Genomic DNA, 53,685 nt, shown 5'->3' with positions numbered 1-53,685 from the left:
CTGGGGCCGGGCGACCGCGTCGTCGCCGCCGACTCGCTGTTCGGCGGCACGAAGCAACTGTTCGACGAGTTCCTGACCGGGTTCGGCGTCGAAGTGAGCTACGTCGATGCGACCGACCCCGAGAACGTCGCCGACGCGCTCGGGCCGTCCGCGGAACTCGTCTGGGTGGAGTCGCCGACGAACCCGCTGCTGAAGCTCTGTGACATCGAGGCGCTCGGGGAACTGAGCGATGAACACGGCGCGACCCTCGTCGTGGACAACACGTTCGCCACGCCGTACGCCCAGCGCCCACTGGACCTCGGTGCCGACGTGTCGGTCCTCAGCACCACGAAGTTCGTGAACGGCCACACCGACTCGGTCGGCGGTGCGATAGCGGTCGCGGACGCCGACCTGTCCGAGCAGTTCGGGTTCGTGCTCAGGGACGTGATGGGAGCACCGCTCTCGCCGTTCGATAGCTACCTCGTCCTCCGGGGTCTGAAGACGCTCCCCGCGCGGATGGAGTCCCACCAGCGAAACGCGACGGAAGTCGCGGCGTTCCTCGCCGACCACGAGTCTGTCGCCGCCGTCAACTACCCCGGACTCCGGAGCCATCCCGACCACGACCTCGCCGCCCGACAGATGGACAACTACGGCGGGGTCGTCACGTTCGAAATCGACGGCGACGGTGCCGAGACCCGCGCGTTCGTCGAGGAACTCGACGTGTTCGAACTCGCGATGAGTCTCGGCGGCGTGGAGTCGCTGGTCGAACACACCGCGAGCATGTCGGCGGCGTCGCTCTCACCGGCCGAGCGCGAGACCGCGGGCATTCCCGATTCGCTTGTGCGCCTCTCGGTCGGACTGGAGAGTCCCGACGACCTGATTCCGGACTTGGCCGCGGCCTTGGACGAGGTGTGAGTCGCGGTTCCGCGGACGGTCGCGTGGCCGCGGTCGCTCCTCGGACCTCTTCGCCGTCTCGGACTTCGTAGTGTTCCACGCGCTCGTCGTAATGGGTGAGCAGTTCCTTTGCCTTCGGCGGGATGCAGGCCTCCCCCGCGAACTCCTCGACGGCGTCCCGCGAGTCGAATCGCGCCCTTCGACTGCCACAACCGGCAAGTGTGCGTCCGTCGAACTCGGATTCCATGCTCAGACAGCAGACCGAGAGCGACGACCGACGGGACCGAGCGCGCGCGCAGAGTCGACGCGGCGGACGCCTGCGGAAGGGACTTCCCTTCGCAGTCGCCTTCGCCGTGGGGTTCCTGCTCGGCAAGCGGGACGAGGACGGACAGGCCGACGCGGAGACCGACGAGGAAGCGGGGACGTTGACCGAGGCGGCGGCCCAAATCCGCGAGCGAGCGATGCCCGGTCAGACGGACCAGTCGGCCCCCGGAGGGACCGAGAGCGCCGACGCCGGGGGCGCTACCGACCAGCCCAGTTCCATGGGGAGCGTCGCGGGAGAGCAGGTGCGCGAGGAGGAGCGTGAGAGCGAGGCCGAAGGACAAGCCGAGAGCGAGACGCCCGAAATCGACGAGGAAGTCGCCGCCCTCTCGCCGCCGACCACCCACGGGATGCCGACGTTCGGTCTCGGCACCTACCAGATGGACTACGACGAGTGCGTCGAGAGCGTCCGGACGGCGCTCCGGATGGGGTACCGCCACATCGACACCGCGGAGGGCTACGACAACGAGGACGCGGTGGGCGACGCCGTGGACGAGTACGGAATCGGACGCGAGGACCTCTTTCTGGCGACGAAGATCGGCCCGCAGAACCTCGACTACGACCACGTCCTGACGAACGCCGACGAGAGCCTCGACCGACTCGGCGTGGAGTACGTGGACCTGCTGTACGTCCACTGGCCGACCGGGGAGTACGAGGCCACCGACACCCTCGAAGCGTTCGTGGAACTCCGGCAGGAGGGTCTCGTCGAGGAAATCGGCGTGAGCAACTTCACGGTCGAACTGCTGGAGGAGGCAATCGAGGTGTCCGAGGAACCCATCTTCGCCAATCAGGTCGAGATGCACCCGCTGCTTCCCCAGACCGAACTCCGCCAGTTCTGCGCGCAGGACGACGTGGACGTGGAACTGGTGGCCTACTCGCCCATCGCCCGCGGCGACGTGGCGGACGTGGACGCACTCCGCGCGGTCGCCGACAAACACGACGCGACGCCCCAGCAGGTCAGCCTCGCGTGGCTCCGCGAGAAAGACGTGACCGCCATCCCGAAGGCCACCAGCGAGGACCACCTCCGGGAGAACTGGCTCAGTCTCGGCGTGGAACTGGACGACGAGGACGTCGAGAAGATAGACGCCATCGAGGAGCGGCGGCGTCTCGTGGACCCGGACCAAGCGCCGTGGAACCAGTAGCTCGAACGGACCGATGGAGTTCGCTCCGAGACGGGAAACGAGGATTGCCGACACCGGCGCGTTCACCTTCCCACGAACCCGGTCGAGCACACTGCCGGTCGGACGCGCTGTCGGCCGGGGTAGATACCCGTCGGGCCGCGTTCGTCAGGAACCGCGGAGGACGGACACGCCGCCGATGAGCACCAACAGGCCGCCTATCGCCGCGATTTTCAGCGGGCCGTTCGACTTCTTCTGCTTGAGGAACGCGCTACCCGGGGAGTCGGGATTCACGTACGCGGTGACCGTGTCACCCGCTTCGTACCCCTCTATCGCCGATTGGGCCGCCGACTCCGTATCGTAGTTCGAGGAGAACGAGGTCGGATACAGATTGCTCGACGTGTAGGAGTTCCCTTCGTAGCGATAGTCGAACGTGACCTCCGGCCGATAATCGGGACCGCCGCGGCGCTGGGGAACCGATTCGACGGACGTCTCGGTTATCGTCGCGTTCACGGTGACCGCGTTGGATATCGCGTCAGATTGCTGCGTGTAATCGTAGACGCCGAAGCCAGCGACGGCTATCCCGACCACTATCATCAGCAGTCCGCCGCGAACCGGGTCGAGTTCCTTTCCTCCGAGAGTTATGTTGGTATCTGGGGACACGGTAGCGTATTTATGCTCCACCTAAGTAACGATGGCGAATATTTCCGCCGACCCCGTCACCGGTGCTTCGGAGTGCTCCGCGAACGCTGGTGGAGTCGAACCGGTACCAATCGGTGGGTACCGGCGTCCGAGTAACTCGCCGGACCCCGAGGAGGCGGGGAGTCGGGACGCCGACCGGAGCGAACTCCTTTTGAGACCCGACCGGCTATTCCCTCTCGATGAAGCTACTCGTCGTGGGTGCGGGCGAGATGGGTCGATGGTTCGGCGATGTAGCGGCGAGCGAACTCGGTGACGCCGACGTGGCGTTCGCCGACGTCGACCCCGACGTCGCCGAAGCGGCCGCGAAGTCCGTCGGCGGCCGCGCCGTCCCGAACTCGACCGACGAGCGGTTCGACGCGGTCTGCGTCGCGGTGCCCATCTCCGCCGCGAGCGAGGCCATCGAGACCCACGCGCCGAACGCCGAGCGCGCGCTCGTGGACGTGACGGGCCAGATGGCCGACCCCGTGGCCGCGATGGCCGCGGCCGCTCCCGACCGCGAACGCGCGAGCCTCCACCCCCTGTTCGCTGCCGCCAACGCGCCGGGGAACGTCGCGGTAGTCACCGACGAGTCCGGGCCGGTCACCGACCGACTGTTCGACGCGCTCGAAGCGGCGGGCAACCGACTGGTCGAGACCACGCCCGCGGACCACGACGAGGCGATGGAGACGGTGCAGGCGGGCGCGCACGCCGCGGTCCTCGCGTTCGCGCTCGCGGCCGACGACGTTCCAAGGGGACTCACGACGCCGATTTTCGAGGACCTCTCGGCCGTCGCCGACCAAGTCACCGGCAACGAACCGTCGGTGTACGCCGAGATTCAGGCGACGTTCGGCGGGGCAGACCGCGTCGCGGACGCCGCCGCCCGCCTCGCCGACGCCGACGCCGAGGAGTTCGCCCGCCTGTACCGGGAGGCGAGCGAGACGGCCGCGAACCCGGCGACCGAGGACGAATCATGAACGACGAGTTACGCCAGAAGGTCCGGGAGAACGCGAAGTACCTGCGGAACGTTCGACCGATAGACCCCGACGAAATCGCCGAGTACATCGACAGTCAACCGCATCCCGGCGTCGTCCGCCAGACCCTCCGGGAGGAGGCCGCCTCGCTCGGTCTCGTGGAGCGCGACGACGCCACCTTCGTCCCGGTCGAAGAGGGGTCGGTCGCCCCGACGTTCCGGGGCGTCGAGGCGTTCCCGCCGGAGTACGGGCGAGCGCTGGAGAACCTGCTCGTCGAGCGATTCGGTCCCGACTGGCAGACCGGCGAGTCGGGCGACCGACTCCGCGAGGCGATTCGGCGACTCAAGGAGGACTACTTCCGGAACAACCCGGTGGAGTACGACGAGACGGCCGCGCTCGGTTACGCCATCTACCACTTGCCGGACAACTACGCGGTGGTCCAGTACGTCCTCCACGAACTCGCCGAAGCGGGACTGGTGGGTCGCCACCTCCGGATTCTCGACGTGGGCGCGGGGGTCGGCGGCCCGGCGCTCGGCATCGCCGACTACCTGCCGGAAGATGCACTGGTAGAGTACGACGCGGTCGAACCGAGCGACGCCGCCGCGGACGTGTTCGACCGACTCGTCGCCGAGACGGGGCGGAACGTCCACCCGCAACTCCGCCGCGAGACCGCCGAAGAGTTCGAACTCGAGGACGGCCGGGAGTACGACCTGATACTGTTCGCCAACGTCCTGAACGAACTCGACGACCCCGAGGCGGTCGTCCGGCGATACCTCGACTTCCTCGCCGACGACGGCGCGGTCCTCGCGATCGAACCCGCCGACCGCGAGACCAGCATCGGCCTCCGGCGGGTCGAGCGCGCCGTGGCCGGCGACGCCCGTGCGGCCGCCGTCTTCTCGCCGACGCTGCGCCTCTGGTCCGACGAGCGCCCGACCGACCGCGGGTGGTCGTTCGACGTGCAACCCGACCTCGACGTGCCCGCGTTCCAGCGCAAACTCGACGAGGCCGGGGGCGCGTCCGGCGAGTTCGTCAACGCCGACGTGCAGTTCTCCTACTCGATTCTGCGACCGGACGGTCGGCGGAAGGCGGAGTTCACGGCCTCCACCGACGACGTGGCGAAGATGGCCCAGATGGAGCGCCACGTCACCGAGCGCATCGACCTCGTGGCGGTGAAACTCAGCCACTCGCTGGCGGAGGGCGACCGGAACCCCCTGTTCAAGGTCAGCGACGGGAGCGAGTCGGAGGACCACTTCGCGGTGTTGACCCGCGAGACCTCGCTGAACGCCGACCTCGCGTCCGCGGACTACGGCGACCTGCTCGCCTTCGAGCAGGTGTTGGTGCTGTGGAACGACGACGAGGACGCGTACAATCTGGTCGTGGACGAGGAGACCGTCGTGGACCGAATTCCGGTGTGAGAGCGGTTCCGCCTCGAATTAGGACCGTGACTTAGAGCGCGTACAGCGACGGGAACACCGATATCGCCACGAGGAACTCCAGCAGGTTGTTGAGCGCGTGCAGGAGCCACGCACCCGCGAGGTTGTCGAATCGGAACCTGAGCCACGTGAGCAGCGCTCCGAGAAGGAGCGCGTTCACGACGCCAGCGGCCCCGGCGGTGAACGCGTGGAGCGCGGCGAACACGGCGAGCGAACTCGCCGCGGCCGCGTACGGGCCGTATCCCCGGTCGAGGACGACGCCGAGGAACAGTCCGCGGAACAGAATCTCCTCTGCCACCGGCGCGACGACGACCGACCCGAAGAACAGCGCGAGGATGCCGACCGGCGAGAACCCGAACGGCGCGACGACCGACGGCACGGTGTATCGGGCGATTCCGGCGGCGTCCGCGAGGAGCGTCGTGAGCGGCCACCCGACCGCGACCCCCGCCGCCGTGGCGAGGACGCCAGCGGCGAGTTCGCGCTTCGAGGGTCTCCGAAAGAGCGCGCTCGCACGCCACACCCTCTCCGGGAACCGAGCGTAGAGGACGCCGAGTACGACGACGTTGCTCACACCGTAGACGAAGGTGGCGAACTGCGGCGGAAACCCGGGGTCCTCGCCGCCGGACGCCACGTACCCCGCGGTGATTACCGCCGCCGTCAGGACCACCGGCGCTATCGCCGCGAGCAGCCACCGGGATTCGAGTGCCGAAAACGCGGCCGCCGTTCGTTCGAGTCGGTCGCGAGGAGCCGAGAGGAGTCCAGCGACGCCTGAACCGGGCGTATCGGGTATCATCTGACCGCCACGTCTCGCCATACCGACATAAATGTGGGCCGTCGGAGTCGGTCGTCCCTTCGCACATCGACGACGCCGAACCGGCGTACCCGTCCCAGACCCCGGACGACTTTGCCGACTCGGACGGCTTTTAACGCCCGCGGAGAGAATCACGAGTATGGCTACCTTTCGCTCGTTCGAGGGCCTCCGCGACGCGCTCGCGGACGCCGACTTCGACCGCCCGCCAGCTATCGTCTGCAACGCCCACGTCACCGGCCTGAGTGTCGCCCGCGCGCTGAAGGCCCGCGACGTGCCCGTCGTCGCCATCGACCGCAACGAGAAGGGGGTCGCGCCCTACTCCGACGCCGTGGACTTCGCGGGACGGGTCACGTACCCCCTCGACGACGAGGAGGGCTTCCGCGAGGACGTGGAGGCGCTGGCGGCCGAACTCGACCACGAACCGGTCGCGTTCGGGTGCATGGACGAGTGGGTCCACGCCTTCTCCCGGACCGAACCCGAGGGCGTCCGACTGCCGTTCGCCGAGCGCGCGACCATCGACCGCGTGCTGGACAAGGAGTCGCTGTACGACGTGGCCGAGCGACTCGACGTTCCCTACCCCGAGACCTACCGCATCGCCGAGACCGACCCCGCCGAGACCGGCGGCGAGACCGGTCCGGCCGGGAACGACCGCGAGAGCGTCCCCGCCGCCGAGGCCGCCGAGCGACTGGGCTTCCCGCTCGTCGTCAAGCCCGCGCTCAAGCGCAAGTTCTCCGAGGCCGTCGGCACGAACGTCGTCGAAGTCGCCGACGAGGCGGAACTGGAGGACGTGGTGGCCAACGCCGCCGCGGAGGGCATCCGCGTGATGGCCCAAGAGAAGGTCCCGGCCGTGCAGGGCGAGGACTGCTCGCTGGCCTCCTACGTCCCCCGCGAGGGCGAGGCCGTCACCTTCGTCGGCAACGCTCGGGTCCGGTACCCGCTGGGCTACGGCACCTCCTGTCTCGTCCAGCGAGCGGACGCCCCGCAGGTCGAGGAGAACGCGCTCGCCGTGCTGGAGGAGACGGGCTACTACGGCATCAGCGAGGCCGAGTTCCTCTACGACGGCGACCGCGAGGAGTACGTCCTCATCGACGTGAACACCCGGCCGTGGAAGTGGATCTCCCTGCCGGTGCAGGCGGGCGCGAACCTCCCGCTGGCGGCCTACGCCGAGACGGTCGGCGAGGAGTACGACGCCGACGAAGTTCGGGACGCGCGCTGGGTCTACCTCGCCGACTACCTCAAGGCGCTCGGCACCGACGGCTTCGCGGACGTGCTGGGCCGCGAGGAGTGGCTCTCGCTCATGTCGGGCGACTTCGAGGCGAGCGGCGACCTGACGACCGGGGTGTACCGGCCCTCCGACCCGGCCCCGGCGTACCAGCTTCTCAGCACGGAGTTCGGCACCCAAGAGTACTACTGCTCCTGCTGAGACCGACGTGAACGACCGCACCGCTACCGTCGGACTGTTCGCCGCGCTCGCCGTGCTGTGGGGGTTCTCGTTCATGGCGATTTCGGTCGGTCTCGAATCGCTGGAACCCGTGCTGTTCGCCGCCTTCCGGTACGACGTGGCCGCCGTCCTCCTGCTGGGCTACGCGTTCGTCCGCGACACTGCGCCGTGGCCGACCGACCGCGCCAGCGCGAGCGCCGTCCTCGCCGGCGGACTGTTTCTGGTGGCCGCGAACGCGTTCCTCTTCGTCGGTCAGCAGACCGTCCCCAGCGGGGTGGCGGCCATCATGCAGAGCCTCGTTCCCATCGCAACCTCGCTATGGGCGCTCGCGTTGCTGCCGGAGGAACGCGTCTCGGCCCGCGGTGCGGTGGGCATCGTGCTGGGACTCGTCGGCGTCGGACTCATCGTCCGGCCGGACCCCGCGAACCTGCTCGGCGACGACGTCGTCGGGAGACTCCTCATCCTGCTTCAGGTCGCGGGCGTCGCGCTCGGGGGCGTCCTGATACAGCGCGCCCGGCCGACGCTCGAACGGACCGCGCTCACGGGATGGTCGATGTTCGTCGGGGCGCTCGTCCTGCACGCCGTCAGCGCGGGTCTCGGCGAACCGCTCGCGCTCCCGCGGACCGCGGCGGCCGCCGGAGCGGTCGCGTACCTCGGCGTCTTCGCCACCGCGATAGCCTTCGTCATCTACTTCACGCTCCTCGAAGTCAGGGGCGCGCTGGAAACGTCGCTGGTCGCCTACCTCGTGCCGGTCGTCGCGACTATCGTCGGCGTCGCGGTCCTCGGAGAGTCGATAACCGCGCTCACCGTCCTCGGATTCCTCCTCGTGTTCGCCGGGTTCGTCGTCCTCAAGCGACGCGCCATCGCCGACCTCGCGGGCGACACCCGGCGGTTCGTCGCGCGGGCCGACGACTGACCGCCAGCGACGAAGCGACCGCCCGCCGTCGTCGTCCGAGGTCGGCCGCACGTCTCGCCGGTATCCCCGCCTTTTCACCCGCCGGAACCCACGGTCCGACCAATGAGTAGCGACTACATCCACCTCAACCTCTTCACGATGAACTCGGTCGAACACGTCACGACCGGCAACTGGCGGACGCCGGGCGACCAGTCGGACCGCTACACCGACGCCGACTACTGGCAGGAGGTCGCCCGGACCGCCGAGCGCGGCGGGTTCGACGGCGTGTTCTTCGCCGACGTGCGGGGCATCTACGACGTGTACGGCGGCGACCGGGAGACCGCCATCGAGAACGCGATACAGACGCCGTCGAACGACCCCGCGTACCTCGTCCCCGCGATGGCGTCGGTCACCGACAACCTCGGCTTCGCGGTCACCAAGTCCACCTCGTACAACCACCCCTACCAGTTGGCGCGCGAACTCTCGACGCTCGACCACCTCACCGACGGCCGGGTGGCGTTCAACATCGTCACGTCCTATCTGGAGAGCGCGGCCCGGAACCTCGGACTCGGCGAGCGGATGGACCACGACGACCGGTACGACCGTGCCGACGAGTTCATGGACGTCTGCTACGCGCTCTGGGAGGACAGTTGGGACGACGACGCCGTGGTTCGCGACCGCGAGAGCGGAGTGTACACCGACCCCGAGAAGGTGCGGGCCATCGACTTCGAAGGCGAGTTCTTCGACGTGCCCGGTCCCCATGGCGCGGAACCCTCGACCCAGCGGACGCCCGTGCTGTATCAGGCGGGGTCGTCGGACCGCGGCCGGGAGTTCGCCGCCGACAACGCCGAGGCGGTGTTCGTCAGTCAACTCACCGAAGAAGGCGTCCGGGACTACGTCGAGGACATGCGCGACCGGGCCGCGGCGAAGGGCCGGGACCCCGACGACCTCCTGTTCTTCCCGGGTATCGCGCCCGTCGTGGGGGAGACCGAGGAGATAGCTCGGCAGAAGTACGAGACGTACGCCGAGAACGTGGACACCGAGGCCACCCTCGCGCTGCTCTCGGGGTTCATCGACCTCGACTTCTCGGAACTCGACCCCGATCAGAAGGTCGAACACATCGAGACCGACGCGATTCAGGGGGCCATCAACGCGTTCACCAAGAACGACCCCGACCGCGACTGGACCGTCGAGGAGGTCGCGGAGTTCGCGGGACTCGGGTCCACCTCGCCCGTCGTCGTGGGCAGTCCCGAGCAGGTCGCCGACGAACTCCAGCACTGGTACGAGGACGTGGGCGTGGACGGGTTCAATATCAAGGAAATCGTCCGGCAGGGGACTCTCCGGGACTTCGTGGACATGGTGGTGCCGGAACTCCGCGAGCGCGGACTCGTCCGCGAGGGCTACGAGGGCGAAACCCTCCGGGAGAACCTCTTCGAGGAGGAAGGCCGGACCCGACTCGCGGACGACCACCCCGCGCGGAACTGACGAACTGTACGAAAGGCCAGATTGGCAGGCGTGCAGGGCGCTCCAGTTGGCAATCATCTCCGTGATGGTGTCCGTCCGGTTCCGAGCGGTAGGTGAAACGCCGGTTTCACTCTCGACAAGATACTCAAGCGCGTCGATCCTCTCCCCGCACATGGACCGCCGCCACCTCCTCGCTTCCCTCGCCGCCGCTGGGGCCGCCGGTCTCGCCGGGTGCGTCTCGGCGGACTCCGCCCCGTCGGCGGGAACCGGCCCGGACCCCGCGAGCGTCCCCGAGACGAGCGTTCCCGAAGACGTGGACGCACCGACCGAGAGCTACGTCGCCGGAAACGCCGACTTCGGTCTCGCGCTGCTCGACCGTCTCGCCGACGACGCGCCGAACCAGAACCGGTTCGTCTCGCCCTACAGCCTCGGCGTCGCGCTCGCCATGACCTACGCCGGGACGCGCGGCGAGACCCGGACGAACGTGGCCGAGACGATGCGGTTCTCCCCGACGGGCGAGGACCTCCACCGGTCGGTCGCCGCCCTGCGCGCGGCCCTCCCGCTCGGCGATGGCGACGAGTCGGCACCGCAGACGACGACTGGCGAAACGACAGACGAGACTGGTGAGACCGGAAACGAAGACGGCGCTGCCTTCCGATTCGTCGGCGCGAACGCGCTCTGGGGGCAGGAGGAGTTCCCCTTCCGGGAGGCGTTCCTCGGGACGCTGGAGCGCCACTACGGCGCGGGTCTCGGTCGGGCGGACTTCGCGGAGACCCCGGACGAAGCCCGGCAGGCCATCAACGGGTGGGTCGCCGACCGGACCCGCGAGAAGATACCCGAACTGTTTCCGGAGGGGACCATCGACCACAGGACTCGACTCGTCCTCGCCAACGCGGTCTACTTCCGGGCGAACTGGGCCGAGACGTTCGACGAGGAGGACACCGAACCGAGGGAGTTCACGACGCTCGACGGGACGAACGTGGAAGCGCCGACGATGCACCAGAGCGAGCGGTTCCCGTTCGCCGACGTGGACGGGGTGAAGGTTCTGGAACTCCCCTACGCGGGCGAAGACGCGGACATGACCCTCCTCCTGCCGCCCCGCGACGAGTTCCGCGAGTTCGAGCGAGGCCTCGACGCCGCCCGCCTCGGGGAACTGCTCGACGCGACAGAGACCCGGGAGGTGGAGGTCCGACTCCCCAAATTCGAGTTCCGGTCGAGCCTCGAACTGAGCGAGCGACTGGAGGCGATGGGGATGACGACCGCGTTCACTCGGAGCGCGAACCTCGACGGGATGGCCGATGGCGACGCCGACGCGAACCTGAAACTGGGGTCGGTCGTCCACGAGGCCTACGTCGGCGTGGACGAGCAGGGGACCGAGGCGGCCGCGGCTACCGGCGTCGAGGCCGAGTTTACGGCGGCGGCCCCGGACCCGGCGACGTTCGCGGCCGACCGGCCGTTCCTGTTCGCGATTCGCCACCGGCCCACGAACGCACCGCTGTTCCTCGGCCGGGTCGCGGACCCGACGGCCGACTGACGACGGGAGCGGCGCGGACCGACGGGGCCGCACGGAGCGGTAGGACTTTTGACCGCCCACCGTAACGTTGGAACATGAGCGACGACCGCGAAATCCTGTTGACGAACGACGACGGGATAGACAGCCCCGGTATCCGCGCCCTCTACGACGCCCTCTCGGCGGTCGGCAACGTCACCACCGTCGCGCCCGCCGACGACCAGAGCGCGGTCGGCCGGGCGATGACCTACGAGGTCCCCGTCCACGAACACGAACTCGGCTACGCCGTGGAGGGGACGCCCTCCGACTGCGTGGTCGCCGGACTCGCGGAACTCGGTCCCTACCCCGACATCGTGGTCTCGGGATGCAACGAGGGCGCGAACATCGGCGCGTACGTCCTCGGTCGCTCGGGCACCGTCAGCGCCGCGGTCGAGGCCGCCTTCTTCGGGGTCCCGGCCATCGCGGCGTCGCTCCACGTCCCCCAGAGCGAGTGGCCCCGCGACACCGAACTCGAAGAGTACGCAGAGGTCGCCGAGGCCGTCCGCTACCTCGTCGAACGCGCCCCCGACGCGGGCGTCTTCGAGGACGCCGAGTACCTCAACGTCAACGCGCCGCTCCCCTCGGAGGGGAGCGCGGTGGAAGACAGTGGGGGCGGCGTGGTGGACACCGACCAGCGAACCCCGATGGTCGTCACTCGGCCCTCGCACGTCTACGACATGGACGCCACCGAGGAGAACGGCGTGGTCACACTCCACGACAACACGTGGGGACAGATGGAGGACGACAACCTGCCCGACCCGGAGGGCACCGACCGCCGGGCGGTCTACGAGGGGAAAATCAGCGTCTCGCCGCTGACCGCGCCCCACACGACCGAGCACCACGACGCGCTGGACGACCTCGCCGAGCAGTTCTGAGCGCGAGTGAGGACTTCCGACGGCCGGTCGCGTCACCCGCGACTCGGAGAGTCGCCTGCCGAGACGACTACAGACCGCCCAGACGGTCGCCGGTAGCCCTACGGCAACCCGTCGAACCCGCTATCGAACCGGTGGCCGGTCTGGTCCAGATTCTTGACGCCGGGACAGTCGTGTTTCTCCGGGAGTTGGTGGTGCTGGCAGAAGGTACCCTGACAGTACGAACACCCCCGCTCCCCGACCAGTTTCTCGCCGCACTCCTCACAAGTGGCCATACAGAACTTACACTATCTATTACCAAGGAAGTATGGGTCGGTCCGTTCCGTCCTGAGGGCGGTACGGAACTCGACAGTCGCGTTAGCGAGTCTTGCGACGGTTTCGTACCGGATTCGAGCGAACGAGACAGCTGTTAGCAAGGTTTATTTGACGGTACTGTGAACAGAGTCACATGGTCAAGAGTACCGTTCGATTTCCCGAACCCGTTGTCGAGGAAATCGAAGCACTCGTCGAGGACGGCGTCGTGGAGAGCAAATCCGAGTTCCACCGCTTCTGCTCGGAGTACGTCCTCGCGCAACTCGACCCCGAATTCGAACCCGAGACGTTGGACTTCGAGGAACTCGAAGCCCAACTCATCCGCGACTCGACGGGTCCCTCGGAGGGCGACGGTATCTCGTTTCTCGAATCCGTCCTGTTCATCCGGAAGCACGCGCTCCGCGGGAACGTCCAAGACGCCGAGGACTTCATCGACCACCACTACGACCCCCACGACCGGGACGCGGTACTCCTCGAAGAACTCCTCTCGTTCTACCACGACTCCGCGCCCGACTCGGCCGCGACTCCCCGGCGCTCCGTGCAACCCGAACAGCGGTAGCGCGGCGCGGGTCCGGTGACGACACGTTCAGTTCGTATCCAGTTCTTTCACCACCGTCGCGGGATTTCCTTGGACGACGACTCCGTCGGGAACGTCCTCGGTCACGACCGCACCGGACGCGACGACGGCGTCGTCGCCGACCGTCACGCCGGGATTGAGAACCGCTCGGCCGCCGATCCAGACGTTATCGCCGATGGTGACCGGCTTGCCGTACTCCGGACCCTCGATTCGCTCCGCCGCGTCGAGCGGATGGGTCGCTGTGTAGATGTGTACGCCCGGCCCGATTTGGCAGTTCTTCCCGATGTCCACCCGGCACACGTCCAAGACGACGCAGTCGAAGTTCGCGTAGAAGTTCTCGCCGACATGGACGTTGTAGCCGTAGTCACAGCGAAACGGCGGCTCTATCTCGCACTCCTCGCCGAGCGAACCGAGCAGTTCTTCCAACAGTTCCCGTCGCTCTCCGAGGTCGTCCGCAGTCGTCCGGTTGTAGCGTCGCGTGAGTTCGCGTGCGCGCTCTCGCTCGGCGACGAGTTCCGGGTCGTCGGCGTCGTAGCGGTCTCCGGCCAGCATCTTCTCCTTTTCAGAAGTCATCGGTCACCGGATTCTCGGTCTGCCAACAAAAATGTGGAGGGAGTCTCCGGGCCGAGCGACCGTCGTCTATCGTCGCTCGCTACCGATTCTCTCCTCTCTCCGGAGTTCAGGTTCGCACTGACGTTCAGATTCGGTCCAGTTCCCCGATTTCAGCGTCCGTACTGTCAATCAATAGCGAGGGCCGAACGATGGAAAGCGCCCATATCAGAGCGATTTCTCGAGCCACACCGAATCCACATCGACGTCGTTGGTCGTCGTGTTCGTCACGCGCGCCACCCGCTCGTACCCCTGCCGTTCGTAGAAGCCGACGGCGTTGAGAACGGCCCGTAACCGAACGACTTCGAACCCCTCGTCCCGAAGTCGCTGCTCGAAGTGGTTCAGGATAGCCGACCCGATGCCCTCTCCGTTACGTTCCGGGTCTACGAAAACAGCCTCGACTTCGCCGCGTTCGACGTCGAGTTTACCGAATCCGACGACACGGCCATCGGTCTCCGCGACGACGAGTTCGGTCGAAGAGTCTTCGATAGCGTTCGTATATCTATCAGTTCCCTCTGGCTTCGCTGCCCACGCTGCGACCTGTTCGTCCGTATAGGCAGACGGTCCGTGAGCGATGATAGCGGCGACGTGAACGACTAAGATGGCCTCCGTGTCAGACGGCTTCGCAGGGCGAAGCGGATGCTCAGACGCCATACCGACTCGTGAGTACGTGCGAAGATATACTCTGCTACTCGGCCCAGAATCGCTCGTCTGGCTGGCGAGCCAAGGCTAACAGACGGGGCGAGGAAGGTTCAGTACGAACAGCAGGCGACACGCTCGTGATAAACGGAGTCACGCGTCGTCCGTTCCGGGTGCTCTGTCACGGCTGGTTATGTGAACGAGAGACGTAGACACCGATATGAGTGACTCGAACAGCGACGAGTTCGACCCGACAGCACGCGACCAACGCGAAATCGGGCGCGAGATGGTCGACCAGAGTACGGGCCTCGGTTCGGTGATGGCGCACGCCTACCGGGGCGAGATGGACCAAGCGACCACGTGGCGGCAACGTCTCGACCAGGCGACAACGTGGGCGGTGACGGTCATCGCAGCAATCCTCACGTGGGCGTTTTCGAATCCAGACAACCCGCATTACGTCCTGCTCGTCGGAATCGTGATAGTCACCGTCTTCCTCGGCATCGAAGCCCGACGGTACCGGAACTACGACGTCTACCGCTCGCGCATTCGATTGCTCCAGCAGAACCTGTTCGCGAACGCCCTCGACCCGTCACAGGGCGTCGAACATCCCGACTGGCGAGCAGAACTCAGTGAGGACTACCGGAGACCGACGCTGAAGGTCACCCTCGGCGAGGCACTGGCGAACCGACTTCGACGCATCTATCTCGCCCTGCTCGGAGTGCTCCTCGCCGCCTGGACGTTCCGGATTACGGCATTTACGCCTCGGCAGGACTGGCTTGCGACTGCCGGAATCGCTGTCGTTCCCGGTCCCGTCGTGGTCGGCGCTGTCGCGGCGTTCACCGGGGCCGCGCTCGGAATCGCGTTCTGGCCTCGGGAACGACACGCGAAGGGAGAGTTCCGTGAGGGTGACCCGGAGACGTGGAAAGATTCCGAGAGCGAATAGGTTCGCTAGCGTGAGATGCCTGGAGATGACGCATCGACGAGTTCGTCGAATCGGTCGCCCCAGACGTGATTGACTCGGCGGTGGTGACAACGCGTGTCCACGAGCCGATTGTTCGACTCGATAACTCGTGTTCCACGAGTTTGTGCGTTTTTCCGCGTCCCCCCTGAGTCTGGTTACTATCATCCCGAAGAAGACGTGTCCGGGTTCGTCCTCGAGTTCCGTCTCGTTCAGAACCATCCCATGTCACCGGCAAGGTCCAGTCCCGCATGTGAGAACGAGGTTCGGCAGCGACTGACTCAAAGGGACGAACGACTAACAAGTGCCTATGTCCATCGAAGCCTCCTTCACTATCGACCAAGCTGATTTCCCCCTGAGCGCCGTCTTCGAACAATTAACTGACGCCACCATCGAACTCGACCGAATCGTCCCCACGAGTAAGGCCGTCATCCCCTACTTCTGGATTTACGCCGACGACACCGCCTCCCTCACCACCGACTTGAGCGACGACATCGGAGTCGATCAGGTGACGGTAATCGACGAGGTAGAGGGACAGATGTTCGTTCGCGTCGATTGGAACCTCGACCACGAGAGCGTTCTCACGGCAATCGTCAACACCGACGTCACGCTGCTCTCCGGGATGGGAAATCAGGAACGGTGGACGTTCGAAGTGCGCGCGAACGAACAACAGGAACTCTCCGAGTTCCAAACGTACTGCCGAAAACACGACATCCCTATCGAACTCACCCAACTTCACGCTCTCGCGTCCCTCGAGTCAGATCGAGAGTACGACCTCACTGAGGGCCAACGCAAAGCAATCGTACTAGCGTACTCCAAAGGGTACTTCGACGCGCCGCGCACCGCCACCCAAGAGGTCCTTGCAGACGAACTGGGTATCACCCGGCAGGCGGTCTCCTCACGGTTACAGCGTGGCCTTCGGCGACTCGTGGCGAGTGCACTCATCACCCCACAGGAGTGACCCTTGACAGCATATAAGGGAATGTTGCGCACGCAACAGCCACCCTCAACCAATTGTGAAGCCTGTGCTAGGGCATGAGCTTACCTCCGGATACGCGCGGCTGTCTCGAACTCGTAGACTCGATGACGGCCATCGAATTCGATACGAATCGAGGGCTGTTTCGGGCAGTGTACGACAGAAATCGGGATTCTGCCAGTCTGGCAGTGGTCGCACTGGTAGCGACCGTTCTCGACGAGGACCCGGACCGTCTGGCTCCACTGTATTCCTCGATCGGTGGAGATGCATTCGAGAGACGGTTCCGGGAGATAACCGACACTCGGCGGGGGAAGGGACACACGTCGTTCAGCTACGAAGGGTTCGAGGTGACCGTGTTCGGTGACGGAACGATAGAGGCCGACTCACTGGATACCGACGTAGTCGGCACCGCTGGAGAATGAGGAACGCTGAGCGGGAAGCGACGAGTGGCGGAGACTTCGAGATGGCTCTCCGAGAACAACGACAACGGGTGTTGGCTGAGTTGGACGAGGAGAAAACGCTGGACGCGACACCGATCACCCGGCGTGACGAGAGGCTGAGTTGCGAGGAGTATCTCACCCTCGTCTACGAACTCCACCACGTCCATCTCCCCGAGCTACAATCAGACGGCTTGGTCGAGTTCGACCGACGAGAGGACGAGGTGGTACGAGGGGCGCGATTCGAGAGAGAACGCCGGTCACTCGAACCGGGAGACGAGAACTGAAACGGAGTCCAATCCGGCTGTTCGCTCTCGGCCCGTCTCCTCGGACGCCAGCCCTTTACTGACGGAGCGAGACAGACCGACAATGGCTACCGAAGCGACGTTTACGGTCCCGTCCGACCAGTTCCCCCTAGGAACCGTGTTCCAGCGATTACCGGGAGTGACGGTCGAACTGGAGCGAATCATCCCGGCCCAAGACGTCGTCATTCCCTATTTCTGGGTTCGGGGGACCGAAGTGGACGACATCGAAGGCGCGTTTCTCGACCATCCGGGCGTGGAGAACATTCGACTCGTCGATTCCGTGGCAGACGAGTATCTACTACGTGTCGAGTGGGCGCTGGAGTACGACGGCGTGCTGAGCACGCTGATGGAGACGCAAGTGCCCCTCATCGAGGCCGTCGGCACGAACGAGCAGTGGACGTTCGATATTCGGGGTGACGACCGACGTGACATCGCGGCCTTTCAAGAGCGGTGCCGGGAGTTGGGCATCCCGATTACGCTCACCAAACTGCACGCCCTCACGCCAATCGAATCGGAGGCCGAGACCGCACTCACCGACACCCAACAGGAGGCGCTGATACTCGCGTACGAGCGGGGCTACTTCAACACCCCGCGCGACGTGACGATGGCCGAACTCGGGGACGAACTCGGCATCTCACAGCAGGCGGTCGCGTCCCGACTCCGACGCGGAATCAGTTCGGTTCTCGGTAGTTCGCTGGCCGAATTCCGCTCGCTAGAGTGAACCTCATTTAAACGGTTTGTGTACCCAAAAACAGCGGTGAACCGCGTCGGCTGGTTAAAGAAGCGTATGGTTGGGACACCTGAGTTAGACACGGTTCTAGACGTCTGTGAACACGAGCATCGTCGCATCGTTCTCGCGGCACTCACTGAACAGCACCAGTCGCTCTCGATAGACGACCTCGCAACGGTAATCGTCCAACACAATTCCCACACATCACCGGCAGAGTCCGCTGGCGAGACACTGAGCCAGATTCGGACCGGGCTGCATCACGTCCACCTCCCGAAGTTAGCCGATGCCGGACTCGTCCGATACGACCCCGAGCGACAGTTGGCAGAGCCGACAGCTCAGCTCGATCGAACGGAGTCCCATCTGTCGGTGATTCTCGCTGTGGATTCTGAACTTCCGACATCACTCGAAGCACCGTAACCACCTCACGATGACGCCCATCCCCCACACGACATCATTTATCGGCCGCGAATCTGAAGCGTAGCTAGCGGAGCCTGCATTGGCCTCTCGGCTAGCAGTACACTGCCTGAAGAGAACGGTTTCGGCTACCGAGACTCCCGTTGTTCTACCTTGTTCAGTTCGATGAGCAACCGGAAAATCGCCTTCACGAGGTTCGCGTCCACGTCGAACTGCTCTGCGTTCTCGCCCGCGCGGTCCATCACGCGTTGCTCTTGGTCCTCGTCGGTGGTCGGCATGTCTCGCTCGTCTTTGACCCGCGCGACCGTCTCGGCCACGTAGGTCCGGCGGGCGATGAGTTCGACTATCTCGCGGTCGATGCTCTCTATCTCCTCGCGGAGCTCCGCGAGGTTCATCTCGTCCGGGCGGGGTCGTTCTGTGTCGTCGTCAGCCATGTCGTACCCTCTCGTTGACTCCATCGGTCTCGAACCTGTTCTAGTACCGCGCGCTCGCCGACAGCGACGAAACTCGGGCCAGTGCCCGACAGCGAGACGCCGCGCACGTCGGGGAGCGCCTCTACCATCGGGTCGGCGGAGAACCCGAGCGCCGCCGTGAAGGCGAACCCGTTGACCGTCATCGCGTCGGCGTAGCGACCGTCGAGCGCGAGGTCGGCGACCAGTTCCGCGACGGGCGCGAGTCGCTCGCACCGCGCGACGTCGGCGTCGGCGCTGAAGGCCTGTTCGGGCGGCGTCCAGACCAGCACGTCCCACTCGACGGGGTCCCGCGCGAGCAGTTCGTCGGTCCGGTTGTCGGTGACGGTGACGCCACCGAGCATGCTCGCGCTGGCGTCGTCGAACGCGCCCGTGACCGTCACGCCAGCGTCGCGGGCCGCCCGCACGCCGAGTCGGCAGGCCTCCTCGCGGGGTACCTCCTCGGCGACTCCGAGCGCGTCGAGCGCGGCCAGCACCGTCGCGTTCGCGGCCGCGCTGGAACTCTTGAGTCCGGCCGCCATCGGCACCTCGCTCTCGGTGCGGACGTGGCCACCCGAAATCCCGTCGCCGCCGGGCGCGTCCGCGGCGTACTCCGCGAGGACGAGTTCGACGCACCGCTCTATCAGGGTCGTGTCGGCGTCGGGGGCCTCCGCGACCCCGCCGGTCACGACGCCCGAATCGTCGAGTTCGACCTCGGCGGTCGTCTCGGCGTCGATGGCGAACGCCGACCCCTTGCCGCAGGCGAGGGCGTTCAGTACCGTCCCCGCCGCGAACGCAGACGCGCGGCCGTTCATGCCCGGGACTCTCTCGCGGTGCGTATTGACGCTGGTGGTTCGTGCAATCGCCACACCGGAGGAGAAGAGCGGTATCGGAGAACTCGGAATCGACCGTTAGCCTCCTCCCTGTTCGCTACCCTACTTGTACCCCAGCGCCCGGAGGCGCTCGTTCATTTGGGAGTCCTCCATCGCCGCCGCCGCTTCTCGCGGCGGGTCCGCTCTCGTCTCTCTGCGGGACTCGTGGGGCATGGTCAACCACGGAACCCGGACGAGCGACGGATGGGTGAGTCCCGGCGGGTGACCCCACATCTTGGCCGGAATGGGTCGCATGCGCTCGCCGAACATGTTGCCGTGGTCGGCCGAGACGACGACTTTCCCCCCGACGGCGTCCTGAATGCGCTGGACGTGTGGGAGTGCGAGTTCGAGGTTCTCCTCGTAGGCCTCCCGAATCGTCTCGAAATCTTCGGACGAGAGCCGATAGCGCAGTCGCATCCAGAGCGAGAGTTCAGACGAATCGCCCATCGACTGCTCCCTGTTTCCGCCGGTGAGACCGGCGTGAGTGATTCGCCGTCCGGTCTCCCCGATGAACGGCGTGTGGGGTTGCATGAAGTGGCTGATGATCCGCTTGTGCGGGTACTGCTCCGCGGCGTCTACGGTCGCCTCGGCCATCGTCTCGGGCGGGACGGTCCGTAACTCCTCGTCCCACCCCCAGTCGAACACGTCGACGATGTCGTGGAATATCCCGCTCCCCTTGAGCGACTCGACGTGCGGGTTCGCCGAGACGTACACCGTGTCGTGGTACTGACCGTCCGAGAAGTTGCGTTCGATGAACTCGGTGCTGTGGCTCCCCAGCGATTGAACGGCGCTCAGATCGCCGTCCAACCGACTGCACTTCTCGAAGGTGTCCAACCGACAACCGTCGAGTAACACGAGGGTGTCCCAATCGCGGTCCGTGATGCGGACCCCGTCTTTCTCCGACAGTTTTCGGTTGATCTTCATCGCTTGCCACCCGAGTTCCCCCAGAACCACTCGCGGATTCCGGAGTATCCTGCGGAGATTCTCTACCGTGACCTTCGAACCCATAGCCATCTACCGTTAACTACTCCTGCAGGGTCTTTAATATCCTTTCAATCCCCGAACCCGATTCGGCCCCGCGAGCGGTCCGTGCTGTGAAGCGTACCCCTTTTCCCCGACCCCGCCGAAAATTCGGGCATGAGCGCACGCAACGACGTGGCCCCCGACACCCTCGGCGTCGAGTTGGCCGAGGACGGCATCGTCGTGGAGTACACCGACGGCCGCGAGACCTACTACCGCGGCGTTCCGACCAAGGAGTCCGGCACCCTCCGGACCCAACCCGGCAAACTGGTCCAGATTCTCGTCACGGACCCGACCGAGACCGAGGGCGTGATGATGTACGTCAACGACCGCAACACCCACGACGACATCCTCGAATCGACCGGCGTCGGTCGGGTGATGCTCGAGTCCGGCGAGGAGGAGGAACTGTTCCCCGGCGTCACGGTGCGCGTGGACGGCTACGCCATCGAGGTGGAGGCCGACCCCGAGACCGCACGCGGCCGGGTGTTCGTCTTCGAGGAGGACGAACTCGGCGAGAACTCCTACGAGATAGTCAACGAGGACTGACGAGGACCGACCCACCATGCCACTCCAGAGACGCTGGCGGGACCTGAACCGGCAGACTGTCGGGTCCGCGCCCGAGCAGTACGGCGTCTACGAACTCGGCGAAGACGGCGACGTGCTCGAAGTCGGCGCTGGCGTCCTGCGCGACGAACTCAAGGACGCGCTGGCGTACGGGTCCGGCGACGAGGTCCGATGGGAGACCTGCCAGACGAAGGCCGAGGCGACTGAACTCGCGGCCGACCACCGCGACCGCGCCGGGTTGTAGTTCGGGACACCGGTCGCCGAGCGAACGGTACCCGACGAGACGAGCGACGCACTTCGTGACGCCCGAAGAGACGGTCCGTCGAAAACAGGCCAACCGGTCCGTCAGCGAAAGGGTCGTCTCGTCCGCGTCGGCCGCCGCGAACGCGCGGTCACTGGATGTACGAGGGGTCCTCGTGGTCGCAGTTCGCCTCGTGTTGCTTGGCGTCCTCGGCGTCGTCGAACATCATCCCGCACCCCTCGCACTTGTACCACGTCATCTCGTCGCGCTCGGTTTTGACGACCATGTTAGGGTGATACTGTGTCGGCGACCAAATCAGTTGTCCCGGGGTCGTCGCTCCGTAGCGCCTCGCTCGTCGCGGGACGCGTCGGTCGGGAGCCGACAGGGGAACCCTCAATACGCACGAGCTACGAGAGACTGACATGAACGCGAAGGGTTCCGCCGCAGTCGAGCTGACCGTCCAGGGCGCGGAGAAGCGCGACGCGGGCCGGGGTATCGCTCGCGTCCCCGAGTCGGCCCGGTCGGCGTTGGGCGTCCTGAGCGGCGACACCGTGGTCGTGGAGGGCGAACGCGACACCGTCGTCAAGGTGTGGCCCGCGGGGAGCGACGCGCAGGCCGGGACCGTCCGAATCGACGGCGAGACGCGGGCCAACGCCGGAGTGAGCATCGGCGACGCGGTGACGGTGCGCCAGATTTCGGTCGCCAACGCCGAGTCGGTGACGTTCGCGCCGACCGCCCGGTTCGACGAGGACGACCGTGACACGCTCGAATCGGCGCTCAAACGCACCCTGCAGGACCGGCCACTCAAGGAGGGCGAGCGGGTTCGCCTCGAACGCCTCGGCGACGCCGGAACGTTCCGCGTCGGCGCGACCGACCCCGACGGGGTGGTCCGCGTGACCGACGACACCGACGTGTCGGTGGCGCTGGCGTCCGGGTCGGGCGGGGCCGAGTCGGGTGCGACCGGGGCGAGTCGCGCCGGGTCGGAGTCCGGCGTCTCGATTCCCGTCGGCGGCGAGGGAGACGGCACCCCCGCGGAACCCACGGGCGCGACCTACGAGGACATCGGCGGCCTCGAAGACGAACTGGAGCGCGTTCGGGAGATGGTGGAACTCCCGCTGTCGAACCCCCAACTCTTCCGACGTCTCGGCATCGATCCGCCGAAGGGCGTGCTGCTCTACGGCCCGCCGGGGACCGGCAAGACGATGATAGCCAAGGCGGTCGCCAACGAGGTTGACGCCCACTTCGTCACGGTGTCGGGACCCGAAATCATGTCGAAGTACAAGGGCGAGAGCGAGGAGCGTCTGCGCGAGGTGTTCGAGACCGCCCGTGACAACGCCCCGACCATCGTGTTCTTCGACGAGATAGACGCCATCGCGGGCGAACGCGACGAGGAGAGCGACGTGGAGAACCGCGTGGTCGCACAGTTGCTCTCGCTGATGGACGGTCTCGAATCCCGCGGACAGGTCGTGGTCATCGGCGCGACGAACCGGGTGGACTCCATCGACCCCGCACTCCGGCGGGGCGGTCGCTTCGACCGCGAAATCGAAATCGGGGTGCCCGGCGAGGCCGGACGCCGCGAGATTCTGGACGTCCACACCCGCGGGATGCCGCTGGCCGAGGACGTGGACGTGGACCGACTCGCGGCCTCCACGCACGGGTTCGTCGGCGCGGACCTCCACGCGCTCTCGACCGAGGCCGCGATGGCCGCGCTCCGGCGGGCGCGCGACGCCGGGGCCGACGACGCGGCGCTGATGGAGGTGGAAGTCACTCGCGAGGACTTCGAGACCGCGATGGCCTCGGTGGACCCCTCGGCGATGCGCGAGTTCGTCGCCGAGTCGCCCGAAATCGGGTTCGACGCGGTCGGGAATCTGGAGGAGGCGAAGCAGACGCTGACCGAGGCGGTCGAGTGGCCGCTGGCGTACCGCAACCTCTTCGAGAAGACCAACACCGAACCGCCCTCTGGCATCCTGCTCCACGGCCCGCCGGGGACCGGCAAGACCCTGCTCGCGCGGGCGCTGGCGGGCGAGAGCGACGTGAACTTCATCCACGTGGACGGGCCGGAACTGCTCGACCGCTACGTCGGCGAGTCCGAGAAGACGGTCCGAGAGATATTCGACCGCGCCCGGCAGGCCTCCCCGGCAATCGTGTTCTTCGACGAGATAGACTCCATCGCGGGCGAACGCGGGTCCGGGATGGGCGGCGGCGCGGAGGTGTCCGAGCGCGTGGTCTCCCAACTGCTGACCGAGATGGACGGACTCGCCGAGAATCCGAATCTGGTCGTGCTGGCCGCGACCAACCGCCGGGACGCGCTCGACCGCGCGCTCCTGCGACCCGGGCGACTCGAAGAACACATCGAGGTGCCCGCGCCCGACGAGGAGGGCCGCCGGGCGATTCTGTCGGTCCACGCCGACGACAAGCCCCTCGGTGACGACGTGAGTCTGGACGAGTTGGCGGCGGAACTGGACGGGTACACCGGCGCAGACTTGGAGTCGGTCGTCAGGGACGCCTCGATGCGAGCGATTCGGGAGGCGGCCGAGGCGTGGGGCGTCGAGCAGGCCGACCAGAACGCGGACGAGATTCGGATTCAGCGCAAGCACTTCGACGCCGCGGTCGAAAAGATTCGCCCGACGCTGGAGTGAGGTCGCTGGCTCGATAGGTCGCCACGTCGGCAAGAAAGTTCAAACCCGACTGGACACTACCACGGGTAGGTGGGGAATTCATGGATATCGCCGACGCCGTTACGACCGAGTACGTGGACGTGAATCCGGGCACCCGACTGGGGAAGATTCGGGGTATCTTCGACGGTGACCAGACGTTGGAGGCCATCGTCGTCCGGGGCGAGAGCGACAAGTTCGAGGGCATCGTCACCCGCAAGGACCTCGTGAGTTCGCACCACGACCCCGAAGCGAAGGTCCGGTCGGTGGTGCGCCACCCGCCGACGGTGGCCAGAGACGAGGACGTGCGCGAGACCGCGCGGTTGATGGTCGAGGGGCAGGTCAAGATGCTCCCGGTTCTCGACGACGACGGCGTCCTGCGGGGCGTCGTCAACGCGAAGGACCTGCTCGGGATGGTGCAGGACAACCTCGGTGCCCTCGACGTGTCGGACGTGTACACCGAGGACGTGGTGTCGGTCGAACCCGACACCGTCCTCGGGAAGGTCATCCACACGATTCGGACCCACAAGTTCACCCGCGTCCCGGTCATCGACGGCACCGACGCGGTCGGGATGATAAGCCTCTACGACCTCGTGGACTTCACGACTCGGAAGATGACACAGGAACAGGGCGGCAACAACAACGCCACCGACTCGTTCGGCGGCGGCGTCTCGAAGAGTCAGGGCCGCACCCACGGCGGGTGGGGCGAGCGGTCGGGGTTGGAGGCGACGATGACCAACCTCCCCGCGCGCGACGTGATGAACTCGCCAGCGGCGACGATTCCGCTCGACGCCGGACTCGACGAGGCGTTCGCGAAGATGCAGGACCACGGCTACTCGTCGCTCATCGTCGTCCCGGAGGAGTTCGAGTCGCCAACGGGCATCGTGACGATTACCGACCTGCTCCGGGCGCTGACGTGGACCGGCGAGCAAGAGCAGCGCTCCGACGTGCAGGTGTTCGGCGTGGACCTGTTAGACGTCCTCTCGCGCGAGGAGATAGTCGCGCGAATCGACGAAATCGACGGGAAGTACAAGGACATGGACATCCTCGAAGCGAACATCCGCTTCCACAAGCACAAGGAGCAGCATCGGGGGACGCCGTTCGTCCGATGCACGATACGACTGTTCACCGACGAAGGGTTGTTCTCCGGGACCGGCGAGGAGTACGGCGCGCAGGCCGCCTTCAAGAACGCCGCGGACATCGTCGAGCGCAACGCCCTCGAAGACAAGGAGCGCGAGTCGCCGCGCCACCAGATGAAACAGGAGCGCGAGCGAACCGCCGAACTCGTCGAGTGGTGGACGGTGACCGAGACGAGTAGTTGAGTGTCGGCGACCACCGCCACGTCCGCATCCACGCTCGGCGGGACGGTTTTTCGGGACGACTCGCCGGAGACGTGCGGTGGTACTCCGACTTTCCCTCTTCTTTCGACGCTCTCCTGTCGCCTCGCCACTCGTGGTAGCGGCGAGCATGGAGTGATGGCTGAGGCGTCCGACCGCGCTCGGGAACGGTCGCTACCGGCGAGTACGTACTTCAATAGAGCCAACCCGCACCCTCGTTAGGGATTCTTAAATTAAGTTCTTCTAATAGAATAATTTATTGCGCGCCGGTCTGACCGAACTATCCGAGGTATGACAGACGACTCCCCCGACCGTCCCTCGAACGACGGCACTCGACGACAGTTCATGAACGGCATCGCCTCGCTGGGTATCGGTGCGTTCGGTCTCTCCCTCGCGTCCGACTCCAGCGCGGCGGCGTCCGGTTCGGCGGCCCCCGAGGAGTTCCGCGTGACCGGCCGCGAAATCGTCAAGGCGAAGATTCGACCCGACAGCGTGACCGTCACGAAACGGAAGATAAGCGACGACCTCCGGCGGCGATACGGCATCACCCCGCCGGTGCTGACCAAGACCGAGACGTTCGACCGGCCGAAGTCCGAGCAGGACGACCTGCCGCTCCGGGACACGCGGACCGAGAAGCGACCGTGGGACACCTACTACGCGAAGGAGGACGAGTGGAAGGCCCACTACCGGAAGACCGGCGGTGTCGGCGTTCAGGCCCGCGACCCCGACGAGGAGGACCACCCCTACGGCGTCTGGGAGTACGAGGCGGTCGACGGCGGATACGAGACGGCGGCCCCGATGAACGTCATCTCCGAGCAGTCGGCGGCCGACGTCGCCGGAGTGCTGACGAGCAACGGGTGGACCGACAACGTGGTCCAGTACAACCGTTACGCGTACAACAGCGCGACGAACCAGTTCGAGCAGCAGGACAAGTCAGTCGCCACGAGCACCTTCGGCTTCCTCGGCCGCAACCATCTCAAGATGTGGGAGTTCGAGGGCTACGTCTCCGGGTCGGCCCACGTCGACAGTTCGGTCCCGCACGAGGCGACGTCGTTCGACGACGCCGAAGCAGCCATCGAGGACGTCTTCGACGGCGCGTCGAACTGGTACGGCGACGACGACTACTACGACATGAACAACGGCTCCCAGCTCGACCACGACGGTTCCGCGACGAAACTCGTCGAGTACTGACCCCGACCCAGATTTATCTCTCCGCTCCCACAACGATACGCTATGAACTGGTACGCCGCCCTCCGCCCGCGCCGGAGTCTCGTCCTCCCGCTCCTCGCGGTCGCCGTCCCGGCGCTGTACTTCGTGTACAGGGATGCCGCGATGGGCTGTCCGTCGGCCCGTCCGTGTCTCGGCGCGGCCCACGCAGGCTACGCTCTCGTCGGACTCGCCGGAGCCTACCTCGCCGCAGTCGTCGTTCTGGCGTTCGCGGACGCGTCGGCGCTGGCGAGTCACCACCCGTACGCGAGACTCGCGTTCCGACCGACCGACCGAACGCTCGCGGTCCTCGGCGTCTTCGGGGCCGCGACAGCGACCTACCTGCTCGCGACGCTCGTCGCCACGGTTCCGGGATGGCTCGACCTCGTCCTCGCGCCGTTCGGTCTCGTCCTCGCGCTCCCGTTCGCCGTGAGTTACGCCGGGATGGTCGTCGTCACCGACGCGCTGCTCTCGGAACCGCCGACGCGGGTCCAGACGGTAGTCGTCGCCGTCTCGCTCGCGCTGACGGCGGTCTGGGTGTTCGCGTTGGCGACCGGAACCGCCGGACTGCTCGGGTCGTGGCTCCCCGCGAGCGCCGAGTCGAGGTAACCGAACCGAGACGGGGTATCGCCTCCGGACTCGTCGCTTCTCTACTGCGCCGCCTCGGCGCAGTCTTGCACTCAGCGATGGTCGTCCCGAACACGCCAACCGTTGATTTCGACGGCTCGGTGCGCAGGAACTACTGAGTGGTCGTCTCGCCGCCTCCGGGAGTGGGGGTCGTCTCCGGTGGGTCGGTAGCCTCGATGGTGAGACGGTTCAATCCGTCGCAGGGTTCCGACGAGGCGACCCGGTACCACTCGCCGAGTTGTATCGTCGGAAGCTGTCCGCCGCCCGCCGTCGTCGTCTCCTGACCCGCCGGAGTGGTCGTCTGGTCCTGCATCGCGGCTGCGGTCGTCGTCTCCTCGGTCCCGCCGCCCGCGGCGGTAGTGGTTTCGAGCAGGTCCTCGGCGAGGGCCGCTTGCGGCGCCAGTAGGCCCCGGAATCCGACGTCTGAGTCGCCGCGGAACGCCCGGACGATGAAGAGTTGGTACTCCGCGGACTGGTCGCCGCCGAGGCAGGCCGCCGGGACGGTCTCGGTTGCAGGCTCGCCGAAGGGGTCGCGGGGTCGGAATCGAACCCGGAACAGGTCGCCCTCTTCGAGACTGTAACTGAAGACGCCGGTTCCGCCTCGGCCCTCCCCGCCCGCCTGCGTCGTCGTCTCCTGAGCGGAAACCGCGTTCGCCGTGAGTCCCGTGACGCCGAGCAGGCCGACTGCACCGCCAGCCCTGAGCAGGTCGCGTCGTCGTGTTGCGCTGTCTTCGTCTACCATGCTCCGACACCCGACGCGTCGCGTCTTATACGAGTCGTCCGTTTACCGGAATCATCGCGGCTTGAACGCGCGGAACTCGCGTTACCGCAGACGAGTCCGGATTACCCGGCTGAAAGTCTCGATTGCGGGGGCAGAGAATTCGAGTCGAAGAGCACTGGACGGGCGGACGCGTAACCCACTGCGACAGACGAGCGCGGTGACGAATCCTCGAAACCGAACTCAGCTCCCCGTACCGCCGTCGCGCGGTTCGGCGGGTTCGAGCGACAGTTGGAACAGAGCGTCGCAGCGTATCGAGGTCGTGACGCGGTACCACTCCCCGACCTGTATCTCGGGGAGTCCGGACTCACCCGGGGGAGTCGTTTCCGCCGCAGTCGTGTCCGTTCGGACGGTCGTCTCGTTCGCCGTGGTTTCGTCGGGCGTCATCGTCTCGTTTGCGGGTGTCGTCGTTTCGGTTGTCGTCGCTGTCTCGTTTGCCGATGTCGTCGTTTCGTTCGCCGTCGTCGTCTCCTCTTGAAGCGCGGCTTCGGTCGTCGTTTCTGTCGTCGTAGTCGTCTCGGTCTCTCCGGTCGTCTCCGTCGTCGTATCCGCCGTCGTGGTCGTCTCCGTCGTCGTATCCGCCGTCGTGGTCGTCTCCGTCGTCGTATCCGCCGTCGTGGTCGTCTCCGTCGTCGTTTCTGTCGCCTCCGTCGTCGTCGTTCCGGTCGTCTGATCCGATACTGCCTGCGAGGGCACGAACAGCCCCTCGTATCCGAGGTCGATTCCGTCTCTGTGTGCTCGGACGATGAATATCTGGTACTCTCCGGGCTGACCGCCAGTGCAGTCCTCCGGGATGGTCTCGGTCCGAGCGTTCCCCGCCGAGTCCTGCGGTCGGAGCCACACCCGGAACCGGTCCCCCTGCTGGAGGCTGTAACTGTAGGCGTTCCGGGCGCGCTGGTCCTGCGCGGAGACACCGCTCGCCACCCATCCAAGTCCGACTGCCCCCGCTGCCGCGCCAGCCCTGAGAACGTCGCGTCGTCGTAGTGGGTTCCCGTCCTCGGCCATGCCCGGACCTGCATCACGTCGCGTCTTATAGCGAATCGGCCGTTCACGTTGTTGGGAGCACGTAACGCACGGACATTCGTCGGTTACGACCGGAGAATCGGAGTTACGAGCGGGAAACGCCGGATTTCCGGTCAGTCCCAGAACGACTGGGTGCGGGCGTACTGGCGCTCCTGCGCGAGGATGTCCCGGTAGAAGTCGTCCTCGTCCTCGCGCAGTTTGGCGATGATTCGGGCGGCGTTCCGCGGGCCGACCCCGCGGGCCGCCAGCGCGACGACCGCCCGCTTGCCGTGGCTCTGGACCAGATTGGCGGCCTTGTACGCGCGCCGGGTCATCTTCTCCTGCTCGTCGTCCTTGTCGTTCGAGCGCACCGCCTTGACCACCTCGTCCGCCCACGGGTTGAGCGCGGCGACGCGGGTCGAACCGCACTCGGGACACTTCGGTTGGTCGCGGACGCGTCGGACCGGTTTCTTTCGCTTCCAGTCCTCGCAGTGGAGGCACAGCAGGATGACCTCGTCGTCCCGAATCCGGTCCTTGACCGTCTGGATGACGCTGGCGTCGGCGTTCTCCGGCGCGAGCAGTTCCCGGCCGGACGAGACGCCGCCCGACCCGACCGGGGTGCGGCCGCCGGTCGTCACGACCTCGATTTCGCCCGACCGGATTCGGCGAAGGACCTCGCTGGCCCGCTCGACAGCGAGGTCGTCGTGGAACACCTCGCGGACCGCCTCGTCGTACATCGGCGTCTCTTCGAGGGCGGCCATCAGCCTGTCCATCTGCGGGCCGCCCGTGCCGCCACCGCCGTCCCAGCGTCGGAGCGCGCCGAACTTGGCCGCGACCTGCGAGAGTTTGAACTTGAGCGAGTCCGAGTGCTTGAGGCTCAACTCGATGATGGCCTCGACGTGGTCGGGGTCGGTCTCTTGGAGGACCGCCGCGACCTCCTGCCCGTTGACCTTCGCGGGCACGTCCAACTCGATGCGGTAGGGGTCCACCTCCAGTCCGACCGACGACCCGGTTCGCTGACCGACCAGCGACGAGAGGACCCGGCCGAGCGTCTCGTTGACCTTGTGGCCGAAGCAGGCGTTGAGGACGACTTTCCGGGCGGCGTGTTCGACCACGATTCGGTCCGCGGTCGGGAGCGGGGCGTCGGCCTCGGCGTGGCGGTCGAGTTGCGAGAGCGCCTCGCTCGCGGTGTACTCGTCCGTGGGGTAGCGGTTCGTGAACTCCTTGGCGACGCCCTCGCGGGGCGCGCCGCGCTCGAACTGGGGTCCCGCCACGGCGCGCATCTCGCCGACTTCCTGGGCCACGTCGTAGGGCACCGGAATCTCCTCGCCGACCCACGACGGAATCTCGCCGCCGGGGTCCTCGATGGGCGAGACCTTGACGGTCTCCTCGTCGTCGTCCACCTCGGTGATGCGCCACATCTCGCCGCGCTGGACGAATATCTCGCCCGGTTGGGCGAAGTTAACGACGAACCGCTCGTCGAGCGTGCCGACCTGCGACCCCGACGCGATGTCCTCGACGGTGTACTTCTGCTCGTCGGGAATCATCGAGAGGTTGGCGTAGAAGTACTGCCACGTCTGACTCGACTTCTCCAGTCGGTCCTCGGCCTCGTCGAGCCAGACGAGTCGGTTGCTCTTCAACTCGCGACAGACCGCCTTGAACGCCTCCTCGGAGAGGTCCCGGAAGGGGTAGGCCCGCGTTACGACGTCGTAGGCCCGCATCGCCGAGAGGTCGCCGAAGTCCATCACCAACCCGACGATCTGGTTGGCCACGGTGTCCAAACTCCCGTCGTGAATCTCGGCGTCCTCCACGTCGCCCGCCTTCGCGCGCCGGGCGATGGCGAGGGCTTCGAGGGTGTCGTCGGGATGCTTGGTGATGATGGTGCCGTGAGAGACCGCCTCGCTCCGGTGGCCCGCGCGCCCGACGCGCTGGAGCAGGCGCGCGACCTCACGGGGACTGGAGTACTGGACCACGTGGTCGATGCGGCCCACGTCGATGCCCAGTTCCATCGAGGAGGTGCAGAGCAGGGCGTCTATCTGCCCGGCCTTGAAGCCGTCCTCCACGTCGATGCGGGCCTCCTTCGACAGCGACCCGTGGTGGACGCCGACGTTCGCGTCCAACTCCTTGAACCGCGACCCGAGCGCCTCGGCCGTCTGTCGGGTGTTGACGAATATCAGCGTCGAGTCGTGGTCCTCGACGATTTCCAGAATCGCCCGGACGTGACTCGCCATCGACTCTTCGGTGGCGAGTCTCCCCGCGAGCCGCTCGTCCTCCGCGGTGATTTCGGGCTCCCGGACCTCGAACTCGACCTTGCTCCCCACGTCCACTTCCACGATTTCGGGAGCGGGGCGTTCGGCCGGGTCGCCGGTCAGGAACCGGCCGACCTCCTCGGGGTCGCCGACGGTCGCCGACAGGCCGATGCGCTGGAAGTCGTCGGCCAACTCGCGGAGGCGTTCGAGGCCGATGGTCAACTGCGCGCCGCGCTTGGCGCTGGCAAGTTCGTGGACCTCGTCTATCACGACGTGGTGGACGTCTTCGAGGGCCTTGCGGAGCTTCGAACCGGTCAGCATCGCCTGCAGGGTCTCGGGCGTCGTCACCAGCACGTCCGGCGGGTCGTTGGCCTGCTTCTGGCGCTGGTAGTCGGTGGTGTCGCCGTGGCGCACGTCCACCCGGAGGTCCAACGCCTCGCCCCACCACTCCAGCCGCTGGCGCATGTCGCGGTTGAGGGCGCGCAGCGGCGTGACGTACAGCGCGGAGATGCCGAACCGGGGACCGTTCTCGGCTTGGTTCTCCGCAATCGCGTCGAACACCGGCAGCATCGCCGTCTCGGTCTTCCCGGTTCCGGTGGGCGCGATGACCAGTGCGTCCTCGCCGCGTGCCAGCGGCGGAATCGCCCGGCGCTGTGGCTCGGTGGGCGTCGAGAATCCGCGTTCGGAGAGCGCCGCCCGCACCTGCTCGCCGAACTGTGCGAAGGCCGCAGAACTCGCGGCCGCTCCGTCGCTCATTGGTCGTTTTTAGCGGTTAGAGGGTGATAAGCACGTTGCCTTCGAAATCTGACGAGTCGGTCTCGGACGGCGTTTTTCGAGGCCGCTCCCGATGGCAGGTGGTCCACTTTCGGTCCCGAACTACGACGTTTCAGTCCGCACTCAGTTCCGGTCCGGTATCGTCTTGCACTCGGGGAGCGAAGTCCCGGTCTCTCGCGAGGTTCCGCGACGGCCGCGAAGACTTTTCGCCCCGGTCTCGAAGGTGGGTCCATGGAGACGAAAGTCCACTTCCGGGAGAACCAGAAACTCGGCCACTCGTGGGTCTGGGGACTGCTCGGCCTGCGTGCAGTCGCCGACCTCGTGGCCCTCGCCCGCGGGAAGCGGTCGGCCCGCGAGACGGTCGGCCGACTCCTCGCGCTCGGGGGCGTCGCGCTCCTGCTCCGGGTCGCCACCCTCCGGACCGAGGTCCGCGAGGACGGAATCTACGTCGAGTTCGCGCCGTTCCACCGGTCGTTCAGGCGCATCCCGTTCTCGGACCTCGCGGACGTGCAGGAGACTGGCTACGGTCCGCTCCGTTACGGCGGGTGGGGCATCCGCTGGAGTCCCGACGGTATCGCCTACACCGCGAGCGGTCGGAGCGGCGTCCGCTTCGAGCAGGCCGACGGTAAATCGACGTTCGTGGGCTCGGACCGGCCGGACGAACTCGTCGCCGCGGTGCAGGAGGCGTCGAGTCAGATGGTCTGATACTCGCCCAGTCGCGTCCCGTCGAGCAGATACGCCTCTCCGTCGGTCAGTCCCTCCGGCAGGAACGGGGCCAGAAACTCCTGTCCCTCGACGTTGACCCACGTCGCACCCGCGAGTTCGTTGAACGCCGGGAAGACCACCAGTTCCGCGCCCGCCCGGACGCCGCCCTCGCGCTCGGCGAACGCCGCGCCCGCCAGCGACCCCCGGAGCCAGACGCGTTCGACTCGGCTCCCGCCCACCTCGTCCTCCAGTCGGACCGCCGGATGCTCGTGACCGACGCAGACCACGTCGCTGTCGAGGACCTCCGGCGTGGGCCACGTGTGGCCGTGGGCGAACCCGACCGAACCCAGACGGACGCCCGCGCCAGCCGTCACGTCGAGGTCCGCCCACGACTCGATAGCGCCGTCGTGGTTGCCCTTGACCAGCGTGGCGGCCACGCCTCGCTCGTCGAGGCGCTCCAGCAGGACCTCGATTTCGCCGCGCTCGGCCCCGCCGGGGTCGCCGATGGCGTGCATCAGGTCACCCAGAAAGAGGACTCGGTCGGGGTCGGTTCGCGCGACGAGCGCGAGCAATCGCTCGCGTCGCTGCCGTGCGCGACTGTCGAGCGAGACGCCCTCGGCGCGGAGGGCCTGCTCGATGCCCGCGTGGAAGTCGGCGACGACCAGCGCACGCTCGCCGTCCGGTCCCACCTCGGCGACCGCCGCTGGTTCGCCGGGGACCGGTTCCACGAGGCTCATCAGATGGGCTTGAGCGTGTCCTCGCCCGACTCGTAGCATCGTCCGGCCATCAGCGCGGCTTCGAGCGCGTCCTCCACGTCGGCGGGCGTCACGTCGTAGGCCTGCACCACCGCGGCCAGCAGCGTCTCGCGGGCGACGCCGTCGCCGTCGTTCAACTCGCGCATCTGGTCCATCACGGTGTCTTCGAGGTTCTCGGGCGTCCCCTCTTCGCCGGAGTCGGCGGCGGACTCCTCGTCTGCCTCGTCGCCGTCGGACTCGGCCGCCTCGTTCTCGCCGACGGACGCGCCGGGCGCTTCCGCGGCGGCCGTCTCCCCGCCTGCGGGGGCCGCGTCGGCGTCGTTGACTACTTCCTCGGTGCCGCCCGACGCCGACTCCACGTCCTGTAGCTCGTCGGTATCCACTTCCTCGGCGGTCGGGTCGGCGGGTTCGCCAGCGTTCGGGTCCTCGTCGGCCAGTTCGGACTCGCGCTCGGGCGTCGGTTCGTCGGGACCCTGTTCGGGGTCGGGGGTGGGGGCCTCCATCTCGGACTCCTCGGGACTCTCGACTTCGCTCCCCGAGGAGAACTCCAGTCCGTACTCCTCTTCGACCTGTTCGCGCTCCTCCTCGTCGAACTCGTACATCTCGTCGCCCGCCCCGGCCGTGCCGAGGTCCGGGCCGTCGTCCTCGGGTTGCCCGTCGTCGTCGGTCTCGGGCGCGAACGACTCGTCGGTCGAGGTCTCCTGCTCGGACTCGACGGTCGGCGGTTCGTTCGTCCCGATTTCGTCCTGCAGTTCGGCCGCCTCCGCCGCGTCCTCGACCTCGGGGGCGTCCTCGGAGTCGGCGTCCGCCGCCGCTTCGGGGGCCGCCTCAGTCTCCGTTTCCGGGACCGTCTCCGATTCGGTCTCGGCGTCTGTCTCGGACTCGTCCACGGTGGTAGTCGGAGCCTCGCCGAGTTCGTCGCTCGTGGCCGTCTCGGGTTCGTCGTCGGTCCCGAAGTCGCCGATGTCCGTCTCGTCGTCCTCGGTCGGTTCGGGTTCGGAACTCCCCTCGGGGACCGCTTCGGTCTCGTCCGCCGCGGTCCGGGCCTCAGCGGGCGGCGTCTCGGTTTCGGGGTCCATATCGTCGCTGGGTTCGGAGGTCTCGTCTCGCGGTTCCGCCGCCGACTCCGCCGAAGCGCTCGCGGCCTCGGTCTCCAGTTCCGCGAGGTCGCCCGCCCCGTCGTCGGTCGGCGAGTAGTCGAGGCTCACGGCCACCTCGTCGCCGCCCTCGCCGGGCGCGAGTTCGAGCGGACCCACGTCGTCGGCCGAGAGTTCGCCTGCGACCACTCTGGCCGAATCGACGGCGAGGTCCCAGACCGCCGCGAGGTAGGCCTTCGTCGTGCCGTAGTGGTCGAGCGCCAGCGGGACGCCCGAGGCGAGTCCCGAGTCTACGCCGCTGGCTTCGAGGGCCTCCCGGAGCGCGTCGCCGCGCTCGCCCGAGTCGATGGCGTCGGCGACCGTCGAGACCCGCGAGAGGGTCTGTTCGGCGGTCTGGACCACCCAGCGGTCCCGCGTCTCGGCGTCCACGCGGTTGATGGACTCGGGCCGAATCGACGTGAACACCCGGTCGGAGTCCTCCGGTTGGAAGGTCCGGGCCTTGCCCGTCACCGCGACGAACGCGGGCGGGGACGCGTTCTCCAAGAAGGCCATCTCGTCGGGTTGGTACTGCCCGGCGTAGAGGACGAACGCGCCGGTCGGGTCCACGACCCGCGCCCGGAGCACGTCGTCGCCGACCTGCTCGATTTCGGTCAGGACGCCGACCACGAACAGGCGGTTGATTCGCGCGCCTGTCGGCGTGACCACGTAGTTGGGGGCGCGCTCCTCGTCGCTCTCGGAGTAGTCGAAGTCGGCGTCGTCGTACTCCGCGGCGAAGACGCGCCACGCGACTTCGCGGCGACCCGCGCCGCCCTGACTGTCGGAGTCGGACCCGTTCTCGTCGCCGTTCGAACTCATTCTGCCACCTCCGCGAGCAGGGACTTCGCACGGTCGGCGGGCGCGTCAGCGGACCGCTCGAACTCCGAGACTTCGAGGTTCGCACCGTAGTCGTCGACCGAGAGGTTGCCTCGGACGCGGTACTCGTGGCCGACGACGCGGTCCCGAATCTCGTCGGCGACGACCTCCTTGTCCATCGCCTCGCGGGCCTCAGCTTTCGCGTCTTCGACGTCACCGCCGTAGACTTCCTCGGTGCGTTCGTCGTCGAGGACCGCGGTCACGGTGCCGGTCCCGTCGTCGATAATCGCCTTCACGCGCAGGTCGTCCTGCCCGTCCACGTCGCCGTGACTCCGGCACTGTCCGTTCTGGACGACGCGACCGCACTCGGGACAGCGCTCGATGAGACCCGACCCGTCGCGGACCGCCACGACGTTGCCGACGACCTCGACGTCGTACGCGCCGCCGGTCTCGACCGCGTCGCGGACCGTCATCCGCGTGCCGGTGTCGCTAATCGCCAGTTCGCGGTCGAGCGGGGCGACCTCGGTGAACTCCGAGAGGTTGACCGAGGGGACGCCCCGGAACTCCCGGACGTACACGTCTTCGAGTCGCATCGTCGCGCCCTCGGCGACTTCGGACCGAGCCTCCCAGTCGGTGAACGGGAGTCGGGCCGACTCGTCGGCGAGGACGCCGCTCTTGATTTCGGTCTCGCCGTCGCGGCCATCGATGGTCTTGCGCTCGACTTCGACGACCTCGACTTCGAGGTCGATGCCGCGGTCGCCGGGTTCGAGGTCCGCGAGGTCGGCGTCGCCGCCCACGGGATACGGAACCTCGATGTCGTCCTCGAAGGCGACGTTGGTGCTCTCGCCGAGGTTCAGTTCGGGCTTCCCGTCCCACTCGCGGACGCCGGCGTTGCCCGCGGTGATGGTGTCGCCCGCCGAGAGACCGAAGTCCTCCCACGCGGTGTAGGATATCTTCCCGGTCTCGTCGGCGAGTTCACCCTCGTGGATGACCTGCTCGTTGCCCTGATACCGAATCGAGCGCTTGCCGACCGTCAGCACCTTCGCGGTGACGGTGACGTTGCTGTCCTCGGTGGACACGTCGGCGACGTCGGTCTGCGAGGGTTCGCTCGAACCGCCGCCGCCGTCGCCGTACTTCCGCCTGAGGCTCTGCTTGGCCTCGTCCACCGGGACGCTGTACTCCACTAAGTTCTCGAGGTCCGCCTTGACCTCCTCCTTGTCGACGCCGAGGTCGGAGGCGAGGTCCTCGGCATGGTCGTCCAAACTCATCACTCGGACTTGGCCCGGACGGATTAAAAGTGTTCGTTGTGGGAGTCGAACGCTCCGCCTCGCAGTTGGTCTCCCGGCCGCTTCCGGCGGTTGGTCGAGCGAGCGAATCCGGCCGGACGGTCGCGGGGGAACCCGGGGTAATCACCGGAGTCGGACCGGCCACCGGAACGACACCGACAGCGAGGAGTTGCGGTACTCCGCGACCGTCCACACCAGCACGGTCAGGACCAGAGTCAGAGCGGCCGCGGCGTCGGCGAACCCCATCCAAATCGGGAGGACGAACGAGATGCTGTTGGTGACCTTCCGGGGCGAGAATCCGGCGATAGAGGTCGTCGCAGGCGGGGTGCTCCCGTTCACCCCCTGCGATTGGAGGTCGGCCCGCACGGCCGAGGGGCCGCCCGCGCTCTCGTCGCCCGTGCCGAGTCGTTCGAGTTCGTAGGGCGCGTAGAACGGCGCGCTCCAGACGACCTCGCCGGTCTCGTTCACTTCCAGCACGCGGTGGGCGTTCGTGTCGGCGACGAGCGTGTTCCCGTCGGGGAGGCGGTCGGCGTCGCGGGGCCACTTCATCTCCTCGTCGGTCCAGACCCACGTCCGGTTCCACTCGCCGTCCTCGCGCTGGTACTCGACGACGCGGTCGTTGAGCGAGTCGGCGACCACGACCGCCGGGCCGCCCTCGGACTCGGGGATGTAGTCGGGGTTGTGCTGCTCGTAGAGGACGCCGTGAGCACCGTCAGCGCCGAGCGTCCAGTTCTCCTGCACGCCCGTCTGGGGGTCCACGAAGACCACCGAGTCCTGATTCCGGAGGCTGGTCATGACCCGACCGTCGGCGAGTTTCTCCACGTCGTTGAGGTGTGCCCAGTCGGCCGGGTAGGGACCGCCGCCCGCGATGGGGTAGGACTGCTTGGTGGACCACTCCCACGTCGTCATTCCGGTCGTGGTGTTGACGACGTACGTCTCGTCGGTGTTGATGGCCCCGACTAGCAGTCGGTCTTCGCCGAGTCGGTCCACGTCGTGCCAGTTAGCCCCCCGGTCGGCCGGGATGACTCTGGAGTAGACGCGCTCGATTTCGCCGGTCGAGAGGTTGAGGCGTTCGACCACGGAGACTGTACACTTCCCCTCGCAGTCGCCGCCGTCGTAGTCGTGTTCGGCGACGTACTCGACGGTCCTCCGGGTTCCCTCGACGGGGTCAACGTCGAAGTAGCCGTGGTACGTGTCGTTGTGGTAGAGGACTCTGCCGTCCGGACCGAACGCGACCAGTGCCGCCGATTCGCCCTTCATCCCGTGACCGGCGACGACCGTGACGTTCCCGGTGGGCGGGACGACCGGCGCGCGCTCGTCCGCCAGGAGTTCGGCCTGTCGCTCGTAGGTCGTCACCGCTGCGTTGGCCGGTGAGGTGACGTAGCTGTAGCCGAGCGTGCTGGCACAGAGGACGACCACCAGAGCGAAAGCGACGCGGTAGCGGCGCACGTCCTGAGCTACACGCTCTGGGACATAAATCAACTGGAAGGCGCTCCGAGGGCGAAGGGGTATCGGTGGTGCCGAAGTGACGGCAGTGAGACCGAGGGAACTCGATGGCGCCGAGGGAAAACACCATACCGGTGGCTCTGTTCCTAGACGTATGACCACTACTGACAGACCGACCGTCGAGGACGTGATGTCCGCGCCGCTGGAGACGATTTCGAAGGACGCGACCGTGATGGAGGCGGCCGAGCAGATGCGCGAGAAGGACATCAGCGCGCTCGTCGTCACGACCACGCCGCGGGCGATCATCAGCAGCACGGACGTACTCGACGCCGTCGCCGACGGACGCGACACCTCGGAGTTGCAGGTCTCCGACGTGATGACCACCGACGTGGAGACCGCCACGCCCGACCTCTACATGGAGGAGGTCGCCGCGATGATGACCACCTACGGCATCAAACACCTCCCGGTCGTGGACGACGACTACGTCGGGATGGTCTCCTCGACCGACGTCACCGCCCACCTCTCGTAGCCGAAACAGACGGTGTACCGACCACGTCTCGCGGGCCACCGAAAGCGGTTTTCCGTCCGGACGACAACTCCGGGTATGCGCGTGGTCGTCAACGCCGCGATGAGCGCCGACGGGAAACTCTCCTCGAAGCGTCGGGAACAGATAGCCATCAGCGGCCCGGACGACTTCGACCGGGTGGACGCGCTCCGGGCGGGGAGCGACGCGGTGATGGTCGGCGTCGGCACGGTGCTGGCCGACGACCCGCACCTCACGCTCGACGACCCCGAGCGACAGACCGCCCGCCGAGAGCGGCGCGAGTCGGCCCATCCCCTGCGGGTGGTCGCCGACTCGCGGGCGCGGACCCCGCCCGACGCTCGGATTCTGGACGACGCCGCCACGACCTACGTCCTCGTCGCGGAGGCCGCGCCCGCCGACCGAATCGAGGCGCTGGAGACCGCGGGCGCTCGACTCGTCACCGCGGGCGAGGAGCGCGTGGACCTCTCCAGCGCGCTCTCGTCGCTGGAACGCGAGGGCGTCGAGCAGTTGATGGTCGAGGGCGGCGGCGAACTCATCTTCTCGCTGTTCGAGGACGGACTCGTGGACGAACTCCGAGTGTACGTCGGGTCCCAACTCGTCGGCGGCAGGGACGCCCCCACGCTGGCCGACGGCGAGGGGTTCGTCGCGGAGTTCCCGGAGTTGGAACTGGACGACGTAGAGCGAATCGACGACGGCGTGTTGCTTCGGTACGCCGTGGTCTGAGAACCGGGAGACCGACGGTTTCAATCCGCGATTCGTTCGATACACAGCGTGTGACCCGTTCGCTGACCGTGGTCGATGAGAACGTCCGCGGGTCGCTCGTCGCCGACGCTGACGACCTTCTCGAAGGCACAATCCCGACAAGTTACTCGCATCCGAGTTCCTTCTTCGCCCATAGCTGTCACTCGGGAGGGCGTTTCGGAGGCGTCCGGTGAGTTACTATCCCCTGCTATGGCGGAGCATTTTTCACTACTGGTAGTACACTCGGGGAAAACGATGCGCGGAGTCGGTCGGCAAAACGATGCGAGCGGTCGCTCGGGGAAACCGATACGAGGGTCCGTCGGCGAAAGGCACCACTCAGTGGGAGTGACCGGTCATCTCGCCGAACGTCTGGCCGAACCGCTCTTCGAACAGTTCCATCGTCTTCTCCTCGTTGGCCAGCACCGCTTCGTCGGGGTCCTCGTGGGCGTGGTGGACGAGCGCGTGGGCCTGCTGTGCGAACGAGAGCATCGTCAGGTCGCCGAGCACTTCCGGGGCCGTTTCGGAGTCGTCTTCGCGGAGCGCGTCCACGATTCCGGTCGGGAGCGTCAGTTCTTCGGTGTCGCCGTCCGGCGATTCGATAGTGTACGTCACGGTTTCGACGTCGATGTCCGTCATACCCTCACCTTCCCCGGGCGGACGTAAAGAAGTGCGGATGTCGGAACGAACACCGGAAACGCCGCGTCGTGAGGGTCGGATATATTTCGGTTCGTAACGTTTTTGACTGACTATTCAGTAAGTTTCGGTAGAGAATGGACGCAGAGATTTCCGAACAGACGACGGAGGCGACGTACGACGCCCTCTGCGAGTACGGTCTCGCCGACGCGACGAAGCCACGAGTAGCGAACGAATCGGCGCTCCCGAAGGCGACCACCCACGACCGCTCCGACACGGGGCCGGAGGTGGTCGCGTGAATTTCTTCGAGGGGCAAGAGGAACTCGACCTCACCGACGGCGGCATCGTCAAGCCTCTCGTCATCCTCTCGCTGCCCATCGTCATCACGAACTTGATGCAGACGGCCTACAACCTCGCGGACACCTTCTGGCTCGGCCAGTACTCCACCGAGGCGCTGGCCGCCATCAGTTTCGGCTTCCCGATGGTGTTCCTGCTCATCTCGCTCGGAATGGGCCTGTCCGTCGCCGGGAGCGTCCTCGTGGCCCAGCACACCGGGGCCGACGAGACCGAGGAGGCCGAGTACGCCGCCTCTCAGACGGTCTCCTTCGCGTTCATCGCCTCGGTGATACTCGGGGCGGTCGGCTACCCGTTCGTCCGGCCGTTCCTCGACTTCCTCGGGGCGTCTCCGGCGGTGCTCCCCGGCGCGACCGCCTACATGCAGGTCATCGCGCTCGGACTCCCGTTCATGTTCGGGTTCTTCGTCTTCATCTCGCTGATGCGCGGGGCCGGTGACACGCTCACGCCGATGTTCGTGATGGCGGGGACGGTCGTCCTGAACGTCGTCCTCGACCCGTTCCTCATCAACGGGTGGACCGTGGTCCGGAACGCGCCGGTCGTCGGAACCGTCGGGTTCCCCGAACTCGGCATCCAAGGGGCGGCCATCGCGACGGTGTTCTCCCGGAGCGTGGCCATGCTCGTCGGACTCGGCATCATGCTCTCGGGGTCGCGCGGAATCGAAATCAATCTGGAGGACATGCGCCCGGACTTCCAGTATCTGCGGAAGATTCTCCAGATCGGACTCCCCGCGAGCGTCGAGGGTACCGGACGCGCGCTCTCCATCAACGCGCTGTTGCTCATCGTCGGCCTCTTCCCGACGACCGTCGTCGCGGCCTACGGCATCGGGACGCGGGTGTTCTCGGTCATCTTCCTCCCGGCGATTGCGGTCGCGCGAGGCGTCGAGACGATGACCGGCCAGAACATCGGGGCGGGGAAACCCGACCGCGCCGCGAAGGCGAACTACGTGGCCGCCAAGGGCCTGTTCGTCGTCCTCGCGGTGCTGGGCGTCCTCATCTTCCTCGTTCCGACGCCCATCGTCGCGGTGTTCACCGACGACCCCGCCGTCCTCGAAGAGGGGGCGACGTTCCTCCGGTACGTCGCGCTCTCGTTCGGTTTCATCGGGGTCATGCGGGCGTTCACCGGCGGGTTCCGCGGCGCGGGCGAGACGCTGGTCGCGGCCGCCATCTCCATCACTACGCTCGCCGGGATTCGCCTGCCGGTCGCGTACGTCGCCTCGCAGTTCCGCCTCTCGATTCCGTTCGTCCCCGAGGGGGCCATCTTCGGGGTTCGCGGCATCTGGGTCGCGTTCTTCGTCTCGAACGTGACCGGCGCGCTCATCGCGTGGGCGTGGTTCTCCCGGGGCACGTGGCGCGAGGGTGACGTTCGCGGGACGACCGGTCCGGGTCCCGTCGATATGGACGACGGTGAGACGGCGATTTCGGACGACTGACACGGGGTCGGCGGCGCTCGCGAGCGTTCCTGTTGGATGTTTCGGACGTCGCACCGAACTGCTCTGTCCCGAGTGAGTCCGCAGCGCTACGCTCGGCGTGACGAGAGTACGAACAGCGACGAACCGAGAAAGAGTTCGGAGCAGTCGTCGGCGAAAAGCGTCTCCTCCCCGCCCGCGTGCTTCGGTGGCCCCTGTGCCGACGCTGCGTCGGCACAGGGTTCTACCCGCCGTCTTCCGTCTCGGTCGCGTTGACGATGACCTGTTCGGTCGTCGTCGGAGTCTCGGTAGTCGTGTCCGGCGGGGTCGTTGTGGTTCCCTCCGTCGTCGTAGTCGTCCCCTCTGTCGTCGTAGTCGTCCCCTCTGTCGTCGTAGTCGTTCCCTCTGTTGTCGTGGTCGTTCCTTCCGTCGTCGTTGTGGTTCCTTCCGTCGTCGTGGTTGTTCCTTCTGTCGTCGTCTCCTCCGGCGTCGTCTCGGTTTGTGTCTGGCCTGCACCCTCCGTTTCTTGCCCGGCCGCCGCTCCGGCACCTCGTTGTATCTCCGATTCGAGGAGTTGGAGTCGGTTGCTGAAGAAGATGGCGTCGGTGGTGAACGAGTAGGTCTGGCCCTGCTGGAGCGTTCCCTCACGCAGGAAGACGAGGTTGTAGTTACCGGGTCCGCACCCCTGGTAGTTCGTGATGTAGCCGTTCCAGTCCGTGGGGTCGACGACCGCACCGTCCCCCTGATTCGGGTCGGCCGGATTCACGTAGCCGAGAATCTGGTTGACCGTCGGTTGCTGGATTCGGCTCACCACCTGAAACCCGACGCTCGGCTGGTAATCGGACACGAACACCAGTGCTTGGAGTCCGTCTTGTGGCTGCGTTTGTTGTCGTTTCATCGTGTCCCCCGCGACGCTCCCGCTGCCCGCCAGTCCTAACGCGAAACCGGCGGCAGCGAGCGCCTTCTTCTTGCCGCTAGTGTCGTTCATGACGGGTCGGTAGCGTTTGTACCACCGCCGCCGCCGCCACCGCCGCCACCGCCGCCGCCGCCCTGCTGTAACGTCGATTCGAGGAGCTGGAGCTGGTTGCTGAAGTAGACGGCGTTGGTGGAGAAGCTGAATGTCTGACCCTGCTGGAGCGACCCTTCCCGAACGAAGATGAGGTTGTAGTTACCAGGTCCGCAGCCCGTGTAGTTGATGATGTAGCCGTTCCAGTCGGTCGGGTCCACGACCGCCGAACCCTGACCTTGCTGTTGGGTCTGATTCTGCCCCTGCTGTTGCTGGGGAGCCACGTAGCCGAGGATCTGATTGACCGTCGGCTGCTGAATCCGGCTCACTACTTGGAACGGAACAGTCGGCTTGTAGTCGTCCACGAACACCAGCGCCTGCAGTCCGTCCTGTGGCTGGGTCTGTTGCAGTTGTGCGTCGGTGGTGTCCCCGGCGACGCTCCCGCTGCTCGCCAATCCGAGCGCGACGGCACTCGACGCGAGCGCCCCCTTCTTCATGAACGAACGCCGCGAGTCGTCGGTTTCTTCTACGTCGTTTTCTCGTGTCATAGTTCTCTCCCTCTGCCCCACCGAATCGGGGCATCCGTGAATGGGGGTGACAGCTCCATAAAAAAGGAAGACCGTTCTTTCCGCAACCAATTATTGTCTCCGCTATAATTTATGGTACAACGTGCCCCTTCGGTGTATTATTCATTACTTATCCCTATTCCAGCGTTGATGATGTGCAATCTACGATACGGTGTCGCGTCGCCACCACGGGTAGGGTCAGAGAGATAGGCCAGGTCTAGCGACGACGGCGACGTTTCACCGGAGGGTTTCCGACTGGACGCGGCGCGTACCGAGTGTTGTATCGCGCTAGCAACGCGCTAGTGCGGTAATAACCGCGTGAACGGTCGTGAGACTATATCTCTCGATACGGAGTGGCATCGCACACTTCGCCCGATGTCTCTCAAAGAAACACCGCGTTCTGAGGTGGTTCGGTAATGTCATCGAAAAGCGAGCGGCGTCACGCGACGGTGACACTACTCGTCGCAGCGCTACTCGTCGTGGGAGCGGGAGCGGTCACGACGCAAGCGGCAAACTCGGACGGCGCGACTGCGGTACAGGAAACGACGACAACGACGGCGACGGCGGACCAGCAGGCCAACGTCACGATTCAGAACCTCACGGCACCCGAACGAGTGCGTGTGGGGACGAACTACACCGTCTCCGCGACCGTCGAGAACAGGGCCGGTGAGACGGTCACGAACCGGATCAGCTACCAGATAGCCGGGAACGTCATCGCGGCCCAGTCGGTCCAGATTCCGACGAACGGGACGGAGACAGTAGTCTTCAACGTCACGGAGGAGGATACCGCCGGGTTCCCCTCGGGGACGTTCGTCCACGGCGTATTCACCGAGAGCGCGGCGGCAACTGCGAATCTGACGCTGGTAGACGCGACGGCCGAGACGACCACGACGACCGAGACGACCACGACGGCCGAGACGACCACGACGACCGAGACGACCACGACGGCCGAAACCACCACCACGAACCAGACGACGGTCGAGAACACTACGACTGCCGCGACCCAGACCACGACGAGAGAGAGAACGACTACGACGACACAGACCACGACGGAGGAGACGGTTCAGGCGGAAGTCACGACGACGGAGACGGTGACCACCGCGGAGGAGACCCCGACGGTCACCGAGACGGCGACGACCACGGCTACCACAACCGAGAACGCGACGGCCACTGCACGAGCGGAGGTCACCACGACGGAGACCACGATAACGCAAACCGAGACCGCTACGCCCACCGCGACCGAGACTGCCACGACCACCGTAACCGAGACTGAGACCGCTACTCCTACCGCAACCGCGACTGTCACGGCCACCGCAACCGAAACCGCCACGGCCACAGTGACAGGGAACGCGACGCCCACTGCGACCACCACGCAGGCGGAGGCGACGACGGCGGGTCTCACGTTCGAGCGACAGAACTCGAACGGTAGCACGGTCACCGTGCAGTCCGTGACCGTCCACGAGGGCGGGTTCGTCGTCGTTCACGACACGGGCGTCATCGAAGGAGAGGTCGTCGAGAGTATCGTCGGTGTCTCGGACTATCTGGAACCGGGGACCCACCAGAACGTCACGGTGGAACTCGCCCGACCGCTGAACCAGTCTCAGCGACTGGTCGCTATCGCGTACCGCGACTCGAACGACAACAGAGAGTTCGACTTCGTGACCTCGAACCGGACCGCCGACGGGCCGTACACGAAAGTGGATTCGAGAGAAGCGGTCAACGCTATCGCCGTCATCGACGTCAACGACGCGGCGACGAACGCGACGACCACCGAGACGACCGACGGATAAGGTGACGACTCAGTCGTCGCTCGCGGCCGCTTCGGTCGCACCCGATTCGGCCTCGACTTCGAGCGTTTCGAGGTACTCGTCGGCGTCCAGCGCGGCTTTACAACCCATCCCCGCGGCGGTCACGGCCTGCTGGTAGTGGTAGTCCACCACGTCGCCAGCGCCGAAGATGCCCGGCACGCCGGTTTCGGTCTGGCCGCCGCCCTTGCCGCCCTCGGTCTGGATGTAGCCCGCTTCGTCCATCTCGACCCCGGTGCCTTCGAGGTAGTCGGTGTTCGGCGTGTGGCCGATGGCGAGGAACACCGCGCCGACGTCCATCTCGAACGTCTCGGTCTCGGGGTCGTCGAGTTTGTCGGTCGGGTAGCCCTCGGGATGGCGGACGAGTTCGGCGTAATCGACGCCGTCTTCGACCGACCCGTGAATCTCCGTCAGTTCGGCGTTCCGGACGATTTCGATGTCGCCCTCCTCGACCTTCTCCTGCACGCGGTCGATCCAGTAGTCCTCGGCGCGGAACTTCTCGCGTCGGTGGACCAGATACACCTTCGAGGCGAACTTGGTGAGGAAGTTGGCCTCCTCCATCGCGGCGTCGCCCCCGCCGACGACCAGCATCTCCTCGTCGCGGAAGAACGCCCCGTCGCACGTCGCACAGGTCGAGACGCCGTAGCCCATCAGGTCGTCCTCGCCGGGGACGCCGAGCGTCCGGGCGCTCGCGCCGGAGGCGGCGATGAACGCCTCGGCGGTGTAGACGTCGCCGTTCGAGAGTTCGACGCGGTAGGGCCGCGAGGAGTCGTCCACGTCCGCGATGACGCCGTTCTCGATTTCGGCTCCGAACCGCTCGGCCTGCTCTTTCATGTTGTTGATGAGGTCCGGGCCACTGATTCCCTCGGGGAATCCGGGGTAGTTCTCCACGTCGGTGGTGAGGGTCAACTGGCCGCCGGGTTCGTCGCCCTCCAGTACGAGGGGTTCGTTGTTCGACCGCGCGGCGTAGATGGCCGCGGTCAGGCCCGCGATACCGCTGCCGGAGATGACGAGTTTGCGGTGTTCGATTCCGGTGTCGGCGTCGGCGATACCCAACTTCTCGTCGAGTTCGCCCGTCTCGTCGAGCGCCTGCGTGTCGTCGAATCCGCCGATGAGTTCGTCGTCGATGAACACTTCGGGGGCGGTTTTGCGACCGTCGGCGCGTTCGACCATCTCCTCGAACAGGTCCTCGTCGCCGGTCACGTTGTAGGTCTCGTACTCGACGTCCTTGGAGTCGAAGAGGTCTTTCACCTTCTCGCAGTATGAACAATCCTCCTTCGTGTAAATCTCCACTCGCGGGTGTTCGCTCATGGTACAATATTGTTATGGGGGGCGTATTTAGCTTGTGTTGTCGCGTCGGCTTTCCGGTTTCTGCGTGGGCAAACTGTCGGACACCGCTCGACTCTCTCGGTGGCCGACCGAACTCGATACCGCGAACGACGCGCCGGACCCAGACGTTCCCGAAGCCCTTACCCCGATACCCTCCGACACTCCACTCATGCCCGCCGATTTGGAGGAGAAAACCGACCGCTACGAGGGGCTACTCGCCGAGGCACTCGACGCCGCCGAAATCGCGCCGCCAGAGGACACGCCGATGGGCGAGGCCGCGGCGGAGTGTCTGGAGATGGCGACGTCCTACCTCGAAGACGGCCGTCACTTCCGAGAGGAGGACGACCTCGTGAACGCGCTGGCGTCGTTCTCCTACGGGCACGCGTGGCTCGACGCCGGGGCGCGCGTCGGCCTGTTCGACGTGCCCCGCGAGGGCCACTTGTTCACCGTCTGATTCCTTCGAAGCGGTCGTCGCTGCTCTGCAGTGAGAGATACTCCAAGTGAGCCCCGAGACGTAACTCTCCGAGACGGAGCGACGTGAATTTGGGTGAGACGTGACGCGAAGTTTGGAAAACCGATTAGTCACGTTTTGCGGCATTTGGTAACATGGGGCTCGAACGGAGGGCGTTCCTGCGGGCCTCCGCAATCGGCGTCGCGGGTTCGATTGCGGGGTGTGCGGGCGCGAGCGACAATCGGCAGGAGACCGAGACGACGACCGGGACGGCGCGCGAGACGACGACTGCACGGGAACCGGACGAGACCATCGTCCTCGGCGGACAGGTCGAGTACTGGTACGGACTCGCGCCGTCCGGAATTCAGGGGCGGGAGAACCCGACGCTGACCGTGCAACCGGGAACCGTCTACGAAGTCGTCTGGGTCAACCTCGACGGCGCGGAACACGAACTCCGCGTCTTCGACGCCGACGGGCAGGTGGTCGCGGCGTCCGAATCGGCCGCCGAGGTCGGCGCACGTCGGTCGCTGGTCCTCGACGCCACCGAGCGACTCGCTCGCTACGACTGCGAGTACCACCCCCAGAGCATGCGGGGACAGGTGGCGCGGGGCGGAACGACGACTGCGGGCACGACCACCGAGACGACCACGACCGAGGACGGCGGCGGTGGCGGTCCCTACTGACGCGACGCTGGCGAGAATCACCGCTCGAAAGAAAGAGAGACTCGCTATCGCGGACGGTCCGCTTCGACTCCCCGTCCCACCGTTCGGACTCGCTCAGTTCGAGGAGTGGCGGTCGCCGGTGTGGCGCTCGCTTCCGTGACCGCGACGGCTTCCGAACCGACGGTCGCGTTCGCTCGTCCCGCGCTCGCCGCCGTGGCGGTGTTCGCGTTCGCCCGACGACTGGTCCCGGAACGTCGAGTCACTCGGGTCGGAGTGGCGGGTCTGCTCGCCGCGCTGACCCGTCAGTCGCCCGGCGAGTCCCTCCTCGCGGTGGCTCCCGCGCTGGCTTCCCTCGTGCGGACTTCCGTGTTCGGCACCTTCGCGTCCCCGCTGCTCGCGCCGCTGGCCGTATCGTCGGTCGGTGCGTCCGCTCTCGCCGAAGTCGTTGCCCTCCTGGCTGGTCGTGCCACCGCGCTGGCGGTCGCTCCGACCGCTCCCGCGACCCTCGTCGCCTCGGATTCGGGAGAGCGCCTGCTCGGCTTTCTGCTCGTAGTCGCGGTCGGACTGCTGGCTCTCACCGCCGTGGTGGTGGTGGTGATGATGATGGTGGTGTTGTTGGCCGCCCTCGTCCCGGTCGAGGTCGGTCCAGTCCTGATGACTGCTCTCTCGGCTCTCGTGGAGACCGCCCTCGTTCGCCTCCTCGCGTCGTCCCTGTATCTCGTGTGGATTAGCCATGTTCGAAACCCCCGACGAGGGGTTGGCCGAGAGACGCCTTAGAGGTGCTGGCTGACTATCCAAGCACCCCGAACCCGAACATCGGCCCGAACAGCAGGTGGAGCGCGATGCCGACGACGAGGGCGGGAATCGTGGTGTAGATGGACGCGACGACGGCCGCGGTCCTATCGACTGCGAGCAGCGGGAACAGCGCGTCGCCGTCTTGACTGATGGCGTTGGCGGTCAGCGCCGAGAAGGGAATCGCGCCCTCGGCGTACACGCCAGCGAGGACGATTTGGGGGCCACACCCCGGAATCAACCCCACGAGTGCGCCCGCGACGGGAGCGAGCAGTCCCGCGGCCGCGGCGAGCGCACCCACGTCCACGCCGAGCGCGAGGACGCCGTACTCGTAGAGCAGGTACGCCGCCAGCACCCAGACGGTGACGAAACTGGTCTCCATCGCGGCGTGGACCAGCGCGTCGTAGATACCCCCGAACGACTCCCGGGCGCGGCCGACCGCTCCGTCGCCGAGGTAGCTGCGACCGACGAAGTAGAGGTAGAACGAGAGCACGGTTCCGGTGACGCCGACGACCGTGAACAGACCTGCGAACGAGAGGCCGACTTCGAGCGGCACCTCGGGAGCGCCAGCGAAGAGGTACGTGACGCCGAGACCGAGCGCGGCGACGGCGGCCAGCCACCAGACCGCGTGGGCGGCGTGCGAGAGGGGCGTGAGGAGCGGCGATTCGCGTGCAGGCGAGTGGTCGCGGGGCGAGCAACCATCCGCGTCGCTGGCCGCACGGTTCCCGTCGGCGTAGTCGTGAGGGCCGGTTGCGACTTTCGCCGGGGTCGCGGCCCCGCCGTCGGTCGCGGTCCGGTCGATTCTGCGGACCGCGGCGTCCACGCGGCCGACGCCGACGCCGAAGCGGTCGATGACGTAGCCGGTGACGACGGCGGCGCCGAACGCGAGACCGTAGGCGTACACCGCCGCCTTCGGCGCGAGCGCCAGAATCACGAACGCCGAGTCGCCCGCGGTGGCCACGAGCGTGGCGACCACGGTACCGAAACTGACCGTCCCGCGGACGTAGAGGGGCATCATCACGATGGCGCCGCCGCAACCGGGTGTCAGTCCCATCGCTGCACCCGCGAGGGGTTGAGCGCGCTCGCTCTCGCCGAGTCGCTCGACCAGCGCACCGCCGGTTCGATACTGGGCGAGACCGAACAGCAGGACCGTCAGCGCGACGAACGCGCTGACCTGCACGTAGCCGTCGCGGACCGACGCCACGAATATCTCTGCGATTTCGCTCATCTCAGCCGCCCTCCGGCACGAAGGGTCGCATCCCCGACAGCGATTTAGACATATCTAAATTCTAGATTAGCACCCACCAATATAGTGTTTGCGGCTCTGCTCGTTCGTCGCGACTGAGAAGTTGCGGCAACTTTTTTCTATCAGCCACGCGCATGGTTCTTTGTATGAACGAAACGTACGTGCGACTGGTCTGTCCGGAATGTGGCAAGGACTGGGAAGAATCGCCCGACGACTTGCCGCCCCACGACGAAGTGTTCAACTGCCCCAACTGCCACGCCAGTCGCCGGACCGCGGAGTTCACGCGGACCGAGCAGGACCTCGAGACGCTAAAACAGTTTCAGTAGTTAGTTGCTGGTCGCGGAGCGCGCGCCACACGCCTCGCACCGCAGCAACAACGCACCCTGTTCTCGTTCGAGACGCGTGTCGGGGAGTCCACACTCCGGACAGAGGACGTACGTCTCGGTGTACTCGTCGATGGCGTCCTCGATGCGGCCGGAACTAAACTCGCCGGTCAGGCGCGCACGGCCGCTCTCGTCGATGTGCGCGCTCGTGCCGAGTTCGTTTTGGAGGAACTTCAGAACGTGGTCCTCGTCCCGACCGAGCGCGTCGAGCGTGCTCTGGAAGTTCTCGTAGACGGTCGCGTTCCCTTCCTGACGCACGTCGGCGTCGGGAACGTCGAAACGAGCCTCGTTATCGTCGATATCGGGCGTCTCGTCGATGGCCCGGTCGAGGTGTTCGTCGTAACCCTCCATGGCTATCCAAAGGTGCGCGTTCGGATAAAAATCTTTCAGACTCACAGAAACGCCACTGCGGAGGGGTAGCTCAGAACCGGGCCACCACGCCCGCGACGGAACGGATGCAACGGTTCGAAACGGTTTCGAAATACCGTATTACGCACTCTCGCGTCGGATTATGGCCTCCTTGGAAGGGGAAATCCGTACTCCGTGTTAACGGGACTCAAGATAATACTATAACCCTGCAACTGTTAGCCTCGTTTGCTTATGAAGAAGCAGGAACTCATCCACCTTCACGGGCTGCTTGCGGAGGTTGGAAACTATTTCGAGGAAGAGAACAGCACCGAAGTAGACCTTTCAGAGTACGACTCCCTTGGCGTACGACCGACATCCATTCACAAGTCCAAAACGGATCACAAAGCGGCGGTCTTCGCCATGGCAAACGCGATAACTTCCGAAATGAACGAAGCCGAGGCGGACGAGAAGGTCGCCGCCAAGGCCGACTGAACTGCGGACGACGCTTCCTCGAATCGCCGATACGACCCGACAGCGGTTGCGCTATTCTGCAACGGTTCTCTCGATAGCACTCGAAGGGGACACTGAGAGGAACGATTCGAAACGGACGCCGAAGCAAAGCCTACAGCGACGAGTGTCGGCTACGCGTGGAGGATAGACGTGCCCGTCACGCCGCCCGAAGGCGGAGGGCTGGCAGAGTTGTTGGTCACTCGATGAGGTCCTCGAACTCGGGGAGGACTTCGTCGTCTTCGTCGCGGTCGCTCTGGCTCTCTGATTCGACCTCGTCGGATTCGACGTCCCCGTCGTCTTCGTCGTCCTCCTCGACGACCTCGACTTCGAGAACGGTCAGGGGGATGTTTTCGAGGCGCTGGCCGATCTCCTTCCGTGCGATGCGCGAGGCGTGTTCCTCGCGCTCGACGTTGAACACCGTCATCTCCAACTCGAGTGCGACGAGACTCTCGTCGGCCGCGATGAACGCCGGTTCGAGTTCCTCCCCGCAGTGCGGGCAGGACCGTTGTCCCATGTTGATTTCGACGTAGTTGAGGTCGGGATTGAGCAACTCGCCGGTCTTGGAGATGGCGATGCGAACCGCCTCGTCGGGAGTCTCCACGTCATAGACCGGAACGGCGGCTTCCACGACAACTCTGCAGTTCATAGGCGCATAGAAGTTGTAGCGCCAACAGTATCAAGTTTAGCCCCGAAACGAAAGACTTCCACCGTCCGGTCTCCTTCTGTCCGGCGATGGAGTCGGGTTCGATAGCTATCGGCGAGTTCGCGGGGGGTCTCGACGTACAGGCGACGCTGGAGAGCGGCCAGACCTTCCTCTGGCGGCGCGAGGACGGGCGCGCCTACGAGACCGGCGACGCGAGCGGCGGGTCGGCGTGGTACCACACCGTCGTCGGGGGGCACACCGACGGGGAGTCAGAAGTCCTGAGAGTCCGCCAGCGCGACGACCGACTGGAGTGGGAAGCGACGTTCGACGCCGAGTCGCTGCTGGGCGAGCGACTCCGACTCGACGACGACCTCCCCGCCATCTTCGAGCGAATCCCGGACCACCCCCTGCTCGCAGACGCCCGGGAGTCCTACCCCGGACTCCGAATCGTGAACGACCCCTTCTTCCCCTGTCTGGTGTCGTTCATCTGCTCGGCCCAGATGCGTGTCGGGCGCATCCACGGGATGCAGACCGCCCTCGCCCGCGAGTTCGGCGAGACCGTCGAGTTCGACGGCGAGACCTACCACGCGTTCCCGACGCCGGAACGCCTCGCGCGAGCGACCGAGGACGAACTCCGGGAGTTGGGGCTGGGCTACCGCGCGCCCTACGTCCGGCGCTCGGCGGAGCTAGTCGCCTCCGGGGAGGCCACGGCCGACGACGTTCGCGGTCTCGACTACGAGGACGCCCGCGACGCGATGCAGGCGTTCGTCGGCGTGGGCGACAAGGTCGCCGACTGCGTGCTGTTGTTCTCGCTGGGCTATCTGGAGGCGGTCCCGCTCGACACGTGGATTCAGACCGCGATAGCCGAACACTATCCGCACTGCGAGAAGGGGTCGTACGCAGAGACCTCCCGCGCCCTCCGCGAGGAGTTCGGCGGCGAGTTCGCTGGCTACGCCCAGACCTACGTCTTTCACTACCTCCGGACCCGAGGGTAACTACTTCCACCGGACCGGGAGTAGCCTTACCTCCGGCCGGGGTACCCCGCTCCGTACTCGGAGGTGGAACACGGCCCGGACGCACCCGTGGATGAAGTCGAGGTCCGACCCGTCGGTCGTCGACGCTCCCGGAAGAGCGCCCTCAGACCCAATCACCGCTCCCGCGGGCGGACGGGTTGCGTTCGAGCGTGGGAATCTCGCCGGTCTCGGCGAGGCTCTTGAAGCGAGAGAGCATCTTGCTCGCCAGTGCCTCGGGGACGACGCCCAGCAGGTTCATCGCCGAGCGTCCGACTCGGCCGCCCGGCGGGTCGAACCGCAGGGTGAGCGTCACTTCGGTCCCGCGGTCGGCCGGAGCGGGTCGGAACCGCACCGACCCCTCGTTCGGTACCGGCGCGCCCTCGGTGGACTTCCAGCGCAGGAACTCGCCGGGGCGGTCCTCGACCACCTCGGTCTCCCACTCGATGCTCCCGCCGAACGGCGTGGAGACCACCCAGCGGTGACGGTCCTCGCCCGCTGGTGAGACCTCGGCGAAACCGCCCACGATGCGGGTCAGTAAGTCCGAGTCCCGCCAGAAGCGGTAGAGGTCCTCGGGCGATTCCCGGACGGTGACGGACCGTTCGACCGCCGTCGCCTCGGAGGTGGTCCCCGTCTCGGTAGCGCGGTCTTCGGACCGCGGAGTCGCGCCCTTCGATTCCGACGGGCGTGCGCGTCCGCCGACTCCACGGTACAGTAGCCACCCGCCCGCGAGCGCGAGCGCCGCGCCACCGAGCGAGCGTCTCCGAAGTCCGACGGTCACGAGCGTTCCGCCGAGCGCCGTGACGGCCATCCGCCGAACTCGACTCGCGTTACGTCCCCCGGTCGCGTTCTGTGTCACGCAGTAGTTCCCCCACAGAGTGCTTGGGAGAGTGAACATTGTATCTTGTGCCCGGAACGCACGGTCGACTCGCTCCTCGAACTGGGCGCTGGCCG

59 protein-coding genes (1 of these 59 cut by a window edge) are annotated in these 53,685 nt (G+C 66.3%); 33 read left to right on the top strand and 26 right to left on the bottom strand.

Annotated elements, in window-relative coordinates:
* Together NGM06_RS04340 and NGM06_RS04335 are read left to right on the top strand one after the other, a co-directional pair.
* On the top strand, positions 1-894 hold the 3' portion of the coding sequence (locus NGM06_RS04340) for a trans-sulfuration enzyme family protein (protein ID WP_254269101.1). The gene continues 276 nt to the left of window position 1, outside the view; only the last 894 of its 1,170 coding nucleotides appear in the window; the start codon falls outside the window, past its left edge; its stop codon occupies positions 892-894.
* A gap of 650 nt (positions 895-1,544) precedes the next feature.
* Complete coding sequence (locus tag NGM06_RS04335) at positions 1,545-2,336, top strand: aldo/keto reductase (protein WP_254270070.1); 792 nt, start codon at positions 1,545-1,547, stop codon at positions 2,334-2,336.
* A gap of 144 nt (positions 2,337-2,480) precedes the next feature.
* Here the strand turns inward: NGM06_RS04335 and NGM06_RS04330 are convergent, their stop codons facing one another.
* Complete coding sequence (locus NGM06_RS04330; RefSeq protein ID WP_254269100.1) at positions 2,481-2,975, bottom strand: DUF3592 domain-containing protein; 495 nt, start codon at positions 2,973-2,975, stop codon at positions 2,481-2,483.
* 218 nt (positions 2,976-3,193) lie between these two features.
* On the opposite strand from NGM06_RS04330, the gene NGM06_RS04325 reads away from it, so the two are divergent.
* Both NGM06_RS04325 and NGM06_RS04320 read left to right on the top strand, forming a co-directional pair.
* Entirely contained in the window at positions 3,194-3,967 is a 774-nt protein-coding gene (locus NGM06_RS04325; protein ID WP_254269099.1) for a prephenate dehydrogenase/arogenate dehydrogenase family protein, read from the top strand.
* The gene (locus NGM06_RS04320) at positions 3,964-5,379 is read left to right on the top strand and encodes a small ribosomal subunit Rsm22 family protein (RefSeq protein WP_254269098.1); all 1,416 of its coding nucleotides are present in this window, start codon (positions 3,964-3,966) and stop codon (positions 5,377-5,379) included. Before NGM06_RS04325 ends, NGM06_RS04320 begins: the two co-directional genes overlap by 4 nt.
* A 31-nt stretch (positions 5,380-5,410) precedes the next feature.
* Here the strand turns inward: NGM06_RS04320 and NGM06_RS04315 are convergent, their stop codons facing one another.
* The gene (locus tag NGM06_RS04315; RefSeq protein WP_254269097.1) at positions 5,411-6,190 is read right to left on the bottom strand and encodes a CPBP family intramembrane glutamic endopeptidase; all 780 of its coding nucleotides are present in this window, start codon (positions 6,188-6,190) and stop codon (positions 5,411-5,413) included.
* Between the two features lie 157 nt (positions 6,191-6,347).
* On the opposite strand from NGM06_RS04315, the gene NGM06_RS04310 reads away from it, so the two are divergent.
* The 5 genes from NGM06_RS04310 to surE all read left to right on the top strand — a co-directional run bounded on the left by NGM06_RS04310 (position 6,348) and on the right by surE (position 12,432).
* Positions 6,348-7,631: a carboxylate--amine ligase gene (locus NGM06_RS04310; protein ID WP_254269096.1), complete on the top strand. Its 1,284-nt coding sequence runs from the start codon at positions 6,348-6,350 to the stop codon at positions 7,629-7,631.
* Between the two features lie 7 nt (positions 7,632-7,638).
* On the top strand, positions 7,639-8,565 hold the full coding sequence (locus NGM06_RS04305) for a DMT family transporter (protein WP_254269095.1): 927 nt from the start codon (positions 7,639-7,641) through the stop codon (positions 8,563-8,565).
* A 102-nt stretch (positions 8,566-8,667) separates the two neighbouring features.
* Entirely contained in the window at positions 8,668-10,029 is a 1,362-nt protein-coding gene (locus NGM06_RS04300; RefSeq protein ID WP_254269094.1) for an LLM class flavin-dependent oxidoreductase, read from the top strand.
* 151 nt (positions 10,030-10,180) lie between these two features.
* A complete protein-coding gene (locus tag NGM06_RS04295) occupies positions 10,181-11,542 on the top strand; it encodes a serpin family protein (RefSeq protein ID WP_254269093.1) in 1,362 nt (453 codons plus the stop codon).
* 74 nt (positions 11,543-11,616) lie between these two features.
* Positions 11,617-12,432, top strand: a complete 816-nt coding sequence (gene surE / locus NGM06_RS04290; protein WP_254269092.1) for a 5'/3'-nucleotidase SurE — start codon at positions 11,617-11,619, stop codon at positions 12,430-12,432.
* 98 nt (positions 12,433-12,530) lie between these two features.
* On the opposite strand, the gene NGM06_RS04285 is transcribed toward surE, so the two are convergent.
* The gene (locus tag NGM06_RS04285; RefSeq protein ID WP_254269091.1) at positions 12,531-12,704 is read right to left on the bottom strand and encodes an AN1-type zinc finger domain-containing protein; all 174 of its coding nucleotides are present in this window, start codon (positions 12,702-12,704) and stop codon (positions 12,531-12,533) included.
* Positions 12,705-12,877: 173 nt separating this feature from the next.
* On the opposite strand from NGM06_RS04285, the gene NGM06_RS04280 reads away from it, so the two are divergent.
* Positions 12,878-13,300, top strand: a complete 423-nt coding sequence (locus NGM06_RS04280; protein WP_254269090.1) for a transcriptional regulator — start codon at positions 12,878-12,880, stop codon at positions 13,298-13,300.
* 27 nt (positions 13,301-13,327) lie between these two features.
* Here NGM06_RS04280 and NGM06_RS04275 read toward each other — a convergent pair whose 3' ends face one another.
* Together NGM06_RS04275 and NGM06_RS04270 are read right to left on the bottom strand one after the other, a co-directional pair.
* Entirely contained in the window at positions 13,328-13,891 is a 564-nt protein-coding gene (locus NGM06_RS04275; protein WP_254269089.1) for a sugar O-acetyltransferase, read from the bottom strand.
* Between the two features lie 204 nt (positions 13,892-14,095).
* Entirely contained in the window at positions 14,096-14,581 is a 486-nt protein-coding gene (locus NGM06_RS04270) for a GNAT family N-acetyltransferase (RefSeq protein WP_254269088.1), read from the bottom strand.
* A gap of 205 nt (positions 14,582-14,786) precedes the next feature.
* Here NGM06_RS04270 and NGM06_RS04265 point away from each other — a divergent pair, with 205 nt between their 5' ends.
* The 6 genes from NGM06_RS04265 to NGM06_RS04240 all read left to right on the top strand — a co-directional run bounded on the left by NGM06_RS04265 (position 14,787) and on the right by NGM06_RS04240 (position 18,389).
* Positions 14,787-15,509 (top strand): DUF2270 domain-containing protein, encoded by a 723-nt coding sequence (locus NGM06_RS04265; protein WP_254269087.1) that lies wholly within the window; start codon positions 14,787-14,789, stop codon positions 15,507-15,509.
* Positions 15,510-15,834: 325 nt separating this feature from the next.
* Positions 15,835-16,485 (top strand): helix-turn-helix domain-containing protein, encoded by a 651-nt coding sequence (locus NGM06_RS04260; protein ID WP_254269086.1) that lies wholly within the window; start codon positions 15,835-15,837, stop codon positions 16,483-16,485.
* A 74-nt stretch (positions 16,486-16,559) separates the two neighbouring features.
* Positions 16,560-16,922: a HalOD1 output domain-containing protein gene (locus tag NGM06_RS04255; RefSeq protein WP_254269085.1), complete on the top strand. Its 363-nt coding sequence runs from the start codon at positions 16,560-16,562 to the stop codon at positions 16,920-16,922.
* Positions 16,923-16,963: 41 nt separating this feature from the next.
* A complete protein-coding gene (locus tag NGM06_RS04250) occupies positions 16,964-17,224 on the top strand; it encodes a hypothetical protein (protein ID WP_254269084.1) in 261 nt (86 codons plus the stop codon).
* Between the two features lie 82 nt (positions 17,225-17,306).
* Positions 17,307-17,963, top strand: coding sequence for a helix-turn-helix domain-containing protein (locus tag NGM06_RS04245; protein WP_254269083.1), 657 nt, complete (start codon positions 17,307-17,309; stop codon positions 17,961-17,963).
* Positions 17,964-17,999: 36 nt separating this feature from the next.
* On the top strand, positions 18,000-18,389 hold the full coding sequence (locus NGM06_RS04240; protein WP_254269082.1) for a DUF7344 domain-containing protein: 390 nt from the start codon (positions 18,000-18,002) through the stop codon (positions 18,387-18,389).
* Positions 18,390-18,514: 125 nt separating this feature from the next.
* Here NGM06_RS04240 and NGM06_RS04235 read toward each other — a convergent pair whose 3' ends face one another.
* From NGM06_RS04235 to NGM06_RS04225, 3 genes are all read right to left on the bottom strand, one after another.
* Positions 18,515-18,820 (bottom strand): chorismate mutase, encoded by a 306-nt coding sequence (locus NGM06_RS04235; protein ID WP_254269081.1) that lies wholly within the window; start codon positions 18,818-18,820, stop codon positions 18,515-18,517.
* Positions 18,778-19,650: a shikimate kinase gene (locus tag NGM06_RS04230; RefSeq protein WP_254269080.1), complete on the bottom strand. Its 873-nt coding sequence runs from the start codon at positions 19,648-19,650 to the stop codon at positions 18,778-18,780. The genes NGM06_RS04235 and NGM06_RS04230 overlap by 43 nt, the downstream gene beginning before the upstream one ends.
* 120 nt (positions 19,651-19,770) lie before the next feature.
* The gene (locus tag NGM06_RS04225; protein WP_254269079.1) at positions 19,771-20,721 is read right to left on the bottom strand and encodes an alkaline phosphatase family protein; all 951 of its coding nucleotides are present in this window, start codon (positions 20,719-20,721) and stop codon (positions 19,771-19,773) included.
* A 123-nt stretch (positions 20,722-20,844) separates the two neighbouring features.
* On the opposite strand from NGM06_RS04225, the gene NGM06_RS04220 reads away from it, so the two are divergent.
* Both NGM06_RS04220 and NGM06_RS04215 read left to right on the top strand, forming a co-directional pair.
* The gene (locus NGM06_RS04220) at positions 20,845-21,273 is read left to right on the top strand and encodes a DUF5796 family protein (RefSeq protein ID WP_163520817.1); all 429 of its coding nucleotides are present in this window, start codon (positions 20,845-20,847) and stop codon (positions 21,271-21,273) included.
* A 16-nt stretch (positions 21,274-21,289) separates the two neighbouring features.
* The gene (locus tag NGM06_RS04215) at positions 21,290-21,535 is read left to right on the top strand and encodes a DUF7508 domain-containing protein (RefSeq protein WP_254269078.1); all 246 of its coding nucleotides are present in this window, start codon (positions 21,290-21,292) and stop codon (positions 21,533-21,535) included.
* Positions 21,536-21,683: 148 nt separating this feature from the next.
* Here NGM06_RS04215 and NGM06_RS24110 read toward each other — a convergent pair whose 3' ends face one another.
* Positions 21,684-21,818: a DUF7128 family protein gene (locus tag NGM06_RS24110; protein WP_256567997.1), complete on the bottom strand. Its 135-nt coding sequence runs from the start codon at positions 21,816-21,818 to the stop codon at positions 21,684-21,686.
* A gap of 136 nt (positions 21,819-21,954) precedes the next feature.
* Between NGM06_RS24110 and NGM06_RS04210 the strand changes: the two genes are divergently transcribed.
* The 4 genes from NGM06_RS04210 (at position 21,955) to NGM06_RS04195 (ending at position 27,338) form a co-directional block, all read left to right on the top strand.
* Positions 21,955-24,171 (top strand): AAA family ATPase, encoded by a 2,217-nt coding sequence (locus tag NGM06_RS04210; protein ID WP_254269077.1) that lies wholly within the window; start codon positions 21,955-21,957, stop codon positions 24,169-24,171.
* Between the two features lie 80 nt (positions 24,172-24,251).
* A complete protein-coding gene (locus NGM06_RS04205) occupies positions 24,252-25,508 on the top strand; it encodes a CBS domain-containing protein (protein ID WP_254269076.1) in 1,257 nt (418 codons plus the stop codon).
* A gap of 306 nt (positions 25,509-25,814) precedes the next feature.
* Positions 25,815-26,714, top strand: a complete 900-nt coding sequence (locus NGM06_RS04200) for a hypothetical protein (protein ID WP_254269075.1) — start codon at positions 25,815-25,817, stop codon at positions 26,712-26,714.
* A gap of 42 nt (positions 26,715-26,756) precedes the next feature.
* Positions 26,757-27,338, top strand: a complete 582-nt coding sequence (locus tag NGM06_RS04195; RefSeq protein WP_254269074.1) for a hypothetical protein — start codon at positions 26,757-26,759, stop codon at positions 27,336-27,338.
* Positions 27,339-27,468: 130 nt separating this feature from the next.
* Here NGM06_RS04195 and NGM06_RS04190 read toward each other — a convergent pair whose 3' ends face one another.
* From NGM06_RS04190 to NGM06_RS04180, 3 genes are all read right to left on the bottom strand, one after another.
* Positions 27,469-28,098, bottom strand: a complete 630-nt coding sequence (locus NGM06_RS04190; protein ID WP_254269073.1) for a hypothetical protein — start codon at positions 28,096-28,098, stop codon at positions 27,469-27,471.
* Positions 28,099-28,317: 219 nt separating this feature from the next.
* On the bottom strand, positions 28,318-29,139 hold the full coding sequence (locus NGM06_RS04185; protein WP_254269072.1) for a hypothetical protein: 822 nt from the start codon (positions 29,137-29,139) through the stop codon (positions 28,318-28,320).
* A 131-nt stretch (positions 29,140-29,270) separates the two neighbouring features.
* Positions 29,271-32,141: a DEAD/DEAH box helicase gene (locus NGM06_RS04180; protein WP_254269071.1), complete on the bottom strand. Its 2,871-nt coding sequence runs from the start codon at positions 32,139-32,141 to the stop codon at positions 29,271-29,273.
* A 249-nt stretch (positions 32,142-32,390) separates the two neighbouring features.
* On the opposite strand from NGM06_RS04180, the gene NGM06_RS04175 reads away from it, so the two are divergent.
* Entirely contained in the window at positions 32,391-32,864 is a 474-nt protein-coding gene (locus tag NGM06_RS04175; RefSeq protein WP_254269070.1) for a hypothetical protein, read from the top strand.
* Here the strand turns inward: NGM06_RS04175 and NGM06_RS04170 are convergent.
* The 4 genes from NGM06_RS04170 to NGM06_RS04155 form a co-directional block, all read right to left on the bottom strand.
* Positions 32,852-33,601, bottom strand: coding sequence for a metallophosphoesterase (locus tag NGM06_RS04170; RefSeq protein ID WP_254269069.1), 750 nt, complete (start codon positions 33,599-33,601; stop codon positions 32,852-32,854). The genes NGM06_RS04175 and NGM06_RS04170 overlap by 13 nt on opposite strands.
* A complete protein-coding gene (locus tag NGM06_RS04165) occupies positions 33,601-35,571 on the bottom strand; it encodes a hypothetical protein (protein ID WP_254269068.1) in 1,971 nt (656 codons plus the stop codon). Before NGM06_RS04165 ends, NGM06_RS04170 begins: the two co-directional genes overlap by 1 nt.
* A complete protein-coding gene (locus tag NGM06_RS04160; RefSeq protein WP_254269067.1) occupies positions 35,568-36,836 on the bottom strand; it encodes a Single-stranded DNA binding protein in 1,269 nt (422 codons plus the stop codon). Before NGM06_RS04160 ends, NGM06_RS04165 begins: the two co-directional genes overlap by 4 nt.
* Positions 36,837-36,977: 141 nt before the next feature.
* Positions 36,978-38,303: an arylsulfotransferase family protein gene (locus tag NGM06_RS04155; RefSeq protein WP_254269066.1), complete on the bottom strand. Its 1,326-nt coding sequence runs from the start codon at positions 38,301-38,303 to the stop codon at positions 36,978-36,980.
* 151 nt (positions 38,304-38,454) lie between these two features.
* Here NGM06_RS04155 and NGM06_RS04150 point away from each other — a divergent pair, with 151 nt between their 5' ends.
* Together NGM06_RS04150 and NGM06_RS04145 are read left to right on the top strand one after the other, a co-directional pair.
* Complete coding sequence (locus tag NGM06_RS04150) at positions 38,455-38,829, top strand: CBS domain-containing protein (RefSeq protein WP_254269065.1); 375 nt, start codon at positions 38,455-38,457, stop codon at positions 38,827-38,829.
* Between the two features lie 75 nt (positions 38,830-38,904).
* Positions 38,905-39,567: a 2,5-diamino-6-(ribosylamino)-4(3H)-pyrimidinone 5'-phosphate reductase gene (locus tag NGM06_RS04145; RefSeq protein ID WP_254269064.1), complete on the top strand. Its 663-nt coding sequence runs from the start codon at positions 38,905-38,907 to the stop codon at positions 39,565-39,567.
* Between the two features lie 20 nt (positions 39,568-39,587).
* On the opposite strand, the gene NGM06_RS04140 is transcribed toward NGM06_RS04145, so the two are convergent.
* Positions 39,588-39,740 (bottom strand): hypothetical protein, encoded by a 153-nt coding sequence (locus tag NGM06_RS04140; protein ID WP_254269063.1) that lies wholly within the window; start codon positions 39,738-39,740, stop codon positions 39,588-39,590.
* 181 nt (positions 39,741-39,921) lie between these two features.
* Positions 39,922-40,221, bottom strand: a complete 300-nt coding sequence (locus tag NGM06_RS04135; protein ID WP_254269062.1) for a DUF7545 family protein — start codon at positions 40,219-40,221, stop codon at positions 39,922-39,924.
* A 134-nt stretch (positions 40,222-40,355) separates the two neighbouring features.
* Here NGM06_RS04135 and NGM06_RS04130 point away from each other — a divergent pair, with 134 nt between their 5' ends.
* Positions 40,356-40,517 carry a hypothetical protein gene (locus NGM06_RS04130; RefSeq protein ID WP_254269061.1) on the top strand — a complete coding sequence of 54 codons (162 nt, stop codon included), beginning with the start codon at positions 40,356-40,358 and terminating at the stop codon, positions 40,515-40,517.
* Positions 40,514-42,004 carry an MATE family efflux transporter gene (locus NGM06_RS04125; protein WP_254269060.1) on the top strand — a complete coding sequence of 497 codons (1,491 nt, stop codon included), beginning with the start codon at positions 40,514-40,516 and terminating at the stop codon, positions 42,002-42,004. The genes NGM06_RS04130 and NGM06_RS04125 overlap by 4 nt, the downstream gene beginning before the upstream one ends.
* A 220-nt stretch (positions 42,005-42,224) precedes the next feature.
* Here NGM06_RS04125 and NGM06_RS04120 read toward each other — a convergent pair whose 3' ends face one another.
* Positions 42,225-42,968, bottom strand: coding sequence for a hypothetical protein (locus tag NGM06_RS04120; RefSeq protein ID WP_254269059.1), 744 nt, complete (start codon positions 42,966-42,968; stop codon positions 42,225-42,227).
* Positions 42,965-43,534 carry a twin-arginine translocation signal domain-containing protein gene (locus NGM06_RS04115; protein ID WP_254269058.1) on the bottom strand — a complete coding sequence of 190 codons (570 nt, stop codon included), beginning with the start codon at positions 43,532-43,534 and terminating at the stop codon, positions 42,965-42,967. The genes NGM06_RS04120 and NGM06_RS04115 overlap by 4 nt, the downstream gene beginning before the upstream one ends.
* A 434-nt stretch (positions 43,535-43,968) precedes the next feature.
* On the opposite strand from NGM06_RS04115, the gene NGM06_RS04110 reads away from it, so the two are divergent.
* Positions 43,969-45,342 carry a DUF7282 domain-containing protein gene (locus NGM06_RS04110; protein ID WP_254269057.1) on the top strand — a complete coding sequence of 458 codons (1,374 nt, stop codon included), beginning with the start codon at positions 43,969-43,971 and terminating at the stop codon, positions 45,340-45,342.
* Positions 45,343-45,351: 9 nt separating this feature from the next.
* Here the strand turns inward: NGM06_RS04110 and NGM06_RS04105 are convergent, their stop codons facing one another.
* Positions 45,352-46,668: an FAD-dependent oxidoreductase gene (locus NGM06_RS04105; protein ID WP_254269056.1), complete on the bottom strand. Its 1,317-nt coding sequence runs from the start codon at positions 46,666-46,668 to the stop codon at positions 45,352-45,354.
* A 187-nt stretch (positions 46,669-46,855) separates the two neighbouring features.
* On the opposite strand from NGM06_RS04105, the gene NGM06_RS04100 reads away from it, so the two are divergent.
* Positions 46,856-47,140, top strand: coding sequence for a DUF357 domain-containing protein (locus NGM06_RS04100; RefSeq protein WP_254269055.1), 285 nt, complete (start codon positions 46,856-46,858; stop codon positions 47,138-47,140).
* 152 nt (positions 47,141-47,292) lie between these two features.
* Positions 47,293-47,820: a cupredoxin domain-containing protein gene (locus NGM06_RS04095; protein WP_254269054.1), complete on the top strand. Its 528-nt coding sequence runs from the start codon at positions 47,293-47,295 to the stop codon at positions 47,818-47,820.
* Positions 47,821-47,913: 93 nt separating this feature from the next.
* Here NGM06_RS04095 and NGM06_RS04090 read toward each other — a convergent pair whose 3' ends face one another.
* Both NGM06_RS04090 and NGM06_RS04085 read right to left on the bottom strand, forming a co-directional pair.
* Positions 47,914-48,534, bottom strand: a complete 621-nt coding sequence (locus tag NGM06_RS04090) for a hypothetical protein (RefSeq protein WP_254269053.1) — start codon at positions 48,532-48,534, stop codon at positions 47,914-47,916.
* A gap of 55 nt (positions 48,535-48,589) precedes the next feature.
* Positions 48,590-49,819 (bottom strand): putative manganese transporter, encoded by a 1,230-nt coding sequence (locus NGM06_RS04085; RefSeq protein WP_254269052.1) that lies wholly within the window; start codon positions 49,817-49,819, stop codon positions 48,590-48,592.
* A 164-nt stretch (positions 49,820-49,983) separates the two neighbouring features.
* Here NGM06_RS04085 and NGM06_RS04080 point away from each other — a divergent pair, with 164 nt between their 5' ends.
* Positions 49,984-50,163, top strand: a complete 180-nt coding sequence (locus NGM06_RS04080; RefSeq protein WP_163520772.1) for a DUF7836 family putative zinc-binding protein — start codon at positions 49,984-49,986, stop codon at positions 50,161-50,163.
* Here the strand turns inward: NGM06_RS04080 and NGM06_RS04075 are convergent, their stop codons facing one another.
* Positions 50,164-50,571, bottom strand: a complete 408-nt coding sequence (locus NGM06_RS04075) for a translation initiation factor IF-2 subunit beta (protein WP_254269051.1) — start codon at positions 50,569-50,571, stop codon at positions 50,164-50,166.
* 249 nt (positions 50,572-50,820) lie between these two features.
* Between NGM06_RS04075 and NGM06_RS04070 the strand changes: the two genes are divergently transcribed.
* Positions 50,821-51,060, top strand: a complete 240-nt coding sequence (locus NGM06_RS04070; protein ID WP_163520768.1) for a UPF0058 family protein — start codon at positions 50,821-50,823, stop codon at positions 51,058-51,060.
* A gap of 214 nt (positions 51,061-51,274) precedes the next feature.
* Here the strand turns inward: NGM06_RS04070 and NGM06_RS04065 are convergent, their stop codons facing one another.
* Positions 51,275-51,724, bottom strand: coding sequence for a DUF555 domain-containing protein (locus NGM06_RS04065; protein ID WP_254269050.1), 450 nt, complete (start codon positions 51,722-51,724; stop codon positions 51,275-51,277).
* Between the two features lie 86 nt (positions 51,725-51,810).
* Here NGM06_RS04065 and NGM06_RS04060 point away from each other — a divergent pair, with 86 nt between their 5' ends.
* A complete protein-coding gene (locus NGM06_RS04060) occupies positions 51,811-52,716 on the top strand; it encodes a DNA-3-methyladenine glycosylase family protein (protein ID WP_254269049.1) in 906 nt (301 codons plus the stop codon).
* A 142-nt stretch (positions 52,717-52,858) separates the two neighbouring features.
* On the opposite strand, the gene NGM06_RS04055 is transcribed toward NGM06_RS04060, so the two are convergent.
* Positions 52,859-53,542 (bottom strand): SRPBCC family protein, encoded by a 684-nt coding sequence (locus NGM06_RS04055; protein ID WP_254269048.1) that lies wholly within the window; start codon positions 53,540-53,542, stop codon positions 52,859-52,861.
* Positions 53,543-53,685 lie beyond the last annotated feature (143 nt).

Source organism: Halorussus aquaticus (assembly GCF_024218795.1).
GTDB lineage: Archaea > Halobacteriota > Halobacteria > Halobacteriales > Haladaptataceae > Halorussus > Halorussus aquaticus.
The sequence above is the reverse complement of the archived record's forward strand: the minus strand, read 5'-3'. Positions and strand labels throughout refer to the sequence as shown.

What these genes read in the sequence shown, in the direction of transcription:
- NGM06_RS04170 (WP_254269069.1), bottom strand. Translation starts at nt 33,601, where the DNA reads ATGAGCCTCGTGGAACCGGTCCCCGGCGAACCAGCGGCGGTCGCCGAG.
- NGM06_RS04165 (WP_254269068.1), bottom strand. Translation starts at nt 35,571, where the DNA reads ATGAGTTCGAACGGCGACGAGAACGGGTCCGACTCCGACAGTCAGGGC.
- NGM06_RS04085 (WP_254269052.1), bottom strand. Translation starts at nt 49,819, where the DNA reads ATGAGCGAAATCGCAGAGATATTCGTGGCGTCGGTCCGCGACGGCTAC.
- NGM06_RS04190 (WP_254269073.1), bottom strand. Translation starts at nt 28,098, where the DNA reads ATGGTAGACGAAGACAGCGCAACACGACGACGCGACCTGCTCAGGGCT.
- NGM06_RS04195 (WP_254269074.1), top strand. Translation starts at nt 26,757, where the DNA reads ATGAACTGGTACGCCGCCCTCCGCCCGCGCCGGAGTCTCGTCCTCCCG.
- surE (WP_254269092.1), top strand. Translation starts at nt 11,617, where the DNA reads ATGAGCGACGACCGCGAAATCCTGTTGACGAACGACGACGGGATAGAC.
- NGM06_RS04075 (WP_254269051.1), bottom strand. Translation starts at nt 50,571, where the DNA reads ATGGAGGGTTACGACGAACACCTCGACCGGGCCATCGACGAGACGCCC.
- NGM06_RS04130 (WP_254269061.1), top strand. Translation starts at nt 40,356, where the DNA reads ATGGACGCAGAGATTTCCGAACAGACGACGGAGGCGACGTACGACGCC.
- NGM06_RS04105 (WP_254269056.1), bottom strand. Translation starts at nt 46,668, where the DNA reads ATGAGCGAACACCCGCGAGTGGAGATTTACACGAAGGAGGATTGTTCA.
- NGM06_RS04210 (WP_254269077.1), top strand. Translation starts at nt 21,955, where the DNA reads ATGAACGCGAAGGGTTCCGCCGCAGTCGAGCTGACCGTCCAGGGCGCG.
- NGM06_RS04320 (WP_254269098.1), top strand. Translation starts at nt 3,964, where the DNA reads ATGAACGACGAGTTACGCCAGAAGGTCCGGGAGAACGCGAAGTACCTG.
- NGM06_RS04180 (WP_254269071.1), bottom strand. Translation starts at nt 32,141, where the DNA reads ATGAGCGACGGAGCGGCCGCGAGTTCTGCGGCCTTCGCACAGTTCGGC.
- NGM06_RS04230 (WP_254269080.1), bottom strand. Translation starts at nt 19,650, where the DNA reads ATGAACGGCCGCGCGTCTGCGTTCGCGGCGGGGACGGTACTGAACGCC.
- NGM06_RS04310 (WP_254269096.1), top strand. Translation starts at nt 6,348, where the DNA reads ATGGCTACCTTTCGCTCGTTCGAGGGCCTCCGCGACGCGCTCGCGGAC.
- NGM06_RS04225 (WP_254269079.1), bottom strand. Translation starts at nt 20,721, where the DNA reads ATGGCTATGGGTTCGAAGGTCACGGTAGAGAATCTCCGCAGGATACTC.
- NGM06_RS04255 (WP_254269085.1), top strand. Translation starts at nt 16,560, where the DNA reads ATGAGCTTACCTCCGGATACGCGCGGCTGTCTCGAACTCGTAGACTCG.
- NGM06_RS04120 (WP_254269059.1), bottom strand. Translation starts at nt 42,968, where the DNA reads ATGAACGACACTAGCGGCAAGAAGAAGGCGCTCGCTGCCGCCGGTTTC.
- NGM06_RS04055 (WP_254269048.1), bottom strand. Translation starts at nt 53,542, where the DNA reads ATGGCCGTCACGGCGCTCGGCGGAACGCTCGTGACCGTCGGACTTCGG.
- NGM06_RS24110 (WP_256567997.1), bottom strand. Translation starts at nt 21,818, where the DNA reads ATGGTCGTCAAAACCGAGCGCGACGAGATGACGTGGTACAAGTGCGAG.
- NGM06_RS04095 (WP_254269054.1), top strand. Translation starts at nt 47,293, where the DNA reads ATGGGGCTCGAACGGAGGGCGTTCCTGCGGGCCTCCGCAATCGGCGTC.
- NGM06_RS04135 (WP_254269062.1), bottom strand. Translation starts at nt 40,221, where the DNA reads ATGACGGACATCGACGTCGAAACCGTGACGTACACTATCGAATCGCCG.
- NGM06_RS04140 (WP_254269063.1), bottom strand. Translation starts at nt 39,740, where the DNA reads ATGGGCGAAGAAGGAACTCGGATGCGAGTAACTTGTCGGGATTGTGCC.
- NGM06_RS04110 (WP_254269057.1), top strand. Translation starts at nt 43,969, where the DNA reads ATGTCATCGAAAAGCGAGCGGCGTCACGCGACGGTGACACTACTCGTC.
- NGM06_RS04090 (WP_254269053.1), bottom strand. Translation starts at nt 48,534, where the DNA reads ATGGCTAATCCACACGAGATACAGGGACGACGCGAGGAGGCGAACGAG.
- NGM06_RS04250 (WP_254269084.1), top strand. Translation starts at nt 16,964, where the DNA reads ATGGCTCTCCGAGAACAACGACAACGGGTGTTGGCTGAGTTGGACGAG.
- NGM06_RS04265 (WP_254269087.1), top strand. Translation starts at nt 14,787, where the DNA reads ATGAGTGACTCGAACAGCGACGAGTTCGACCCGACAGCACGCGACCAA.
- NGM06_RS04315 (WP_254269097.1), bottom strand. Translation starts at nt 6,190, where the DNA reads ATGATACCCGATACGCCCGGTTCAGGCGTCGCTGGACTCCTCTCGGCT.
- NGM06_RS04270 (WP_254269088.1), bottom strand. Translation starts at nt 14,581, where the DNA reads ATGGCGTCTGAGCATCCGCTTCGCCCTGCGAAGCCGTCTGACACGGAG.
- NGM06_RS04100 (WP_254269055.1), top strand. Translation starts at nt 46,856, where the DNA reads ATGCCCGCCGATTTGGAGGAGAAAACCGACCGCTACGAGGGGCTACTC.
- NGM06_RS04160 (WP_254269067.1), bottom strand. Translation starts at nt 36,836, where the DNA reads ATGAGTTTGGACGACCATGCCGAGGACCTCGCCTCCGACCTCGGCGTC.
- NGM06_RS04080 (WP_163520772.1), top strand. Translation starts at nt 49,984, where the DNA reads ATGAACGAAACGTACGTGCGACTGGTCTGTCCGGAATGTGGCAAGGAC.
- NGM06_RS04325 (WP_254269099.1), top strand. Translation starts at nt 3,194, where the DNA reads ATGAAGCTACTCGTCGTGGGTGCGGGCGAGATGGGTCGATGGTTCGGC.
- NGM06_RS04260 (WP_254269086.1), top strand. Translation starts at nt 15,835, where the DNA reads ATGTCCATCGAAGCCTCCTTCACTATCGACCAAGCTGATTTCCCCCTG.
- NGM06_RS04275 (WP_254269089.1), bottom strand. Translation starts at nt 13,891, where the DNA reads ATGACTTCTGAAAAGGAGAAGATGCTGGCCGGAGACCGCTACGACGCC.
- NGM06_RS04185 (WP_254269072.1), bottom strand. Translation starts at nt 29,139, where the DNA reads ATGGCCGAGGACGGGAACCCACTACGACGACGCGACGTTCTCAGGGCT.
- NGM06_RS04295 (WP_254269093.1), top strand. Translation starts at nt 10,181, where the DNA reads ATGGACCGCCGCCACCTCCTCGCTTCCCTCGCCGCCGCTGGGGCCGCC.
- NGM06_RS04335 (WP_254270070.1), top strand. Translation starts at nt 1,545, where the DNA reads ATGCCGACGTTCGGTCTCGGCACCTACCAGATGGACTACGACGAGTGC.
- NGM06_RS04245 (WP_254269083.1), top strand. Translation starts at nt 17,307, where the DNA reads ATGGCTACCGAAGCGACGTTTACGGTCCCGTCCGACCAGTTCCCCCTA.
- NGM06_RS04070 (WP_163520768.1), top strand. Translation starts at nt 50,821, where the DNA reads ATGAAGAAGCAGGAACTCATCCACCTTCACGGGCTGCTTGCGGAGGTT.
- NGM06_RS04175 (WP_254269070.1), top strand. Translation starts at nt 32,391, where the DNA reads ATGGAGACGAAAGTCCACTTCCGGGAGAACCAGAAACTCGGCCACTCG.
- NGM06_RS04115 (WP_254269058.1), bottom strand. Translation starts at nt 43,534, where the DNA reads ATGACACGAGAAAACGACGTAGAAGAAACCGACGACTCGCGGCGTTCG.
- NGM06_RS04220 (WP_163520817.1), top strand. Translation starts at nt 20,845, where the DNA reads ATGAGCGCACGCAACGACGTGGCCCCCGACACCCTCGGCGTCGAGTTG.
- NGM06_RS04235 (WP_254269081.1), bottom strand. Translation starts at nt 18,820, where the DNA reads ATGGCTGACGACGACACAGAACGACCCCGCCCGGACGAGATGAACCTC.
- NGM06_RS04200 (WP_254269075.1), top strand. Translation starts at nt 25,815, where the DNA reads ATGACAGACGACTCCCCCGACCGTCCCTCGAACGACGGCACTCGACGA.
- NGM06_RS04300 (WP_254269094.1), top strand. Translation starts at nt 8,668, where the DNA reads ATGAGTAGCGACTACATCCACCTCAACCTCTTCACGATGAACTCGGTC.
- NGM06_RS04280 (WP_254269090.1), top strand. Translation starts at nt 12,878, where the DNA reads ATGGTCAAGAGTACCGTTCGATTTCCCGAACCCGTTGTCGAGGAAATC.
- NGM06_RS04060 (WP_254269049.1), top strand. Translation starts at nt 51,811, where the DNA reads ATGGAGTCGGGTTCGATAGCTATCGGCGAGTTCGCGGGGGGTCTCGAC.
- NGM06_RS04145 (WP_254269064.1), top strand. Translation starts at nt 38,905, where the DNA reads ATGCGCGTGGTCGTCAACGCCGCGATGAGCGCCGACGGGAAACTCTCC.
- NGM06_RS04150 (WP_254269065.1), top strand. Translation starts at nt 38,455, where the DNA reads ATGACCACTACTGACAGACCGACCGTCGAGGACGTGATGTCCGCGCCG.
- NGM06_RS04065 (WP_254269050.1), bottom strand. Translation starts at nt 51,724, where the DNA reads ATGAACTGCAGAGTTGTCGTGGAAGCCGCCGTTCCGGTCTATGACGTG.
- NGM06_RS04285 (WP_254269091.1), bottom strand. Translation starts at nt 12,704, where the DNA reads ATGGCCACTTGTGAGGAGTGCGGCGAGAAACTGGTCGGGGAGCGGGGG.
- NGM06_RS04205 (WP_254269076.1), top strand. Translation starts at nt 24,252, where the DNA reads ATGGATATCGCCGACGCCGTTACGACCGAGTACGTGGACGTGAATCCG.
- NGM06_RS04215 (WP_254269078.1), top strand. Translation starts at nt 21,290, where the DNA reads ATGCCACTCCAGAGACGCTGGCGGGACCTGAACCGGCAGACTGTCGGG.